53 protein-coding genes and 1 tRNA gene (2 of these 54 only partly in view) are annotated in these 57671 nt (G+C 64.2%); 36 read left to right on the top strand and 18 right to left on the bottom strand.

Annotation, left to right across the window (positions count from 1 at the left end; translation table 11 throughout):
* From recN to xerD, 4 genes are all read left to right on the top strand, one after another.
* Window positions 1–1071 carry the 3' portion of a DNA repair protein RecN gene (recN, locus tag ACH488_RS06265; RefSeq protein ID WP_397322946.1) on the top strand. It extends 669 nt beyond the left edge of the window, so only the last 1071 of its 1740 coding nucleotides appear in the window; the start codon falls outside the window, past its left edge; its stop codon occupies window positions 1069–1071.
* Window positions 1072–1206: 135 nt separating this feature from the next.
* On the top strand, window positions 1207–2952 hold the full coding sequence (locus ACH488_RS06260; protein WP_397322945.1) for a CTP synthase: 1746 nt from the start codon (window positions 1207–1209) through the stop codon (window positions 2950–2952).
* Window positions 2953–2980: 28 nt separating this feature from the next.
* Entirely contained in the window at window positions 2981–3643 is a 663-nt protein-coding gene (locus ACH488_RS06255; RefSeq protein ID WP_397322943.1) for an NUDIX domain-containing protein, read from the top strand.
* Window positions 3644–3645: 2 nt separating this feature from the next.
* A complete protein-coding gene (gene xerD, locus ACH488_RS06250) occupies window positions 3646–4605 on the top strand; it encodes a site-specific tyrosine recombinase XerD (protein WP_397322942.1) in 960 nt (319 codons plus the stop codon).
* A gap of 5 nt (window positions 4606–4610) precedes the next feature.
* Here the strand turns inward: xerD and ACH488_RS06245 are convergent, their stop codons facing one another.
* The gene (locus ACH488_RS06245; protein ID WP_397322941.1) at window positions 4611–5459 is read right to left on the bottom strand and encodes a hypothetical protein; all 849 of its coding nucleotides are present in this window, start codon (window positions 5457–5459) and stop codon (window positions 4611–4613) included.
* Window positions 5460–5515: 56 nt separating this feature from the next.
* Here ACH488_RS06245 and ACH488_RS06240 point away from each other — a divergent pair, with 56 nt between their 5' ends.
* Window positions 5516–6010, top strand: a complete 495-nt coding sequence (locus tag ACH488_RS06240; protein ID WP_397322940.1) for an 8-oxo-dGTP diphosphatase — start codon at window positions 5516–5518, stop codon at window positions 6008–6010.
* A 101-nt stretch (window positions 6011–6111) separates the two neighbouring features.
* Here the strand turns inward: ACH488_RS06240 and ACH488_RS06235 are convergent, their stop codons facing one another.
* The 6 genes from ACH488_RS06235 to ACH488_RS06210 all read right to left on the bottom strand — a co-directional run bounded on the left by ACH488_RS06235 (window position 6112) and on the right by ACH488_RS06210 (window position 12867).
* Complete coding sequence (locus ACH488_RS06235) at window positions 6112–7251, bottom strand: bifunctional 2-methylcitrate synthase/citrate synthase (protein ID WP_397322939.1); 1140 nt, start codon at window positions 7249–7251, stop codon at window positions 6112–6114.
* A 73-nt stretch (window positions 7252–7324) separates the two neighbouring features.
* Complete coding sequence (gene prpB, locus ACH488_RS06230) at window positions 7325–8230, bottom strand: methylisocitrate lyase (protein WP_397322937.1); 906 nt, start codon at window positions 8228–8230, stop codon at window positions 7325–7327.
* The gene (locus ACH488_RS06225) at window positions 8231–9751 is read right to left on the bottom strand and encodes an MmgE/PrpD family protein (protein ID WP_397322936.1); all 1521 of its coding nucleotides are present in this window, start codon (window positions 9749–9751) and stop codon (window positions 8231–8233) included.
* A gap of 23 nt (window positions 9752–9774) precedes the next feature.
* Window positions 9775–10416 carry a GntR family transcriptional regulator gene (locus ACH488_RS06220; RefSeq protein ID WP_397322934.1) on the bottom strand — a complete coding sequence of 214 codons (642 nt, stop codon included), beginning with the start codon at window positions 10414–10416 and terminating at the stop codon, window positions 9775–9777.
* A 76-nt stretch (window positions 10417–10492) separates the two neighbouring features.
* Entirely contained in the window at window positions 10493–11206 is a 714-nt protein-coding gene (locus ACH488_RS06215; protein WP_397322933.1) for a response regulator, read from the bottom strand.
* Window positions 11203–12867, bottom strand: a complete 1665-nt coding sequence (locus tag ACH488_RS06210; protein WP_397322932.1) for an ATP-binding protein — start codon at window positions 12865–12867, stop codon at window positions 11203–11205. Before ACH488_RS06210 ends, ACH488_RS06215 begins: the two co-directional genes overlap by 4 nt.
* A gap of 141 nt (window positions 12868–13008) precedes the next feature.
* On the opposite strand from ACH488_RS06210, the gene ACH488_RS06205 reads away from it, so the two are divergent.
* From ACH488_RS06205 to ACH488_RS06160, 10 genes are all read left to right on the top strand, one after another.
* Entirely contained in the window at window positions 13009–14352 is a 1344-nt protein-coding gene (locus ACH488_RS06205) for a cation:dicarboxylate symporter family transporter (protein ID WP_397322931.1), read from the top strand.
* Window positions 14353–14595: 243 nt separating this feature from the next.
* Entirely contained in the window at window positions 14596–15495 is a 900-nt protein-coding gene (locus ACH488_RS06200) for a ParA family protein (RefSeq protein WP_397322929.1), read from the top strand.
* Window positions 15496–15533: 38 nt separating this feature from the next.
* Window positions 15534–16400 (top strand): segregation and condensation protein A, encoded by an 867-nt coding sequence (locus tag ACH488_RS06195; RefSeq protein ID WP_397322966.1) that lies wholly within the window; start codon window positions 15534–15536, stop codon window positions 16398–16400.
* On the top strand, window positions 16393–17049 hold the full coding sequence (locus ACH488_RS06190; RefSeq protein ID WP_397322928.1) for an SMC-Scp complex subunit ScpB: 657 nt from the start codon (window positions 16393–16395) through the stop codon (window positions 17047–17049). Before ACH488_RS06195 ends, ACH488_RS06190 begins: the two co-directional genes overlap by 8 nt.
* 134 nt (window positions 17050–17183) lie before the next feature.
* Window positions 17184–18395 carry a pseudouridine synthase gene (locus ACH488_RS06185; RefSeq protein WP_397322927.1) on the top strand — a complete coding sequence of 404 codons (1212 nt, stop codon included), beginning with the start codon at window positions 17184–17186 and terminating at the stop codon, window positions 18393–18395.
* Window positions 18396–18397: 2 nt separating this feature from the next.
* Window positions 18398–19504: a prephenate dehydrogenase gene (locus tag ACH488_RS06180; RefSeq protein ID WP_397322925.1), complete on the top strand. Its 1107-nt coding sequence runs from the start codon at window positions 18398–18400 to the stop codon at window positions 19502–19504.
* Window positions 19504–20217, top strand: a complete 714-nt coding sequence (cmk, locus tag ACH488_RS06175; protein ID WP_397322924.1) for a (d)CMP kinase — start codon at window positions 19504–19506, stop codon at window positions 20215–20217. The genes ACH488_RS06180 and cmk overlap by 1 nt, the downstream gene beginning before the upstream one ends.
* Before the next feature lie 64 nt (window positions 20218–20281).
* Entirely contained in the window at window positions 20282–20959 is a 678-nt protein-coding gene (locus ACH488_RS06170) for a lysophospholipid acyltransferase family protein (RefSeq protein WP_397322965.1), read from the top strand.
* A 12-nt stretch (window positions 20960–20971) separates the two neighbouring features.
* Window positions 20972–22522: a ribosome biogenesis GTPase Der gene (der, locus tag ACH488_RS06165; protein ID WP_397322923.1), complete on the top strand. Its 1551-nt coding sequence runs from the start codon at window positions 20972–20974 to the stop codon at window positions 22520–22522.
* A 141-nt stretch (window positions 22523–22663) separates the two neighbouring features.
* Window positions 22664–22740, top strand: a tRNA-Pro gene (locus ACH488_RS06160).
* 111 nt (window positions 22741–22851) lie between these two features.
* Here the strand turns inward: ACH488_RS06160 and ACH488_RS06155 are convergent.
* Window positions 22852–23298 carry a MarR family winged helix-turn-helix transcriptional regulator gene (locus ACH488_RS06155; protein WP_397322922.1) on the bottom strand — a complete coding sequence of 149 codons (447 nt, stop codon included), beginning with the start codon at window positions 23296–23298 and terminating at the stop codon, window positions 22852–22854.
* A 172-nt stretch (window positions 23299–23470) separates the two neighbouring features.
* Between ACH488_RS06155 and ACH488_RS06150 the strand changes: the two genes are divergently transcribed.
* On the top strand, window positions 23471–24679 hold the full coding sequence (locus tag ACH488_RS06150) for an MFS transporter (RefSeq protein ID WP_397322921.1): 1209 nt from the start codon (window positions 23471–23473) through the stop codon (window positions 24677–24679).
* Between the two features lie 105 nt (window positions 24680–24784).
* On the opposite strand, the gene ACH488_RS06145 is transcribed toward ACH488_RS06150, so the two are convergent.
* Window positions 24785–25375, bottom strand: coding sequence for a hypothetical protein (locus ACH488_RS06145; protein ID WP_397322919.1), 591 nt, complete (start codon window positions 25373–25375; stop codon window positions 24785–24787).
* 117 nt (window positions 25376–25492) lie between these two features.
* Between ACH488_RS06145 and gcvH the strand changes: the two genes are divergently transcribed.
* The 5 genes from gcvH (at window position 25493) to ACH488_RS06120 (ending at window position 28567) form a co-directional block, all read left to right on the top strand.
* Window positions 25493–25879, top strand: a complete 387-nt coding sequence (gene gcvH, locus ACH488_RS06140) for a glycine cleavage system protein GcvH (protein WP_397322918.1) — start codon at window positions 25493–25495, stop codon at window positions 25877–25879.
* Between the two features lie 138 nt (window positions 25880–26017).
* Window positions 26018–26494 (top strand): FHA domain-containing protein, encoded by a 477-nt coding sequence (locus tag ACH488_RS06135; protein ID WP_397322917.1) that lies wholly within the window; start codon window positions 26018–26020, stop codon window positions 26492–26494.
* A gap of 23 nt (window positions 26495–26517) precedes the next feature.
* Entirely contained in the window at window positions 26518–27234 is a 717-nt protein-coding gene (locus tag ACH488_RS06130; protein ID WP_397322915.1) for a MerR family transcriptional regulator, read from the top strand.
* A complete protein-coding gene (locus tag ACH488_RS06125) occupies window positions 27234–27737 on the top strand; it encodes a bifunctional nuclease family protein (RefSeq protein ID WP_397322914.1) in 504 nt (167 codons plus the stop codon). The genes ACH488_RS06130 and ACH488_RS06125 overlap by 1 nt, the downstream gene beginning before the upstream one ends.
* Window positions 27738–27973: 236 nt before the next feature.
* Window positions 27974–28567 (top strand): MerR family transcriptional regulator, encoded by a 594-nt coding sequence (locus tag ACH488_RS06120; protein ID WP_387438600.1) that lies wholly within the window; start codon window positions 27974–27976, stop codon window positions 28565–28567.
* 101 nt (window positions 28568–28668) lie between these two features.
* On the opposite strand, the gene ACH488_RS06115 is transcribed toward ACH488_RS06120, so the two are convergent.
* Window positions 28669–29478: a ParA family protein gene (locus tag ACH488_RS06115; RefSeq protein WP_397322913.1), complete on the bottom strand. Its 810-nt coding sequence runs from the start codon at window positions 29476–29478 to the stop codon at window positions 28669–28671.
* Window positions 29479–29785: 307 nt separating this feature from the next.
* Between ACH488_RS06115 and ACH488_RS06110 the strand changes: the two genes are divergently transcribed.
* On the top strand, window positions 29786–33181 hold the full coding sequence (locus tag ACH488_RS06110) for a pyruvate carboxylase (protein WP_397322912.1): 3396 nt from the start codon (window positions 29786–29788) through the stop codon (window positions 33179–33181).
* Window positions 33182–33259: 78 nt separating this feature from the next.
* Here ACH488_RS06110 and ACH488_RS06105 read toward each other — a convergent pair whose 3' ends face one another.
* A complete protein-coding gene (locus tag ACH488_RS06105) occupies window positions 33260–35071 on the bottom strand; it encodes an AMP-dependent synthetase/ligase (RefSeq protein WP_397322911.1) in 1812 nt (603 codons plus the stop codon).
* Between the two features lie 187 nt (window positions 35072–35258).
* Between ACH488_RS06105 and ACH488_RS06100 the strand changes: the two genes are divergently transcribed.
* The gene (locus ACH488_RS06100) at window positions 35259–36317 is read left to right on the top strand and encodes an ROK family protein (protein WP_397322910.1); all 1059 of its coding nucleotides are present in this window, start codon (window positions 35259–35261) and stop codon (window positions 36315–36317) included.
* Window positions 36318–36347: 30 nt separating this feature from the next.
* Here the strand turns inward: ACH488_RS06100 and ACH488_RS06095 are convergent, their stop codons facing one another.
* Genes ACH488_RS06095 through ACH488_RS06085 form a run of 3 tightly spaced genes read right to left on the bottom strand, consistent with a single transcriptional unit; the run spans window position 36348 to window position 38450 of the window.
* Window positions 36348–36875: a hypothetical protein gene (locus tag ACH488_RS06095; RefSeq protein WP_397322909.1), complete on the bottom strand. Its 528-nt coding sequence runs from the start codon at window positions 36873–36875 to the stop codon at window positions 36348–36350.
* Window positions 36862–37665: an alpha/beta hydrolase gene (locus ACH488_RS06090; protein ID WP_397322908.1), complete on the bottom strand. Its 804-nt coding sequence runs from the start codon at window positions 37663–37665 to the stop codon at window positions 36862–36864. Before ACH488_RS06090 ends, ACH488_RS06095 begins: the two co-directional genes overlap by 14 nt.
* Complete coding sequence (locus ACH488_RS06085; RefSeq protein ID WP_397322907.1) at window positions 37662–38450, bottom strand: alpha/beta hydrolase; 789 nt, start codon at window positions 38448–38450, stop codon at window positions 37662–37664. Before ACH488_RS06085 ends, ACH488_RS06090 begins: the two co-directional genes overlap by 4 nt.
* A gap of 106 nt (window positions 38451–38556) precedes the next feature.
* Here ACH488_RS06085 and ACH488_RS06080 point away from each other — a divergent pair, with 106 nt between their 5' ends.
* Window positions 38557–39348, top strand: coding sequence for a lysophospholipid acyltransferase family protein (locus ACH488_RS06080; RefSeq protein ID WP_397322906.1), 792 nt, complete (start codon window positions 38557–38559; stop codon window positions 39346–39348).
* A 66-nt stretch (window positions 39349–39414) separates the two neighbouring features.
* On the top strand, window positions 39415–40818 hold the full coding sequence (locus ACH488_RS06075) for a class II 3-deoxy-7-phosphoheptulonate synthase (RefSeq protein WP_397322905.1): 1404 nt from the start codon (window positions 39415–39417) through the stop codon (window positions 40816–40818).
* Window positions 40819–40884: 66 nt separating this feature from the next.
* Here ACH488_RS06075 and pknB read toward each other — a convergent pair whose 3' ends face one another.
* A complete protein-coding gene (gene pknB / locus ACH488_RS06070; protein WP_397322904.1) occupies window positions 40885–42918 on the bottom strand; it encodes a Stk1 family PASTA domain-containing Ser/Thr kinase in 2034 nt (677 codons plus the stop codon).
* A 75-nt stretch (window positions 42919–42993) separates the two neighbouring features.
* On the bottom strand, window positions 42994–44340 hold the full coding sequence (locus tag ACH488_RS06065) for a LysM peptidoglycan-binding domain-containing protein (RefSeq protein ID WP_397322903.1): 1347 nt from the start codon (window positions 44338–44340) through the stop codon (window positions 42994–42996).
* Window positions 44341–44599: 259 nt separating this feature from the next.
* On the opposite strand from ACH488_RS06065, the gene ACH488_RS06060 reads away from it, so the two are divergent.
* Window positions 44600–44953 (top strand): Rv2175c family DNA-binding protein, encoded by a 354-nt coding sequence (locus ACH488_RS06060; RefSeq protein WP_397322902.1) that lies wholly within the window; start codon window positions 44600–44602, stop codon window positions 44951–44953.
* 71 nt (window positions 44954–45024) lie between these two features.
* Here the strand turns inward: ACH488_RS06060 and ACH488_RS06055 are convergent, their stop codons facing one another.
* Window positions 45025–46122 carry a polyprenyl synthetase family protein gene (locus ACH488_RS06055; protein WP_397322900.1) on the bottom strand — a complete coding sequence of 366 codons (1098 nt, stop codon included), beginning with the start codon at window positions 46120–46122 and terminating at the stop codon, window positions 45025–45027.
* Complete coding sequence (locus tag ACH488_RS06050) at window positions 46119–46673, bottom strand: hypothetical protein (protein WP_397322899.1); 555 nt, start codon at window positions 46671–46673, stop codon at window positions 46119–46121. Before ACH488_RS06050 ends, ACH488_RS06055 begins: the two co-directional genes overlap by 4 nt.
* 143 nt (window positions 46674–46816) lie before the next feature.
* On the opposite strand from ACH488_RS06050, the gene dinB reads away from it, so the two are divergent.
* From dinB to murD, 10 genes are all read left to right on the top strand, one after another.
* Window positions 46817–48010 (top strand): DNA polymerase IV, encoded by a 1194-nt coding sequence (dinB, locus tag ACH488_RS06045; RefSeq protein ID WP_397322963.1) that lies wholly within the window; start codon window positions 46817–46819, stop codon window positions 48008–48010.
* A 241-nt stretch (window positions 48011–48251) separates the two neighbouring features.
* Window positions 48252–48620 (top strand): DUF3040 domain-containing protein, encoded by a 369-nt coding sequence (locus ACH488_RS06040; protein WP_397322898.1) that lies wholly within the window; start codon window positions 48252–48254, stop codon window positions 48618–48620.
* Between the two features lie 482 nt (window positions 48621–49102).
* Window positions 49103–49534, top strand: a complete 432-nt coding sequence (gene mraZ / locus ACH488_RS06035) for a division/cell wall cluster transcriptional repressor MraZ (RefSeq protein WP_397322897.1) — start codon at window positions 49103–49105, stop codon at window positions 49532–49534.
* A 164-nt stretch (window positions 49535–49698) separates the two neighbouring features.
* Entirely contained in the window at window positions 49699–50697 is a 999-nt protein-coding gene (gene rsmH, locus ACH488_RS06030) for a 16S rRNA (cytosine(1402)-N(4))-methyltransferase RsmH (protein WP_397322896.1), read from the top strand.
* Complete coding sequence (locus ACH488_RS06025) at window positions 50694–51359, top strand: hypothetical protein (protein ID WP_397322895.1); 666 nt, start codon at window positions 50694–50696, stop codon at window positions 51357–51359. The genes rsmH and ACH488_RS06025 overlap by 4 nt, the downstream gene beginning before the upstream one ends.
* A gap of 42 nt (window positions 51360–51401) precedes the next feature.
* Entirely contained in the window at window positions 51402–53198 is a 1797-nt protein-coding gene (locus ACH488_RS06020; protein WP_397322894.1) for a peptidoglycan D,D-transpeptidase FtsI family protein, read from the top strand.
* A 104-nt stretch (window positions 53199–53302) separates the two neighbouring features.
* Entirely contained in the window at window positions 53303–54934 is a 1632-nt protein-coding gene (locus ACH488_RS06015; RefSeq protein ID WP_397322893.1) for a UDP-N-acetylmuramoyl-L-alanyl-D-glutamate--2,6-diaminopimelate ligase, read from the top strand.
* 6 nt (window positions 54935–54940) lie between these two features.
* Window positions 54941–56431, top strand: a complete 1491-nt coding sequence (gene murF / locus ACH488_RS06010) for a UDP-N-acetylmuramoyl-tripeptide--D-alanyl-D-alanine ligase (protein ID WP_397322891.1) — start codon at window positions 54941–54943, stop codon at window positions 56429–56431.
* Window positions 56428–57537: a phospho-N-acetylmuramoyl-pentapeptide-transferase gene (mraY, locus tag ACH488_RS06005; RefSeq protein ID WP_397322890.1), complete on the top strand. Its 1110-nt coding sequence runs from the start codon at window positions 56428–56430 to the stop codon at window positions 57535–57537. Before murF ends, mraY begins: the two co-directional genes overlap by 4 nt.
* Window positions 57519–57671, top strand: the beginning of a protein-coding gene (gene murD / locus ACH488_RS06000) for a UDP-N-acetylmuramoyl-L-alanine--D-glutamate ligase (RefSeq protein WP_397322888.1). The gene runs 1428 nt beyond the window's last position; only the first 153 of its 1581 coding nucleotides appear in the window; it begins with the start codon at window positions 57519–57521; its stop codon lies off the right edge, out of view. Before mraY ends, murD begins: the two co-directional genes overlap by 19 nt.

The following is a 57671-nucleotide window of genomic DNA, read 5'->3' as shown; positions in this document are numbered from 1 at the left end:
CTGGCCAACGTCGAAGAATTGCGGATCGCCGCGGCATCAGCCCATGAGTCCTTGATCGCAGAGGAATTCGGCGAGTCGGGGGACGCAACGTCCCTGGTGGATGCCGCCAAGCGGACCCTGGAGCACGTGGCGGACCACGACGAAACCCTCGGTGCCGCCGCGGCACGTTTGGCGGAAGTTGGTTTCCTGCTGAACGACATCGCGGCTGAACTGTCCAGCTACCAGGCAGCCCTGGACACCGAGGGACCCGAACGACTGTCCGAAATCGAGGAACGCCGTGCTGCGCTGGCCAAGCTGATCCGCAAGTACGCTCCGAGCATTGACGAGGTGCTCGAGTGGGCCGCGACAGCGCGGATCCGCCTTGACGAACTCCAGGACGATTCCACCCGCATCGAATCCCTCGACGCCGAGGTTGCCGCGTCGGAGGAAAAGCTCCGCAAGCTGGCGGCCGCCATCACCAAGGCACGGCTCAAGGGGGCGAAGGACCTTTCCTCGCGCGTCAGCGCCGAACTGAAGGCCCTGGCGATGGCCGACGCCACGTTGGGCATCGAGGTGGAGGACAGCGGCTCCCTGGGCCCGTGGGGCACCGATGAGATCGGGTTCCTGCTCCGCCCGCACTCCGGTGCCCCGGCAAGGCCTCTCGGCAAAGGCGCCTCGGGCGGTGAACTGTCCCGCGTCATGCTGGCCATCGAAGTGGTCCTCGCTGCCGTGGACCCGGTGCCGACGTTCGTCTTCGACGAGGTGGACGCCGGCGTCGGCGGGCGGGCCGCCGTCGAAATCGGACGCAGGCTGGCCATGCTGGCCCGGCACGTCCAGGTGCTGGTAGTCACGCACTTGCCCCAGGTTGCCGCGTTTGCGGACCAGCACATCCGGGTCATCAAGACCTCGGTGCGCGGCACGGACGGCAAGACCACCTCCGGATTCACGTCCAGCGATGTCCAGTTGTTGTCCGAGGAAGAACGGGTCAAGGAACTCGCCCGCATGCTGGCCGGGCAGGAGGACTCGGAATCCGCGCAGGCGCACGCCCAGGAGCTCCTGGACGACGCGAAGCTCCTCCCGCAGCAGGCATAGGGGCCAGGAGAGGCACTGCGAGGACAATCACATTCAGTGCACTTTGTTCGGGCTGAACCCTTGATTGCAGGCAGGTAACTGGGCAACCATGGACCATTTGGGGAATCCGGACAGGACGCTTGGAAGGCGTAATTGATGATAAGCTCGAATTCCGTGGTGCAGCGATCAAATTCCCGTGTAAATTCCCGGTTCCCGGGCTCGTCCAAGACGACCAAACACATCTTCGTCACCGGCGGTGTGGCGTCCTCGCTCGGTAAGGGACTGACGGCTTCGAGCCTCGGCCACCTGCTGCGGGCACGCGGTTTGTCTGTAACTATGCAGAAGCTCGATCCCTACCTGAACGTGGATCCGGGCACGATGAATCCCTTCCAGCACGGCGAAGTGTTCGTGACTGACGACGGCGCCGAAACCGACCTCGACATCGGACACTACGAGCGCTTCCTCGACGAGAACCTCGAAGGATCGGCCAACGTCACAACCGGCCAGATCTACTCCACGGTCATCGCGAAGGAACGCCGCGGCGAATACCTTGGCGATACTGTCCAGGTCATTCCGCACATTACTGACGAGATAAAGCGCCGCATGCGCCTGCCCGCCGAGGGCAAGAACGCTCCGGACGTCATCATCACCGAAATCGGTGGAACCGTTGGCGACATCGAGTCGCAGCCGTTCCTCGAGTCCGCCCGCCAGGTCCGCCAGGACATCGGCCGGACGAACGTCTTCTTCCTCCATGTGTCCCTGGTCCCGTACATCGGACCTTCCCAGGAGCTGAAGACCAAGCCGACGCAGCACTCCGTCGCTGCCCTGCGCTCCATCGGCATCCAGCCCGAAGCAATCGTGATCCGTTCGGACCGCGAGGTTCCCGAGGCCATGCGCGAGAAGATCGGCCGCATGTGCGACGTCGACATCGACGCCGTGGTCAACGCCGCCGACGCTCCGAGCATCTACGACATTCCCAAGACCCTGCACTCCCAGCAACTGGACTCCTACATCGTCCGCGCCCTGGACCTGCCGTTCAAGGACGTGGACTGGAGCAAGTGGGACAAACTGCTTGAGGCCGTGCACAACCCGAAGCACGAGGTCGAGGTTGCCCTGGTGGGCAAGTACATCGACCTTCCGGACGCCTACCTTTCGGTGACCGAGGCACTGCGCGCAGGCGGGTTCGCCAACGAGGCCAAGGTCAGGATCCGCTGGGTTCCTTCCGACGAATGCGAAACCCTCGCAGGTGCCACCAAGTCCCTGGCGGGCGTGGATGCGATCTGCGTTCCCGGTGGCTTCGGCATCCGTGGACTGGAAGGCAAGCTTGGTGCACTGAAGTTCGCCCGTGAAACCAAGCTCCCTGTCCTGGGCCTGTGCCTTGGCCTGCAGTGCATGGTGATCGAGTACGCCCGCAACGTCGTGGGCCTTGAAGGTGCCTCGTCCAGCGAGTTCGAACCCGACTCCAAGTACCCGGTCATCGCCACCATGGAAGAGCAGCTGGACATCGTGGACGGCAAGGGAGACCTCGGCGGCACCATGCGCCTGGGCCTGTACGAAGCCAAGCTCGACGAAGGCTCCGTGGTTGCCGAAACCTACGGCACCACGTCCGTGAGCGAACGCCACCGCCACCGGTACGAGGTCAACAACAAGTACCGTGACCAGATCGCGGCCGAGGGCCTGGTGTTCTCCGGTACCTCGCCCGATGGCAAGCTGGTGGAGTACGTGGAGCTTCCCCGCGAAGTGCACCCGTACTACGTCGCCACCCAGGCGCACCCCGAGCTCAGCTCGCGTCCCACGCGCCCCCACCCGCTGTTCGCAGGGCTGGTCAAGGCTGCGCTGGACCGCCGTGAAGGTGGAGCCGCCGAGGCAAAGCAGGCCGCCGACGCGGTAGCTGCCAAGTAAACAATCCGCACAAGCAAAGGACGGCGCGATGCCCGGTACTTCTGAAACCCCCAGCACAACACGGCAGGTTTCGGACGTGCCGAGCCCGCGCCGTCTTTTGTCTTCCAGCAAGGTCTATGAGGGCCGCATCTGGGATGTGGTCAGCGATTCGTTCCAGCTCGGCGAGGACACCGATGCGCTGGTGCGCGACTACATCGACCACCCCGGTGCCGTGGCCGTGCTGCCCATGAACGTGGACGGCGAAATTCTCCTGTTGAAGCAGTACCGCCACCCTGTAGCGATGGACCTCTGGGAAATCCCCGCAGGCCTCCTGGACGTGGAGGGCGAAGACTTCGTGGTGGGGGCTGCCCGTGAGCTGGCGGAAGAAGCGGACCTGACCGCGGCTACCTGGAACGTCCTTGTGGACTTCTTCAACTCCCCAGGATCCTCCAGCGAGGCTGTCCGCATCTACTTGGCCCGTGGCCTCAGCGACGTTCCGGAAGCTGAACGCCATGTCCGAACGGACGAAGAGGCCGAGATTGAGCTGCACTGGATTCCGTTGGACGATGCCGTGCAGGCCGTCCTTGAGGGCCGGCTGCACAACCCTTCCGCGGTCCTTGGCATATTGGCCGCTGCCGCTGCGAAGGCTGACGGCTTCAGCAGCCTCCGCCCGGCCACAGCTCCCTGGCCGGCACACCCGAGCCAGCGCTGAGCATGCCCGAGGCCGCCACCCGGACTGCCACAGCCATTGACCGTGGAATCACCGATTACCTGCAATATGTGGGAGTGGAACGCGGCTTGGCGGCGAACACCCTGGCGGCTTACCGCCGGGACCTGGGCCGCTATGCGAATTTCCTTGCCACGCAAGGGGTCGGCGAGCCCGGCGGGGTAACCCGTCACCATGTCACCGCGTTTGTGCAGGCCCTGTCTGATGGCGCCGACGGTGCGTCCGTCCTGGGCGTGCGTTCGGCGGCCAGGACCGTGGTCGCAGTGCGGGGGCTGCATAAGTTTTGGGCTCTTGAGGGCCTGACCACCTCAGACCCCGCGGGCGATGTCCACCCACCCATGCCCGGGAAGAGGCTTCCGAAAGCCATCAGCGTGGATGAGGTGACCCGGATCCTCGAAGCCGCCGGCACGGATACAGCCACAGGGCTCCGTGACCGCGCCCTCCTGGAGTTCCTCTACTCCACGGGCGCCCGCATCAGCGAGGCCGTGGGCCTGGATGTGGACGACGTCTCCTTGCAGGAAACGGGTCCCGGCCCGGCCATTGTCCGGCTGTTCGGCAAAGGATCCAAGGAACGCCTGGTACCCCTTGGCTCCTACGGCGCCCGGGCCGTTGGAGCTTATGTTGTCCGGGGCAGGCCGCTCCTTGCGTCCAAGGGCAAGGGCACCCCGGCCCTGTTCCTCAACGCGCGCGGCGGCCGGATCAGCCGGCAGAGTGCTTGGACCATCCTGAAGACCGCGGCCGAAAAAGCGAACATCACCAAGGACGTTTCGCCCCACACACTGCGGCATTCCTTTGCCACCCACCTCCTGGAAGGCGGAGCGGATGTGCGCGTAGTGCAGGAACTGCTGGGCCATGCCTCGGTGACCACCACCCAGGTGTACACCTTGGTGACGGCGGATACGCTGCGTGAGGTTTATGCGGCAGCGCATCCCCGGGCGCTTGGGTAGCAGCCCTAGCCAATCACGCTGAACGTCAGCTCTACAGCGTCCACGAAGACGGCCAGCAGGGATGTTCCCAGGCCGGCCACCAGCAGCAATCCGGGGTGGGCCAGACCCACCACCACGCGCTTAAGCGCGGGCCGTCCGCGGAGGAACTTCTTGGGCACCCGGGTCTTCACCGGGATTTGCCGCCAACCCCGCAGCCGCCGCAGGAACCAGGCGCAGCGCACAATGAAGGCCATCCACAACACGGACAACACCAACGGTACCGATGCCACCATCAGGTTGAAGCCCAAGGCGGTGACTTCCTTTTCGGAATCACCGATCACCGTTTGGACGGTGGTGGAGATGGATGCGCTCATCACCACGGAGGCGGCCCACACCATGAAAGCCGCCACAAGCGCCAGGAACCGCACGAAGAAATGTCCCAGCACGGTCGCATCCACTGCCTTAAGGTGGCTGCGCGGGGTCGCGTGAAGGACCACCAACGTGGACACCAGCGTGGGCAGGGCGGCCACCAGCACCAGCAAATACCAGGTCCAGCCCGCCAGGTCCACCACTTCGTCCAGGACGATCAGCCCGGACCACAGCACCGTCCAGGCCCACCCGGAGTACAGGGGGTGCGCCACCAGCCAGCGCGGCAACCACGCGTCACGGTCCGGAGCGGCCTTGGGAAGCAAAGCGGCCTTGGGAACCTGACCGGGTTTGGAAACCAGATCCTCCGCTGGAGCCTCCGGACCCGGCGCTGGAGCCTCCGGACCTGGCACAGGGACCACCACTTCCGGCAACGTCCGTCCGGACTCCCCAGCTGCATGTTCGACGGCGGCCGTCGCCGCCCGCGGTTTACCCCCGGCTTCGCTCATGGGCTCACTGTAGCAATGGCGGCAGGACGGGGGGAGATCGGGTTAGGGTGGGCAGCATGACTGCAGCCCATGTGACGTTGTGCTTCCTCCTCCGCGATGGCGCGGAGGGCCAGCATGTCCTCCTCGGAACCAAGAAGACCGGATTCGGCAGCGGCAAGGTAGTGGGTGTCGGCGGCCATGTCGAGGCCGGGGAGACGGCCATCGAAGCCGCATGCCGGGAGATCATGGAAGAGATCCACGTGGTGGTCGATGCCGGTGACCTCGTCCCCGCAGGAACCGTGGACTTCATCTTCCCCACCAGGCCCGAGTGGAACATGGCCACCACTGTCTTCCTCACCCGGAATTGGGAGGGCGAACCATCCGAGAGCGATGAAATCGCCCCCGGCTGGTATCCGGTGGCACAGCTTCCGGTGGAGCGGATGTGGGCCGATGCCGAGCATTGGCTGCCGGCCATGATCTCCGGCCGCCGTATCGCCGTGCGCGTGGAACTCGCGCCGGACAACCAGAACGTGGCGGACGTCCGGACCGAAGAATGGACGGGCGCCGACTGACGGTCCGGCGCAGACGCCCCCACCGATGCGAACGACGACGGGCCGGTCACCCGCCAGGTGACCGGCCCGTCGTCGTGCGTGCTGCCGTGGTGCGGAACCCGTTAGGGGACGTGTCGCTCTTCCGGTCCGTTGTATTCGCTCAACGGGCGGATGAGTGAGTTGGAGGCCAGCTGCTCCATGACGTGGGCGGTCCAGCCGGTGATGCGGCTGGCCACGAACAACGGCGTGAAGGTCTGGGTGTCGAATCCCATGAGGTGGTACGTGGGACCGGCCGGGTAGTCGAGGTTGGGTTTGATGGCCTTGGCCTCGTCCATGGCCTGCTCCAGGCCGTTGTAGAGTCCCAGGAGTTCAGGCCGCCCGTAATGGGCGATCATCTTGTCCAGGGCGGCTTTCATGGTGGGAACGCGGGAGTCGCCGTGCTTGTAGACGCGGTGGCCGAAGCCCATGACCTTCTTTTTCTGCGCCAGGGCGTCTTCCATCCACGTGCGCGCCCGGGCTGCAGCGTCCTCCAGGGATTCCTCCGGGCGGATGCCGATTTCGTCGAAGGTGTGCATGACGGCCTCGTTGGCGCCGCCGTGCAGCGGACCTTTCAGGGCACCGATCGCCGCCGTCACAGCGGAGTGCAAGTCGGAAAGCGTCGAAGTGACCACGCGGGCAGTGAACGTGGAGGCGTTGAAGGAGTGCTCGGCGTAGAGGATCATCGAGACGTTGAAGGCCTCAACCACTTCGACAACGGGTTCTTCGCCGAACGTCATCCAGAGGAAGTTCGCCGAGTAGTCCAGATCGTCCCGGGGTTCCACCACTTCCTGGCCGCGCCGCCTGCGCTGGTCATAAGCCACCACAGCAGGCATGGCCGCCCACAGATCCACAGCCTTCTTCAGGTTGGCTTCGGGCGAGGAATCCTCGGCAAGTTCGTGCCTGGCACCCAGGACCGAGGCCGCGGTCCGGCAGACATCCATGGGATGCGCGCTGGTGGGGAGCGTGTCGATGACCGACTTGACCACGGGATCCAGGGCACGGCCTGCGCGCTCGCGGGCCGTGAACTCTGCCAGTTGCGATTCGTCCGGAAGTTCGCCGTTCCACAGGAGGTAGGCGACTTCCTCGAAGCTGCACTTGGCTGCCAGTTCCTGCACCGGGTACCCGCGGTACAACAGGGAGTTGGTTTCCGGGTTGACCTTTGAAACGGCGGTGTAGTCCACCACGACTCCGGCGAGGCCCTTTTTGATGTCTTCAGCTGCCATGCTGAACTCCTTCGTTCTTGTGCAGGCCACCGGAGGGACCCCGGTTTCCTGCGTCCCCTATGATGATCCGGACCTAGCGGATGCCAGGAACCTGGAAGTTGAAAACGCCGGTATCGAATTGGTTGTATGCCTCGTAATCCACGAGTTCGTAGAGGCGAGCACGCGTAAGCATGGAGTCGACGTGTGCCTCTTGGGTCCCCGCAGCCTTGATCGATTCCAGAGTACGCTCTGCAGCGCCCATGGCAATGCGGAGGAGTGTCACCGGGTAGATCACCATGTTCACGCCGACGCCCTGGAGCTGTTCGGTGGTGAAGAGCTCGCTCTTTCCGAACTCGGTCATGTTGGCCAGGATGGGCACGTCCACGGCGTCGCGGATGGCCTGGAACTCGCTGAGGTCCCGCATCGCTTCGGGGAAGATCGCGTCGGCGCCGGCATCCACCAGGGCCTTGGCCCTGTCCTGCGCCGCTTGGAGTCCATCCACGGCGCGGATGTCGGTGCGGGCCATGATGAGGAAGTTCGGGTCCCGGCGGGCGTCGGCTGCGGCGCGGATGCGTTTGGTGGCGGTGTCGAGATCTACGACGTTTTTGCCGTCGAGGTGTCCGCAGCGTTTGGGGTTGAATTGGTCCTCGATGTGGCAGCCGGCCAGGCCGGCGTTTTCGAGTTCCTGGATGGTGCGGGCCACGTTCATGGGCTCACCGAAACCGGTGTCTGCGTCCACGAGCGAGGGCAGGTCCGTCATGCGGGCGATCTGCCCGGCCCTGGTGGCGACTTCGGTGAGGGTGGTCAGGCCGATGTCGGGCAGGCCGAGGTCGTTGGCCAGGACGGCTCCGGAGATATAGACCCCGGCGAAGCCCTTTTCTTCAATCAGGCGTGCCGAGAGCGGGTTGAACGCGCCGGGGAACTGTGCGATGTTCCCGGAGGCCAGCAACTCGCGCAGGCGCAGGCGTTTCTGTTCGGGCGTGACTTTGGAGTACAGCATTTAGAACAGTCCCTTCGGCGCGTTATTGGGGTCGATGACGCCCGGGGCGGCGGTGATGTTGAGCTGGTCGAGTTCGCCTTCGCCGAGTTCGGTGACGCGTTCGACGGCGGCGAGGAACCTGTCGATCTCGGCCTCCTCCACCAATCCGGCGGCGAGGGTGCGGAACTTGTTCACGTACTGCTCGCGGGCGAACGGCCGGGCACCGAGCGGGTGCGCGTCGGCGACGGCGATTTCGTCAGTGATGACGGTGCCGTCGGTGAGGGTGATTTCCACGGAACCGCCGAAGGCTTTCTCCGCGATGTCCAGGGAGTGGTAGCGGCGGGTCCATTCCGGGTCTTCCACGGTGGTGACCTTGTGCCAGAGTTCCACGGTGTCCGGGCGGGCGGCGCGCTCGGGGGCGTAGGAGTCCACGTGGTGCCAGGCGCCGTCCTGCAGGGCGACGGTGAAGATGTAGGGGATGGAGTGGTCCAGGGTTTCCCTGGATGCGGTGGGGGAGTACTTCTGCGGGTCGTTGGCGCCGGAGCCGATCACGTAGTGCGTGTGGTGGCTGGTCTTGATCAGCACGGAGTCCACGTTGGCGGGATCGGTGGTTTCGGGGTGTTCGCGGTTGAGCTTGCGGGCCAGGTCGATCCACGCTTGGGCCTGGTATTCGGCGGAGTGTTCCTTGGTGTACGTGTCCAGGATGGCGCGCTTGGCCTCGCCCTTCTCCGGCAGGGGTACCTCGTAGGAGGCGTCGGGGCCGTCGAGCATCCAGGCGATCACGCCGTCTTCGCCTTCGTAGATCGGCACGGGGGAGGTCTGTCCGCGCATGGCCCGGTCCGCAGCCTCCACCGCCATCTTGCCGGCGAAGGCGGGGGCGTGGGCCTTCCAGGTGGAGATCTCGCCCTTGCGGGACTGCCGGGTGGCGGTGGTGGTGTGCAGGGCCTGGCCCACGGACTGGAAGATGGTCTCCACGTCCAGGCCGAGCAGGGTGCCGATACCGGCGGCTGCGGAGGGTCCGAGGTGGGCTACGTGGTCGATCTTGTGCTTGTGCAGGCAGATGGCCTTGACCAGGTTCACCTGGATTTCGTAGCCGGTGGCGATGGCGCGGACCAGGTCGGCGCCGTTGGAACCTACGTGCTGGGCAACAGCCAGAATCGGCGGGATGTTGTCGCCCGGGTGGGAGTAGTCGGCGGCCAGGAAAGTGTCGTGGTAGTCCAGTTCCCGGACAGCTACGCCGTTGGCCCACGCAGCCCACTCCGGCGAAACCCGCTCCTCGATGCCAAATACCGAGGCGCCCTTGCCGTTCGCGGAGGGTCCGTGGGTCAGTGCCTGGGCGCGGGCGGCAACGATCGGCGCACGGTTCAACGAAGCGATCGCCACCGAGGCGTTATCGATGATCCGGTTGATCACCATGTCCGTCACCTCGGGGGAAACTTCCACAGGATCGGCCGCGACCACGGCGATCTTGTGCGCCAACTGCTCCTCGCGGGGTAGGTTCTCCTCGGACTTGTAAACGCGGACGTGATGGTTCTGGACCATGGTGCTCCTTTGGGTTGGACGGTTCACTGGGCCGGATGTGCGGCTTTGACGTGGGTGAGGCTGCGGTGCAGGTGGACGATCGTGGCGGCTTCGGCCAACCGTGGGTTCCCGGCGGCTATTGCTTCGGCGATGGCTGCATGTTCCGCGGCCGCGGCGGCGAGGCGGGCGGAGTCATCGACTGCGAGTCGCCGGATACGGACCAGATGGACGCGGAGGCCCCGCATGGCTTGGGCTAGGTAGGTGTTGGCAACAGCGGCATCGATGGCGTCGTCCAGGCGCCCCACGAGTGCGTAGTAGTCGTGCCGTGCCGGGTCCGACTCCCGGAGCAGTCCTGGCGCGCGGTCCAGTTGTGCCTGCAGCTCACTGAAAATGCCGGGATCGCCGCGTTCCGCGGCCAAGGCTGCGGCCCTGACTTCCAAGGTTTCACGCAGTTCGAAGAGCTCATCGATGCTGTCGAGGGAGATGTCGGTGACCACGACGCCCCGGCCGCCTGCCGCCGTCGTCAGTCCCTCAGCGGTGAGCCGGCCGAGGGCTTCCCTGACCGGCGTCCTGGAGACGCCGAGGCGTTCGGACTGCTCTACTTCTGCAAGGACAGTACCCGGACGAAGGCGCCATTCGATGATGTCCTCACGGAGGGCGGTGTAAGCCCGGTCACTGGCGCGCATGAGTGCCAGTGTATACAAAGAACTGCAAATACTCCACGATGCACGGTATTTGTGCCTCACATGTATACAGAAGCGGTCAGCTGCGACGCCATCCGTATTCGTTCTCCGGTCGCCCGGGGGTTCCGTACCGCGGGGTCCGGGTGACGGTGCCTGCGTCGGCCAGGTACTCCAGGTAGCGACGGGCCGTCACGCGGGACATTCCCACTGCTTCCATGACTTCGCTGGCGGATACCGGGAGTTCGCGGGTGCGTACCAGGTCCTTGACTGCCTCCAGTGTGGAGGGGGAAAGCCCCTTGGGCAGGGGCAGGTCCGTGGGGGCGCGAAGGCTGGCGAAGGCCTGGTCCACATCGCTCTGCGAGGCGCCCGCGCCGGGGGTCCCTGTGGCGGAACCGGCCAATTGGTCGCGGAATGCCCTGTAGCTGGTGAGCTTGTCCGCGAAGGTGGCGTACGTGAACGGCTTGATGAGGTACTGCACCACACCGATTGACACCGCGCTCCGGACAATGCTGAGTTCGCGGACGGCCGTAATGGCGATGATGTCCGCAAGGATTCCAGCGGACCGCATGCGTCGGGCCACGTCCAGTCCATGGAGGTCGGGGAGGTTCATGTCCAGTAACACCAGGTCCACAGGTGAGCCGGAAGCGGCGAATTCGCCCAGGAGGCGGAGGGCCGATTGGCCGTCGGGGGCGGTACCAACCACGGTGAAGCCCTCGATCCTCCCCACATAGACCGAATGGGCATCGGAAGCGATCGGTTCGTCCTCGACCACCAGGACGCGGATATCTGTCATGCCTTCCCTTCCCCGGGAGCCGTTGTGGGCAGTACAATATGGAACTGCGCGCCGCCCGGGTTGTCTGTTGTCCCCGGATTATCGATGGACATCGTACCGTTGAGCCTCTGGATCGCTTGCCGCACCAGTGCCAGCCCGACGCCCCGGCCATGGCTGCCGCGCGGATCGCCCGTCGATGACTTGGTGCTGTAGCCGTACTGCAGGACGTCGTCGATCGAAGCCGGATCGATCCCTGCACCCGAGTCCCGGACCACGAACTCGACGGCGGCACTCCCGGTCAGCACCTCAAGTTCCACCGAGCGGGGGAGCCCGCCGGCTGCCGCTGCGTCGATGGCGTTGTCCAGCAGGTTTCCCACGATGGTCACCAGGTCCTGGATTTCCAGTCCGCGAACGCCCGCGGTTCCGGATGTCCGGACCTTCAGTTCCACGCCGCGTTCGTGGGCCTCGGCGGCCTTGCCCATCACCAGGGCGCTCATCACTGGTTCGTCCACAGCGGCCAGCATGTCGTCCGTCAGCTGCTGGCTCAGCTCAAGGTCCTTCGTGGCAAACTCAAGCGCCTGGGGCGTGCGGCCGAGCTCCAGGAGGGAGACGATCATGTGCAGGCGGTTGGCGTGTTCATGGGTCTGCGCTCGCAGGGCGTCGGAGAGGGTCTTCATGGTTTCCAGTTCCGTGCCCAGGGCTTCGATCTCGGTACGGTCGCGGATGGTGGCCACGGTGCCGTAGACCGCGGGTTTCTGGCGGCTCCTGGGTGGGACGGGACCAACGGCCGGGGCCTGGTTTACCACCAGGATCCGGGAACCCGTCAGATGGATCTCGTCGTGTGCCGGCCGGCCGGACTCAAACAGGGCGCGCAGGCTGCCGTCGAAGGGAAGCTCGGCGAGCCGTGGTGCCTGGTCGGGGGAGCGGTCCGCTTCGGTCGGCTCCAGGCCCAGCAATTCGGCTGCCTGGTCGTTGTACATGACGGCGTTGCCGCGCGTGTCGATGAGGATGAGGCCCTCACGCACCGAGTGCAGGACCGATTCGTAGTAGGCAAACAGCTGGGCCAGTTGCTCGGGTCCCCATCCACGCGTGACGGAGCGCAGGTATCGTCCCAGCAACCAGGACGCCACGGAACCAAAGAAGAGGACTCCCAAGGCGATGGCGCCGATCACGGTCAGCCGTTCAGCGAGATCCGTGTCCACTGTGCGCACCGTGATGCCGGCCGCCACCAGGGCTTTGACGGACCCGGCCGCGTCCTTGACCGGGGCGATGGTCCGGACCGAGGGGCCCAAGGTTCCCGCAGTTACTTCGGTAAACGTTTGGCCTTGCAGGGCCGGCTCGATGGTTCCAATGTAGGGCTTGCCCAGTTCCTCGGGCCGGGGGTGGGTCCACCGGGTCCTGTCCGGGGCCATGATCGTGATGAAATCCGCATCCGCAGTGTCCCTAACCTTCAAGGCATAGGGCTGCAGGGTGGCGGAAGGATCGGGGCTGGAGGCAGCCTGCAGGACCAAGGGGTTGTTGGCAATGGAGGCGACGATCGCCTGCATCCGGCTGCCCGCGTCATCGTAGGCCCGGTTCCTGGCCTCGGCCACAGAGAAAGCGCCGAAAGCCGCCGTCAGCACAATGACGAACAGCAGGTTCGCCACGAACAACCTGCGGGCAATGCTCCAGCTATGAAACACGTGTGGGCCTCCCATGACCAATATGACCGCAACGGTGATGTATGTCACCAGCGGCTGAATGATGGATATCACACAAGGGCAGCGGAGTGGACACAAGTGCAGGACCGCAGCGCCTTACACAGTATCCAGAAGGAGATTCCCATGACCTCTCAACGAGGAGAGTCGGCATTGGCCGCCACCGGCGGGCGCAAGGGGCTCGACAAGTCGCACTACCTGTACATCGCTGTCATTCTCGCAGTCGTGCTCGGTGCCGTTGTTGGCCTGGTGTTCCCCGAAGTCGGCAAGTCGCTCAAGCCGCTCGGCGATGGCTTCATCAAGCTGATCAAGATGATGATCGCACCCGTCATCTTCTGCACCATCGTCCTGGGCATCGGCTCCATTGCCAAGGCCGCCACGGTGGGCAAGGTGGGCGGACTCGCCCTGGGGTACTTCGTGGCCATGTCCACGTTCGCGCTCGCCATTGGCCTGGTGGTCGGTAACCTCATCCACCCGGGCGAGGGCCTCAAGCTGACCCCCTACGACCCCAACAAGAAGGCCGCCACGGACAGCACGGTGGACTTCCTGCTCGGCATCATTCCCGGTGACATTCCGGTGCTTCCCACCTTGCTGGCTGCCATCCTGGTGGGCTTCGCGCTCCAGAAGATGGGCAAGCAGGGCCAGCCGATCCTCGCGGCCATCGGCCACGGGCAGCGCCTCGTGTTCCGCATCCTGATCATGATCATGTGGCTCGCCCCGGTAGGTGCGTTCGGTGCCATTGCCGCCGTCGTTGGCGCAACAGGTGCGCAGGCAATCCTCAGCATGTTCACCCTGATGATCGCTTTCTACATCACCTGCATCCTGTTCATCGTGGTCATCCTCGGCACCCTGCTCCGTGCGGTTGCCGGCGTGAACATCTTCAAGCTGATGAAGTACCTGGCCCGCGAATACCTGCTGATCTTCTCCACCTCCTCCTCCGAAGCTGCGCTGCCGCGCCTCATCGCCAAGATGGAACACCTGGGTGTTTCCAAGCCCGTGGTAGGCGTGACTGTCCCCACCGGCTACTCCTTCAACCTGGACGGCACGGCCATCTACCTGACCATGGCCTCCCTGTTCGTTGCCAACGCCATGGGTACGCCGCTTGACCTGGGCGCCCAGATCTCCCTCCTGGTCTTCATGATCATCGCTTCCAAGGGCGCGGCAGGCGTCACCGGTGCAGGCTTGGCCACGCTGGCCGCCGGGCTGCAGGCACACAAGCCGGAACTGCTGGGTGGTGTGGGCATGATCGTCGGTATCGACCGCTTCATGTCCGAGGCACGGGCGCTGACCAACTTCACCGGCAACGCCGTGGCAACGGTCCTGATCGGTACATGGGTCAAGGAAATCGACACCAACCAGGTCAACCAGGTGCTGTCCGGCAACTCGCCCTTCGACGAGCAGACCATGCTGGCCCATGACGAGGTGGCCGAGACTCCCGAGGCCGACGCCCGCGAGAAGGCAACCGTCTAGTCCTCCACCGAATCCCAAGCCCGTCTGAAGGCCGGTGCCCGCAGGGGCGCCGGCCTTCTTTCGTGCGCGGGGAGCAGGAAAATCCCAAACCTTCCACCTCTACTAGAGGGTAAAGGCTCAAAGGCCGGGCAATGTCAAGTTCCCCGGAATACCGTGTCGGTCGCTGTAGCCTAGGTGGGTAGCAGTGCTGGTCCCACGGGACCGGCGGCCGGGAAGATCGTCGTCGAAAGAGTGGTTGGATACGTGAGCATCGAACGGGGAACAGCAACCCTGGCAGGCACCGAGCTCGATCTGGAAGACGCAATCATGGGGCCCACGGGCCGCCCGCACCGCGACTTCCCGGAACCGGCTCCGCTTGCTTCGCACGGCCCGGCGAGAGTCATCGCCATGGTCAACCAGAAGGGCGGAGTGGGCAAGACCACGTCCACCATCAACCTTGCTGCCGCGCTCGCCGAGTACGGCCGCCGCGTGCTGTTGGTGGACTTCGACCCGCAGGGCGCATTGTCGGCCGGGTTGGGCGTCAACCCCCATGAATTGGACCTCACCGTCTACAACGTGCTGATGGACCGGAAGGTGAGCATCCGCGAAGCCATCCACCAGACCGGCGTGGAGGGCGTGGACCTCCTGCCGGCCAACATCGACTTGTCCGCCGCCGAGGTGCAACTCGTCAATGAGGTGGCCCGCGAGCAAGTACTGGACCGTGCCCTCAAGAGTGTCGAGGACGAATACGATGTGGTCCTGATCGACTGCCAGCCGTCGCTGGGCCTGCTGACCGTCAACGCGCTGACTGCCGCGCACGGTGTCATCATCCCGCTGATCTGTGAGTTCTTTGCCCTGCGCGCTGTCGCCCTCCTGGTGGAAACCATCGAGAAGGTGCAGGACCGCCTGAACCCGCGCCTGCAAGTGGACGGCGTCCTGGCCACCATGTACGACGCCCGCACCCTGCACAGCCGCGAGGTCATCTCCCGCCTGGTGGAGGCCTTCGGGGACAAAGTGTTCGAGACCGTCATCAAGCGTTCCATTAAGTTCGCGGACGCCACCGTTGCCGCCGAGCCCATCACGAGTTACGCGGGCAACCACGTCGGTGCGGACGCCTACCGACGGCTCGCGAAGGAACTGATCTCGCGCGGCGGCGCGCCGTAGCCGTCGGCGTGGGATCGCCCTCTGCCCCGCCGCTCGCGGTGGACTCCTCCGTTTCAACGCCCGACGCCGGCACCTCCGAAGCGTCAAAGGGCGGCTTTGAGGTACGGCTGGCCAACTTTACAGGCCCTTTCGACCTGCTGCTCGGCCTGATCGCCAAGCACAAGATGGACATCACTGAGGTGGCCCTCGCAACGGTGACGGACGAGTTCATCAAGTACATCCGCAGGTTGCAGGAACTGGGGGAGGACTGGGCGCTGGACGAAGCCAGCGAGTTCCTGGTCATTGCGGCCACCCTGCTTGATCTGAAGGCTGCCCGCCTCCTGCCCGCCGGCGAGGTGGAAGACGACGAGGACATTGCGCTGCTGGAAGCCCGTGACCTCCTGTTCGCCCGGTTGTTGCAATACAAGGCCTTCAAGGAAGTGGCGGGGCTCCTCGGCAACCAGTTGGAAGAGGAAGGCCGCAGGTTCCCGCGGCACGTGGCCCTGGAGGGTCATTTTGCAGCGTTGTTGCCGGAGCTCGTGTGGCGTCACACCCCGGATCAATTTGCCGAACTTGCCGCCAAGGCGCTCAAACCCAAAGACGCCCCGCCCACCGAAGTAGGCCTGGGCCACCTGCATGCCCCACCCGTCAGCGTGAAGCAGCAAGCTGAGATCCTCGGCTACCGTCTGCAGTTGGGAGCGCCGCTGACGTTCCAGGTGCTGATCGCAGACGCCGAGAGCACCCTGGTGGTGGTTGCCCGCTTCCTGGCCCTGCTCGAGATGTTCCGTGACCGTGTGGTCGCGTTTGAGCAGCCCGTTCCCTTGGCCCAGTTGTTGGTCCGATGGACTGGAAGCGACGCAGAGTGGGACAGCTCAAACCTGAGCGAAGAGTACGAGGACCTGGGAGATGGAGCCGCAGATGACTGAGCAGCCGGCAGGAACGGACGGCCTGGCCGAACTTGAGGCGCTCCCCGGCGGCGCAAAGGCCGCCTTGGAAGCTGTGTTGATGGTCATCGATGAGCCGGCCACCGCGGAGGAGCTGGCCGCGGGACTGAACGTGACCGTCGCCGTCGTCGACGATTTGCTGCAGGAACTCCGGCGCGAGTATAGCGGCTATACTGTTAAAGCCCCGGACGTGGATGCTGAAGGCTTTGCCGCTGCCAGCAACGCACCCCGGGGTTTTGAATTGCGGAACATCGCCGGTGGTTGGCGGATCTACTCGCGGCCGGATTTCGCCCACATCGTTGGCAGGTTCGTCCTTGAGGGCCAAACCACCAGGCTGACCCAGGCAGCACTGGAGACTTTGGCGGTCATTGCCTACCGCCAGCCGGTCTCAAGGGCCAGGGTGTCCGCAATTCGCGGCGTTAACGTCGATTCCGTCGTCAGGACACTGACCCAGCGTGGATTGATCGAAGACGCCGGGAACGATCCCGAGTCCGGGGCAATCCTGTACCGGACAACCTCATATTTCCTGGAACGGATGGGCATCGGTTCAGTCGCGGACTTGCCGCAACTGTCACCGCACCTCCCCGGCCTCGAAGGGATCGACGAGTATTACGACGCAAGCCGGATGTAACCATTCGGCACAAGTACATATTGGTTCACGGCGCGCAGGGCGTGCCGCAGCAGCAGGGGCAGGCGATTGCCTGCCAGGCTGGCTAGTGTTGATTGCAGCACGGAAGGCCGGCCAATACTACACAAGGACGGGTCATGACACAGGCGGGACGCCAGGGTTCACCACGTAACGGTTCGGGACGCAACAACTCCGGACGCAATGAGGCAAGGGGCGGCGCAGGACGCTCCAACGCCGGCGGCTTTGCTGGCCGCGGCGGCGGTGCCGGCGCTGGAAAGCGCACCTTCAAGCAGGGCGAGGGCCGGCCGTTCAAGGCCGCAAAGCCGCGGGAAGCGGCTCCTTTCGACCCCGACAACCCCACGACGGCCGGCGGTCGGGGCCAGGCGGCGAAGCCCGCCAAACCCTTCCGCAAGCCCGGTTCCAACAAGCCGGGATACGGCAAGGCACCCGGCACGCCCGGCGCCCTCAAGCCCAAGCCGAAGCCCGGCAACGCCAAGCAGTACGGCTCCAAGGCCTTCGGCAGCGAGCGTTTCGGCCAGAACCTTGGCCCCGTCCGCAAGCCGGGCCGCAACCGCGGTCCACGCCAGGACGTTCCGCAGTCGGACCTGCACGACGTCGATGGCGTGCGCCTGCAGAAGGTCATGGCGCAGGCCGGCGTCGCCTCCCGTCGTGTCTGCGAGGAGATGATCCTCGAAGGCCGCGTCGAAGTCGATGGCCAGGTGACCACTGAGCTGGGGATGCGCGTGGACCCCAAGTCGGCCGTCATCCACGTCGACGGTATCCGTATCCAGTTGGACGAGACGCTCGTCTACATGGTCTTCAACAAGCCCAAGGGCGTCGTGTCCACCATGGAAGACCCCGAGGGCCGTCCCTGCATCAGCGATTTCCTCAAGACCAACAAGAACAAGGGCGAACGCCTGTTCCACGTGGGCCGCCTGGACGTCGCCACTGAGGGTTTGCTGTTGTTGACCAACGACGGCGAACTTGCCAACCGCTTGACCCATCCTTCGTATGAGGTGCCTAAGACGTACCTCGTCCAGGTCCGTGGACCGTTCCCGCAGGGCGTCGGCGCCCAGCTCAAGTCCGGTGTGGAGCTCGAGGACGGCGTGGCCGCGGTGGACTCCTTCCGCTTGGTGGACTCCACTCCCGGCCACGTGCTGATCGAGGTCGTCCTGCACTCGGGCAAGAACCGGATCGTGCGCCGTATGTTCGACGCCGTCGGCTTCCCGGTGCAGCGGCTGGTCCGCGTCAAGGTCGGACCGATTGGCCTGGGCGACCAGCGTCAGGGCAGCATCCGCAACCTCGGCAAGCAGGAAATCGGCCACCTGATGGCCGCCGTGGGACTCTAGGCATGTCGGCATTCCGCACGCACGGACGGGGCCATCTGGATGGCCCCGTCGTGGTACTTGGTACGGGCCTGCTCGGTGCCAGCATCGGCCTTGGCCTGCGTGGGCGCGGCGTCCCGGTTTTCCTGTTCGACACCTCGCCCACCAACCAGGCTGTGGCCGTGGACATTGGCGCGGGTCGTCCGCTTGACGAGCTGGATGCCCAGCCGCAGCTTGTGGTTGTGGCGGCACCCCCGGATGTCACGGCAGACGTCGTCGAAAAGGCGCTGGCTGATTACCCGGAAGCCGTGGTCGTCGACATTGCCAGCGTTAAAGCTGGCATCCAGGCCGACTTGCGTTCGCGAGGCGTGGATATGTCCCGCTATGTGGGCACCCACCCGATGGCAGGCCGGGAGAAGTCCGGACCCGTGGCAGCCAGGGGCGAGTTGTTCACGTCCATGCCGTGGGTTATCTGCCCGTCCGAAGAAACTGCGGACGAGGCACGCCAGGCAGCACGCTCGCTGGCGGGGGACCTGGGCGCATTCGTTTCCCAGTTCAGCGCCGATGAACATGATGAGGCTGTGGCCCTGGTGTCGCACTTGCCGCAGATCATGTCCTCACTGTTGGCCAGCCGGCTCCAGGGGACGCCGCTCCATGCGCTGTCCCTTGCCGGTAACGGCCTGCGGGACACCACGCGTATCGCAGCAAGCGATCCCACCCTTTGGGTCCAGATCCTCGGTGGAAATGCGGAGAAGGTCGTGGACATTCTCCACGGCGTCCGCGAGGACCTCAACCGGCTGATCGGCACCTTGGAGGATCCGTTCGCCCCTGGTGCCAGGCTTGACCTTGCCCAACTGATCAGCGAAGGCAACGCGGGGCAGGCCCGGATTCCGGGGAAGCACGGCGGCCCGCCGCAGGCATATTCCTGGTTGACCATCCTGGTCGATGACAGGCCGGGCCAGATCGCGCAGCTCCTCACCGAGATCGGCGAGATCGGCGTCAACCTGGAAGACCTTCGGCTGGACCATTCGTCGGGACAGAACGTGGGCATGGTGGAAATCTCCGTCCTGCCCAGCAAGCACGACCTCCTTGTTGAAGCATTGACCGATCGTGGATGGCGGGTACTCCAGTAATGACGCGTGAATTCTTTGGCCCGGAGACGGTTGCCCGTCCCGGCAAGCCGCTCGTGATAGCGATCGACGGTCCCTCCGGATCGGGCAAATCGAGTGTCAGCAAGGAAGTGGCCAAGCGGCTGAAGCTGGCCTACCTGGACACGGGCGCCATGTACCGCGCGTTGACCTGGTACTGCCTCAAGACCGGGGTGGACCTGCACGATGGCGCCGCCGTTGAACTTGCTTCCAAGACCATGCCGTTGGAAATCAGCACCAGCGCCTCGAACGAGTACGTGGCCGTGGACGGAACGGACGTGACGGAGGAAATCAGGGATCCCCGGATTTCCTCGTCCGTCAGTGCCGTGGCCACCACCTTGGGTGCCAGGACGGAACTGATCCGCCGGCAGCGGCAACTGATCGACCAGCACCATCACCGCATGGTGGTGGAAGGCCGCGACATCACCACGGTCGTCGCGCCCGGTGCCGAAGTGCGCATGCTCCTGACCGCCAGCGAGGAAGCCAGGCTCCGCCGTCGTCGAATCCAGTTGGGCGGCACCCAGACCAAGGAACAACTCGCCGCGCAGGTGATCCAGCGCGATGCGAAGGATTCCACGGTGGTCAACTTCACCCAGGCCGCCGATGGTGTGGTGACCCTGGATTCCTCGGACCTAGACTTTGAGGAAACCGTCCAAACCGCGTTGGCGATTGTCAGCAAGGTCATCTATGGCGACTGAGCAGAAAGGGCTAACGGGACAGCAGCGGCTCCCGGCATCCTGGAACCGTTTCTGGAGCCGTCCCATCGGGTGGTTCCTGGATCACGTTCTCTACAGGACCTCGGTGACGGGCAAGAGCAATATCCCTGCCGCCGGTCCGGTCATTTTTGCTGCGAACCACATCAGCTTCCTGGACGGCCCCGTCATGTACGGTGTCGCGCCACGGCCCATGCACATCATGGTCAAGAAGGAGATGTTCAAGGGTTTCCTGGGCAGGGCCCTGACGGCTTCGGGCCAGATCCCGGTGGACCGCAGCGGCGACCGTGCCGCCCTGCACCTGGGCAAGGAACTGCTCGACGCCGGCCGTTGCGTCGGCATCCTGCCGGAAGGGACACGGGGGACCGGTGCCGCCGAAACCATCAGCGGCGGGGTTGCCTGGCTGGCGGTCAACTCCGGTGCCACGGTAATTCCCGTGGCCATCCTTGGTACGCGACACCCAGGCGAGCATCGCGACCATATTCCCCGCCTGCGCAGGAAGCTGTACGTCAGCTTCGGCGAACCCCTGACGGTGCAGCGCCGGAAGGGCGAATCGGGGCGTGTTTCAATGGACAGGGCGGCGACGGCAATCCGCGATGCCCTGGCAGCACACGTCCAGGATGCCGTCCGGAAGACCGGGCAGGCCCTTCCCCGGGAAGCGGCCCCTGAACCGGACCAACACCACCGCCACATCGAAGTAGCCGGAACCCCGGCAGACCACCACTGAAGGAAAAGTGCAATGAGCGATACGACTCAAAAATCCGGCCACCATGGTGCCGGCGACGACGAATACACGCCCACCGGCACCGACCAGGTGGCTGAAAATCTGGCTGCCTTGGACGACGAGGAAGCGGAGCTCCGGGCCGCCACCCTTCGTGCCGGACTCGATGATTACGAGCTCGACGAAGACGATGCTGCCCTCCTTAGCGGCGACTACGAGGACGAAGGCGACGAGGGTCCGCTCAAGCTGGATCCGGTCCTGGCCATCATCGGCCGTCCCAATGTTGGCAAGTCCACCCTGGTCAACCGAATCCTGGGCCGTCGTGAAGCCGTGGTGGAGGACACCCCGGGTGTCACCCGCGACCGTGTGATGTACTCGGCCCGCTGGAACGGCAAGAACTTCACGCTGGTGGATACCGGCGGGTGGGAGCACGACGCCAAGGGCATCCACGCCCGCGTGGCCGACCAAGCCGAGATGGCCGTCGAGCTTGCCGACGCCGTGCTGTTCGTCGTGGACTCCGCCGTTGGCGCCACCGCCACGGACGAAGGCGTCATGAAGATGCTTCGCAAGAGCAAGAAGCCGGTCATCATGGTGGCCAACAAGGTGGACGACTTTGCGCAGGAAGCCGACTCCGCCTCGTTGTGGGGCCTTGGTTTCGGCCAGCCATATCCGGTCTCGGCCCTGCACGGCCGCGGGGTCGCCGACCTCCTGGACCATGTCATCGACACCTTGCCGGAGTTCTCGCAGGTGGAAGGCGTCGAGCGGTCCGGTGGCCCGCGCCGCATCGCACTCATCGGTCGCCCGAACGTCGGCAAGTCCTCGCTGTTGAACAAGCTCGCTGGTTCGGAGCGTGTTGTGGTGGACCCGCTGGCAGGAACCACGCGTGACCCTGTGGACGAGTTCATCGAACTCGGCGACCGCACGTGGCGCTTCGTGGACACCGCCGGTATCCGCCGCCGCCAGCACATGGCCCAAGGCGCGGACTTCTACGCCTCGCTGCGAACGCAGTCCGCGCTCGAGAAGGCGGAGGTCGCCGTCGTGCTCCTCGCCGTGGACGAGGTCCTCAGCGAGCAGGACGTCCGCATCCTGCAATTGGCCATTGAATCCGGCCGTGCGCTGGTCCTGGCCTTCAATAAGTGGGACCTCCTGGACGATGAGCGTCGGCGTTATCTGGAACGCGAAATCGAACAGGACCTGGCACACGTTGAATGGGCACCCCGCGTGAACATCTCCGCCAAGACCGGCTGGCACAAGGACCGTTTGGTTCCTGCGCTGGACAAGGCGCTGGAGAGCTGGGACCGCCGTATTCCCACCGGGCGCCTCAACGCGTTCCTGGGTGAACTCGTGGCAGCCCACCCGCACCCTGTCCGTGGCGGAAAGCAGCCGCGCATCCTCTTCGGCACCCAGGCCTCCAGCAGGCCGCCGAAGTTCGTGTTGTTCACCACCGGCTTCCTGGACCCCGGATACCGCCGCTTCATCACCCGGCGCCTGCGCGAAACGTTCGGCTTCGAGGGCACGCCCATCGAGGTCAACATGCGCGTTCGCGAGAAGCGCGGCCGGAAAAAGTAAATGAGACGCGCATCACAGCCAACTTTGGCTCTGATGGCATGAGCGGCCTCCAACTTCGTGTAAGCTTTTGGAGGTGGTTCGGCCGGACTGCTTAGGTAGGAATCTTCGGAGGAATACCGTGGCGGAGAACGGTGGAACCAGCGGGCTGTAGCGCAGCTTGGTAGCGCACTTGACTGGGGGTCAAGGGGTCGCAGGTTCAAATCCTGTCAGCCCGACCATAAAGGCCGGAGTCCCGTGGAAACACGGGACTCCGGCCTTTGGTCGTTAAGTCGTGCGGCTTATCCTTCGGTGGCCCGGCGGGCGCCAGGCCACCCCTGGGAATGTGCGCGTCAGACTGCCTGCAAAGCGCCGAGCGCCCGCACCAGCGGCTCGAGTTCCGGAACCCGTTCGGCCGCAGCCAGTGCTGATGCCAACGTCTCGTCATGGACGGGCTTGGCATCCACGAGCAGCTTTTGTCCGGCCACTGTCAGTTCCGTGTAGATCCCGCGGCGGTCATCGGCACAGAGGATGCGGGTGAGGAGCCCGCGATCCTCCAAACGGTTCACCAGCCGGGTAGTAGCGCTGCTGGAAAGTGCCGTGGCGCGGGCGAGTTGCTGCATGCGCATGTGCCAGCCGTCTTGCCGGCTCAGCGCGTCAAGGACCGTGTACTCCACCACCGAGAGCTCGCTGGAGGCCTGGAGTGCCTTCTCCAGTTCGGCCTCGATGCTCCCGTGCAGGGCGGCAAGCGTGCGCCATCCCTGTGCCCGTACCTCTACGGCGTCATCCTTGATGCCCATGTCTGCTGTGCTCCTGACTTGGTGGTGGTCCGATTGCAGACTGCGTAAAGTAGTTGCTTGCGCAATTATCTAGCGTGTGCAACTATATATAAAGCGTCTGCAACTATTATTCTACGGTTCCCGGCGGCGCACTTCCACTCCAGGGGACCACCCCATTGAAGGAGCTCTCCACATGCCTGCAGGGTTGATTGCCCTTGCCCTGGGCGGTTTCGGTATCGGATTGACCGAATTCGTCATCATGGGCCTCTTGCCCGAAGTAGCGGCCGATTTCCGCGTCAGCGAAGCGTCGGCCGGCTGGTTCATCTCCGGCTACGCCTTAAGCGTCACCGTCGGCGCTCTCCTGGTGACGGCGGCTGTGACCAGGCTTCCCCGAAAGCCCGTGCTCATGGGCCTCCTGGTCCTCTTCATTGTTGGCAACTTCCTGTCGGCGGTGTCAGAAACCTACAGCGCCATGCTGGTTGGCCGGATCATTGCCGCGCTGTGCCATGGAGCGTTCTTTGGCATCGGTTCGGTGGTAGCCGCGAGCCTGGTTCCCGCCCACAAAAAGGCCGGAGCAATCGCCATCATGTTCACCGGCCTCACCGCGGCGAACGTCCTGGGAGTGCCGTTCGGCACCCTGCTCGGCCAGAACTTTGGCTGGCGCTCCACCTTCTGGGCCATTACCGTCATTGGGGTCATTGCCTTGGCAGGCATTGCCCTCATGGTGCCCAAGGCCAGTGCCGAAGCCGCCAAGAGCCTGCGAACCGAAATCGGGGCCTTCCGCTCCGGCCAGGTGTGGCTTTCCATTGTGGTGACCATCCTCGGATTCGGCGGCATGTTCGGTGCGTTCACCTACATTGCCTTCACCCTGACCGAGGTCTCCGGGTTCGCGGCAAGTTCGGTTCCGTGGCTCCTGGTGCTGTTCGGTGCCGGACTGTTCGTGGGCAACTTCCTGGGCGGCAAGGCGGCAGACAAGGCCCTCGATGCATCCCTGATGGTGATCCTCGGTGGCTTGGTGCTTGTCCTGGTGTTCTTCGCCCTGACGGCTTCCAGCAGCATTGCCACCCTCGTCTCGCTTGCGCTCATGGGAGGCTTTGGCTTCGCCACGGTTCCCGGGCTCCAGATGCGCGTCATGCATTTCGCCACGTCGGCTCCCACCCTGGCGTCCGGGGCCAACATTGGTGCGTTCAACCTTGGCAACGCCCTCGGTGCCTGGCTCGGCGGCGTGACCATCAGCGCAGGCCTCGGCTACACATCGCCCATTTGGGTCGGGGCGGGGATCACGGTGGCAGCCCTCCTTGTCATGGCGGCGGCCGCTGTGGGGGCCAAGCGCAAGGATGCTTCGGCGCCAAAGCAGGCGTCCGACGTCGAACGCGAACCCCGGGCGGCCACCGTCGCCTGACGCTGACGGCAGCATGGAAAAGCCCGCCGCGGATATTTATCCGGGGCGGGCTTCTTCATGCTCAGTTGGCGCCGGGCCAGACTCCAGGGCGCAGATTGCCTGGGCTTACGGTCCAGCGGGCGTCCCGTTCCCTGCGTCTTCCGTCGAAGGTGCGGCCTTGGCGGAACGTGCGCGTTCCAGTTCGGCTTGCTTGAGTGCCTTCATTTGCTTGCCACGGCGACGCCACACGGTCCAAAGAATGGTGACTGTGGCGAAGATGACCGCGGCCGCCACTGCGGAGATCGCCGTCCATGTGGTGAAGAAGCCGGCATCCACGCTGAGGGTGCGTTGGCCTGCGTGGGCGGATTCGCTGGAGCCGAACACGATTCCCGCCGTCAGGAGGTTGGGCGTTGCCACCGCTACCGCCAACAGGAGGATGACGATCTTGAGGGGCCACTTTACTGCCTTGTGCGTGGCTTGCCAGGCAATCACCAGGGGAACGAAGGTGAAGACGAATCCGTAGAACATGCCCACCAGGACGCTGGCACCAAGGTCGCGCCGAATTTGTCCTGCGATGACGTCCGACCACCAGCGGGGGAGTATTGCGCCCAAAACAAAGTAGGTTGCCACAGCAACAAGCAATGCCACAATGACCAGGATTATTTTGACGCCCCAATTGCCCTTTTTCCCGGGTGGTACTTGTGCTTGTTCAGTCATGGGTCAATCATGGCAGAGACCTCACAGGGCGTAACGGAATTATGCCTATACTTTCAGCGGTGGCCGGATGCCCGGGCCGCCGTCGAGGTCCAATAAAGTCCCGATGAAAGGCGACCCATGAGCAATATTCCAGCCGATCTTTCCTATACCGCAGAACACGAATGGGTTTCGGCGCCGGACGGCGACGGAGTTGTCCGTGTAGGCATCACGGATTTTGCCCAGGATGCCCTGGGCGATGTGGTCTATGCCCAGATGCCGGAACCGGGAACCAAGATCACCGGAAATGATGTTGTGGGCGAGGTTGAATCGACCAAGAGCGTCAGCGATATCTATGCCCCGGTCAGCGGCGAAGTCATCAACAGGAATGACGCCTTGGACCAGGATCCTGCCCTTATCAACTCCGATCCTTACGGCGAGGGCTGGCTTTTTGAAGTCAAACTCGCCGATGCTGACGCAGTGGATTCCCTGCTCAGTGCATCGGAGTACGAACAACAGGTAGGCTAAAGTTATCTGGCCCGCCCGGCTGTATTTCCCCTGCGGGAAGTTACGGGAAGGCGGGCCAGCAACCGATTTGCCCGGCGGTACCGGGAGGTGGATGTGGCCGGCAGGTTTTGGAATGCCGGCGGATGAGGAGGAAATTCCATGGTTGGCGGCGACAAGAACCAAGCCAATGTAGGGAACGGCGCGGAGGAACAGCCCACGTCGGAGACCACCTCGATCAGCATCACGCCAACGTGGGATGAGCCCAGCATTGCTCCCAAGCTTGCACCGGAAGAGCGCGCGTCGGTTGACGCGCTGCCGCCGGACTCCGCGCTGCTCATTGCCCACAGTGGCCCCAACGCCGGAGCGCGGTTCCTGCTGGACGCAGATACCACCACGGCCGGCCGGCACCCTGATGCTGACATCTTCCTGGACGACGTCACAGTCTCACGCAAGCACGTCGAATTTCACCGCACTTCCGCCGGCTTCGAACTGGTGGACATGGGAAGCCTGAACGGCACGTACGTCAACCACGACCGTGTGGACCGGGTGCAACTCAAGAGCGGCAACGAAGTGCAGATCGGCAAGTTCCGGCTGACCTACTACCTGAGCCCTGGCCGCCCGGCGGGCCAAGCCTGACCCCGGGGTACCTGCCTGTGGCAATGGCCCAGCCGGAACGTCGCGGACCGCAGGTCCTGAACATCGGGGAAGTCCTGGCTCAACTGAGCGACGATTTCCCCGGGATGACCGCGTCCAAGATCCGCTTCCTTGAGGAAAAGGGCCTCATCAATCCCAAGCGCACGCCGGCCGGTTACCGGCAGTACGCGGACAGCGATGTGGAACGCCTGCGGTTCGTCCTGGCCCTCCAGCGCGACCAATACTTGCCTCTGAAGGTGATCAAGGATTACCTGGATGCGATCGACCGTGGGGAGCGCCCGGACAATCTCCCGCCTGGAGTCTCGGTCACGCCCCGGGCAGTTACTGCCGAGATGGCTGCCGAGGTCCATGGCCGTGCCCGGACGCTGACGGACGAACAGCTTCGAGCCGAGTCGGGTGCGAGCGTGCCCTTGCTGGAGTCCCTGCTGAGTTTCGGGCTGATCAGCCACATTGGCGGCAAGTTCGACGAACACGCCCTCCAGGTTGCCCGTGCCTGTGTCCAGCTGGAAGTCCACGGCCTGGAGCCCCGGCACTTGCGGCCGTTCCAGGCCGCCGCCGACCGCGAGTTTGGCCTGGTGGAAAGGGCCGTGGCGCCGCTGACGTCGCGGAAGGATGCTGCGTCGCAGGCCCGGGCGGCCGAAGCCGCGCGCGAAATCAGCGACCTCTGCCTCACCTTGCACCGGGCGCTGGTCCACCACCGCATCTCACGGATGGACTCCTGATGATCGAAGTAGAAATTGTCGGCGTTCGCATTGAGCTGCCCTCCAACCAGCCCTTGGTCCTGCTCCGGGAACTCAAGGGGGAGCGGCATGTTCCCATTTGGATCGGCACTCCCGAGGCCAGCGCCATCGCCCTCGCCCAGCAGGGCGTGGTTCCGCCACGCCCCATGACGCACGATCTCCTGATCGACGTTGTTGAGTCCCTGGGCCACTCGATCATCAGCGTCAACATCGTTGCGGTCGAGGACAACATCTTCTACGGCCAACTGCAGTTCGACGACGGCACCGTGGTGAGTTCGCGGGCGTCGGATGCCCTGGCCTTGGCTTTGCGGGCAAAGTGCCGCATCTGGTGCGCCGACGCAGTCATGGAGGAGGCTGGCGTCCGCATCACTGAACACGACGAGGGCGAAGACTCCGAGCCGGATCCCAGCGTGGACGAAGAACGCGAGATGCGCCGCTTCCGCGAGTTTCTGGACGACGTGGAGCCTGAGGATTTCGAAGGTTGAGCCACCCTAAGCCTAAAGTTGAGGGTGAAAGTTTCGACACGCCTTTTTTCGCGGCCAACGTCTTTGACCTAGGGCCTTTACCGGCCTAACGTCGAAGTATCAAGTTCCCGTTGCATACACTGCCGGCGCAAGTCACACTGGAAGGTGCGGACTTGTGGGAATTACACGGCTGATTTTCAGCGTTGTGTTTCAGTGCTGTGCACCGTCCCCAAGGGAACTGTCAACAAGGAGGTCACGTGAGTCCGAAAGGCGAAGCAGGCGAGCTGAAGCAGGCCTCGACCGGCATTGCTGCGCCCGCATCCGGCGCCCAAGGTTTGCTCTTTACGGAGGACCTTCCAGTGCTGGACGAGGACGCAGGCTACCGCGGCCCCACCGCATGCAAGGCCGCGGGAATCACGTACCGCCAACTCGACTACTGGGCACGCACCGGCTTGGTTGAACCCGCTGTCCGCGGCGCCGCCGGTTCCGGTTCCCAGCGCCTTTACGGATTCCGCGACATCCTGGTCCTCAAGGTCGTCAAGCGGTTGTTGGACACCGGAGTCTCGCTGCAGCAAATCCGGAGTGCCGTGGAGCACCTGCGGGAACGCGGTGTGGAAGACCTGGCACAGATTACGCTCATGAGCGATGGCGCCAGCGTCTACGAATGTACGTCCGCGGATGAAGTCATTGACCTGGTGCAAGGTGGCCAAGGCGTCTTCGGCATCGCCGTGGGCCGCGTATGGCGCGAGGTCGAGGGGAGCCTCGCCGCCCTTCCGAGTGAGCATGCCGCCGAACAATCCTTTCCGGACGACGAACTCAGCAAGCGACGCGTAGCCCGCAAGATCGGCTAAGCCGCGCCTGGACTTAAGCAGTACCGAAACTTTAAGCAGCACCGAAAGAAGCCGCCTCCCGCAGAGGGAGGCGGCTTCTTCGCGTCGGTCCAGCGGGTGGCTCAGCCTTGGCGGCGAGCCTGGGAAGCCGATGGAGCAGTGATGAGGTTCTGCAGCAAGGCGTCGAAAAGCTTGGCGGAGTTCTTGGCCGAGTCGCCGGGCCAATGATGCACCGAATGGGCTGCACCCTGGATCTGCTGCCAGTTTGCCTGTTCCGGAATGTGCGGGCTGAGCAGGAGTTCCCCGAACATGGATTCCATTTCGGCAAGCCTGAACGCGTGTTCCGTGGAGCCGGTGCGTACGCGGTTGGCAACGATGCCCGCCGGGGCCAGGTTCGGTGCGAATTCCTGCTTGAACAACTGGATGGCGCGCATGGTCCGCTCGGTTCCCGCAACCGAGAAGAGTCCGGGCTCCGCCACGAGTACCACGCGATCGCTGGCGCTCCAGGCCATGCGGGTCAGTCCGTTGAGTGAAGGCGGGCAGTCCACCAGGACCAGGTCATAGCTGCTGGTCCCCGCGAGGACGGCGGAGAGGCGGCGAAGGTCCCTGCGGCCAAGGTCCGGCCGGTCATAGATGCCGGTCAGTGCCGAGCCGACGGCGACGTCCAGGGTGCCGTTGCTGGAACCATTGGAAACCCAGCTGCTGCCGGAGACGTTCTCGGGGAGCTTGGCCTTGCGCGGGCTCTTGAGCATCCGGCCGATGTCCAGCTTTCCGTTGGGCTGGACGCCAAGGGCGGTGGTGGCATCAGCGTGGGGATCGAGGTCCACCACCAAGGTGGAAATTCCTGCTGCGAGGGCCGCCGAGGCGAGGCCGGTGGTCACGGACGTCTTTCCCACGCCGCCTTTAAGGCTGCTGATGCTGACTACTTGCACTTGAAAACCCAAAACCTAACGCCGGTTGCCGTATCGCGCTGTTTTCCGCTCCTGCAGAGCTGGAGCCCGGGACTTGCCGAAGCCCCTTGAACATCATATGGTGCACGGCCCCCGAATCCCGCTTTCTACGCGCCCGGGGGACTGCTGGGGAGGGCCTGACATATCACGCCTTATGGTCCTCCGTACCCATATACAGCGCACATGACGAATACTGTTGTGATGGTTGCCACAAAGATTTGTGTTTGATGCTGGCGGCACTACACACTGTGACCACCGACCGATCCACCCGCAATGATGCAGGAGAAGTATGTTTTCGAAAATTCTGGTGGCCAATCGCGGAGAAATCGCGATTAGGGCGTTTCGCGCTGGTTATGAACTAGGCGCAAAAACCGTTGCCGTCTTCCCGCACGAGGATCGTAACTCGATCCACAGGCAGAAGGCTGACGAGGCCTACCTGATCGGCGAGGTGGGCCACCCGGTCCGCGCCTACCTGGACGTTGAGGAGGTTGTCCGCGTCGCCAAGGAAGCCGGCGCCGACGCCATTTACCCCGGTTACGGTTTCCTGTCCGAGAACCCGGACCTCGCCCGCGCGGCAGCGGCCCAGGGCATCACCTTCGTGGGCCCGCCCGCCGAGGTGCTCGAGCTGGCAGGCAACAAGGTTGCCGCCCTGGAGGCTGCCCGCAAGGCCGGCGTTCCCGTCTTGAAGTCGAGCAAGCCTTCCAAGGACCTGGACGAGCTGATCGCCGCAGCGGATGAGATCGGATTCCCCATTTTCGCCAAGGCCGTTGCCGGTGGTGGTGGCCGCGGCATGCGTCGGGTCGAGACCCGCGAAGCGCTCCCCGAAGCCCTGCAGTCCGCCATGCGCGAGGCAGATGCGGCCTTCGGCGATCCCACGATGTTCCTTGAGCAGGCCGTGCTGCGTCCCCGCCACATCGAGGTGCAGATCCTTGCCGACGCCGAGGGCAACGTGATGCACCTCTTCGAGCGCGACTGTTCGCTCCAGCGCCGCCACCAGAAGGTTGTGGAAATCGCTCCGGCGCCCAACCTGGACGAAAACATACGCCAGGCCCTTTACCGCGACGCCGTGGCGTTCGCGAAGGCGCTGAACTACGTCAATGCCGGAACCGTCGAGTTCCTGGTAGACACCGAGGGTGCCCGCGCAGGCCAGCATGTGTTCATCGAGATGAACCCCCGTATCCAGGTTGAGCACACCGTCACCGAAGAGATCACGGACGTGGACCTGGTCCAGGCCCAGATGCGCATTGCTTCCGGCGAGACCCTTGCCGATCTTGGGCTGAGCCAGGAAACCGTCGCCATCAAGGGTGCCGCACTGCAGTGTCGTATCACCACGGAAGACCCCGCGAACGGTTTCCGTCCCGACGTCGGAAAGATCACCGGCTACCGTTCGGCCGGTGGCGCCGGTGTCAGGCTCGACGGCGGTACCGTGTACTCCGGTGCCGAGATCAGCCCCCACTTCGACTCGATGCTGGTCAAGCTCACCTGCCGCGGACGCGACTACCCGGCCGCAGTTGCCCGCGCCCGCCGCGGCCTCGCCGAATTCCGTATCCGCGGTGTATCCACCAACATCCCGTTCCTCCAGGCTGTCCTGGCCGACCCGGACTTCAACGCCGGCAACGTGGCCACCGACTTCATCGACAAGCGCCCCGAACTGCTCAAGTCCCACATTTCGGCAGACCGTGGCACCAAGCTCTTGACCTGGCTGGCAGACGTTACGGTTAACAAGCCCAACGGTGAGCTGACGGTCCAGTCGGACCCGGCTGACAAGTTGCCGGTTATCGATGGCCCGGTGCCCACCTCGGGTTCACGCCAGCGCCTCCAGGAACTCGGTCCGGAAGGCTTCGCCAAGGCCCTTCGCGAACAGCAGGCCCTCGCCGTCACGGACACCACCTTCCGTGATGCCCACCAGTCCCTCCTGGCCACCCGCGTGCGCACCCGCGATCTCGTTGCTGCCGGCCCTGCGGTCACGGCTTTGCTGCCGGAACTGCTTTCGGTCGAAGCCTGGGGTGGAGCCACGTACGACGTCGCGCTTCGCTTCCTCGGCGAAGACCCTTGGGACCGCTTGGCTGCTTTGCGTCAGGCATTGCCCAACACCTGTATCCAGATGCTGCTCCGCGGCCGGAATACCGTTGGCTACACACCGTACCCGGAAGAAGTCACGGAAGCGTTCGTCAACGAAGCCGCTGCCACCGGCATCGATATCTTCCGCATTTTCGACGCCCTGAACGACGTGAACCAGATGGCTCCGGCTATCCGCGCCGTCCGTGCCACGGGAACGGCAGTTGCCGAGGTAGCCCTCTGCTACACCGGCAACCTGCTTGACCCCGAAGAGAAGCTGTACACGCTCGACTACTACCTGGACCTCGCCCAGAAGATCGTCGATGCCGGTGCCCACATCCTGGCGATCAAGGACATGGCCGGCCTGTTGCGTCCGGCCGCCGCCGCCAAGCTGGTTTCCGCGCTGCGCGAGCGGTTCGACCTCCCGGTCCACCTGCACACGCACGACACCGCCGGTGGACAGCTTGCAACGCTGCTCGCCGCCGTCGAAGCCGGCGTGGACGCCGTCGACGTCGCAGCTGCCTCCCTCGCCGGTACCACGAGCCAGCCGGCAGCTTCGGCGCTCGTGGCAGCCTTGGCCAATACGCCGCGGGACACAGGCCTCAGCCTGGAGAACGTAGGGGCCTTCGAACCGTACTGGGAAGCCGTGCGCCGTGTCTACGCGCCGTTCGAGTCCGGCCTTCCGGGTCCGACAGGCCGGGTTTACCAGCACGAAATCCCCGGTGGCCAGCTCTCCAACCTTCGGCAGCAGGCCATCGCCCTGGGCCTCGGTGAGCAGTTCGAGGCCATCGAGGACATGTACACGGCTGCCGACCGGATCCTTGGCCGCCTCGTCAAGGTGACCCCGTCGTCCAAGGTGGTGGGTGACCTCGCCCTGCACCTCGTGGGACTGAACGCCGATCCGGCCGACTTCAACGAGAACCCGCAGAACTACGACATTCCGGATTCCGTCATCGGCTTCCTCTCCGGCGAACTCGGTGATCCTCCCGGAGGCTGGCCCGAGCCGTTCCGCACCAAGGCCCTCCAGGGCCGCAGCGTAAAGGTCCGCGACGTTGAGATCAGCGCAGAGGACAGCGCCGCGCTGAAGGCGGATTCCAAGACGCGCCAGCAGACGCTGAACCGCCTCCTGTTCGCCGGTCCCACCAAGGACTACCAGAAGAGCGTTGACACCTACGGCAACATCTCTGTCCTGGATACGCGCGACTACCTTTACGGCCTGCAGCGCGGTGCTGAGCACATCATCGAACTGGAGAAGGGCGTTCGGCTCATCGCGCAGCTGGAAGCTGTTTCCGAAGCCGATGAAAAGGGCATGCGCACGGTGATGTGCACGCTCAACGGACAGTCCCGCCCGGTGGTGGTCCGTGACCGCTCCGTGGTGAGCAACGTCAAGGCCGCTGAGAAGGCCGATCCCGCCCAGCCGGGCCAGGTCGCGGCGCCGTTCGCAGGTGCCGTCACGGTGACCGTGAAGGTTGGCGACGAAGTCAAGGCCGGCGATACCGTTGCCACCATCGAAGCCATGAAGATGGAAGCGTCTATCACCACACCGGTGGCAGGAACGGTTTCCCGCCTCGCCATCTCCGCGGTGGAGCAGGTCCAGGGCGGCGATTTGCTGCTCGTGGTCGGCTAGCCACTGAACCGAAAGAACCCCGCCGGGAAATTTTCCTGGCGGGGTTCTTTACTGCTACGGGCTCTTGTGGGCGAGCTCCTAGGAGGCCCGCGGTGCCGAGTACATATCCTCGATCACTGTGTCGAAGTCCTTCATGACCTGGGCGCGCTTGACCTTCAGTGATGGGGTCAAATGGCCGGACGCCTCGGTAAAGTCCGAGGGAACAATCCGGAACGACTTGATCGCCTCCGCCTGAGAGACGGACTGGTTGGCCTTGCTGATGAGTTCCTGGACTGCCGCCTTGACCACGGCGTTGCCAGTTGCTTCTTCCAGGGTGGTGGAACCCGGGAGTCCGTGGCGCTCAAGCCAGCCCGGCAGTGCTTCCTCATCAAGGGTTACCAAGGCCCCGATAAACGGGCGGTTGTCGCCCACCACGAGCACCTGGGAGACCAACGCATCTGCCCGGATCTGGTCCTCAAGGAGCGCCGGGACCACATTCTTGCCACCGGCGGTGACAATGATTTCCTTCTTGCGCCCGGTAATCTTCAGGAAGCCGTTGCTGTCCAGCTCGCCAATGTCTCCGGTCCGGAACCAGCCATCTGCGAAGGTCTCGTCCGTGAGGTCCTCGCGCTTGTAGTAGCCGCGCATCACGCAGACGCCCTTGGTGAGGATCTCGCCGTCGTCCGCAATCTTGACGGCGTTGCCCGGAAGCGGTGCTCCCACGGTGCCGATCTTGATCATCGACGGCGTGTTCACCGAGATCGGCGCCGTGGTCTCGGTGAGGCCGTAGCCTTCCAGGATTTGGAGGCCAATGCCTTGGAAGAAGTGGCCAAGGCGTTCGCCGAGCGGGCCACCACCGGAAACTGCGTGGGCAACATGCCCGCCCATGGCCGCGCGGAGCTTGCCATACACGAGCTTGTCGAAGACCGCATGCTTGATCTTGAGGCCGAATCCCAAGGAACCGGACTGGCGTGCCTTGGAGTACGCGATCGCTGTGTCCACCGCACGGTGGAAGATGGCGCCCTTTCCGCCGTCCTCTGCTTTGGTCAGTGCCGAGTTGTAGACCTTCTCGAAGACGCGCGGTACGGCGAGGATGAACGTCGGCTGGAAGCTCTGGAGATCCCCCAGGAGGTTCTTGATATCCGGGGTGTGCGCAACCTGGACGCCGCCGGCTACCGCCAGGACGGAAATGAAACGGGCGAAGACGTGTGCCAGCGGGAGGAACATGATGGTCTTCCCCGACTCGTTGATGATCTCGCCGAGTGCTGCCCGGGCATTCTCGGAAAGTTCCACGAAGTTGCCGTGGGTCAGTTCGCAGCCCTTGGGGCGGCCTGTGGTGCCGGAGGTATAGATGATGGTGGCGAGGTCGGACAGACCGGCAGCGGAGCGGCGGGTTTCCAGCTCGTCATCGCTGACGTCCGCCCCGGCGGCGCGGAGGGCGTCCAGTCCGGACCCTTGGAGCTGCCAAACGTTGGTGACAGTGCTGATGTCCTCCGCAGCGACGGCCTGCCGGATGATGTCCTCGTGATGGGCGGCCTCGCCGAACGCTGCCACGGCTCCTGAATCGCCGAGGTTCCAGGCCACCTGCGATGGCGAGGATGTCTCGTAGATCGGCACGGAGACGGCGCCGGCGAACCAGATGGCGAAGTCCACCAGGGACCATTCGTAGCGGGTGCGGGACATGATGCCCACGCGGTCGCCTGCGCCGACGCCGCTGGCGATCAGGCCCTTGGCCAGGGCTTTGACGTCGGCCAGGAAGTCTGTGGCGCGGATGTCCTGCCATTGGCCTTGGCTGTCCAGCTTGGAAAACAGTGCGGGGTTGGATGCCTTTGCGGCCTCCCGGACAACGAAGTCCGTGATGTTGGTTTCGGGGGCGACATTGACAAGGGGAGGAACACTGATTTCACGCACGGCAGCTCCTTTGATATCCACGGGCCACAAGGGGGCACTGTCCACTCTAGTATGCCCACTCATGGAGGTGTGTCCGATTTCACCTACTGGCGAGTAACTTTACGGATGGCCCGCCATTTTGGGCAACTTGGCGCCATGATTGGCGCCCGATGCCGGGCTGTCAGGGGCAGCGGAATAGGATGAGGGGATGCCTCAGATTCGGTCAAGTTCGCGTCCCCGGCTCCGGCCTCCCGTTGCCGGCTGGAAGGACGTTCCGTGGGGCGCCCGCCGCAGCCACCTTGGCCGGCGAGGGCTTGCCATCGGCATCGACATTGGCGGAACCAAGGTGGCCGCCGGCGTGATCGATGCCGACGGCCGGGTGCTGGCCGAAGCCCGCCGTGCCACTCCGGGGGCCGATGCCAGGGCAGTTGAGCGGACCATCGTGGAACTGGTGGACGAGCTCAGTGCCGATCATCGGATCGCTTCTGTGGGTATTGGGGCCGCCGGATGGATGGACCTCGACGGCGGAACGGTGCTGTTCAGCCCGCATCTGGCCTGGCGCAACGAGCCCCTGCGCGAAAGCCTCCAAAACCTCTTGCGGCGCCCCGTCCTGTTGACCAACGACGCCGATGCCGCCGCGTGGGCGGAATGGCGCTTTGGCGCCGGCCAAGGAGAGAGCCGCCTGGTGTGCATCACCCTGGGCACCGGGATCGGCGGCGCCATGGTGATGGACGGCCGCGTGGAGCGCGGCCGCTTCGGCGTGGCCGGCGAGTTCGGCCACCAGATCATCTTCCCCGGCGGCCACCGATGTGAATGCGGAAACCGGGGCTGCTGGGAACAGTACGCTTCAGGCAATGCCTTGGGCCGTGAAGCCAGGCAGCTTGTCAAGACCAACTCACCCGAGGGCCGGGGTCTCCTTGAAAAGGCCGGTGGCGTGGCGGACAGCATCACCGGAGCTGCTGTGACCACCCTGGCATTGAACGGTGACGCCACCTCCAAGGAACTTATTGCCGATCAGGGAGAGTGGCTGGGCCTTGGGCTGGCCAATCTCGCAGCAGCCTTGGACCCCGGCATGTTCGTCATCGGCGGCGGATTGTGCGACGCCGGCGATCTCCTGGCCGATCCGGCGCGGGCCTCCTTTGCGAAGAACCTGACTGGACGCGGCTTCCGGCCGATGGCCCGGATCGAACTCGCTGCGCTGGGGCCGCGGGCCGGCATGATTGGCGCAGCCGACCTGTCGCGTGTCAGCGGACGCGCCCACGGCTAAGCATTCGACCGCAGGCCGGAGGCTGCCCGCCTAGATGCGTGCGCCGTCGTCGTCCTCGTTCTTTTCGCGCGGAAGCCGCATGATGAGGTAGACCACGGAGGCAACGAAGGCTGCCACGATCCCCAGGATCGCCGCCAAGGGTGCCGAGCGCCAGAACATGGCCGTGAACAACAGGGCGAGCGGGCCGCCGACGGCACCAAGCCACGCCAGCATCGTCAGCGGCTCTGTTCCCGCCAGGCTCGGCGGGTCCTCCGGGACGAAAGCGCCGTCATCGTCGGCAACATCGTAATCCCGCGGACCCGCGGGAACACCGGAGCCGTCCTGCTGTCGGGGCGCAGCTGTGCTTGGTCCGTCCTGCCCTGTGCCCGGAGCCGAGAGCCCCAGAGGATCGAAGTCCCGGAAGGATTTCCGGTCGACTGCCGGATCCGGGGCGCCCGCGGGTTCCGCGTCCAAGGGCAAGGATTCGGTCGCCTCCAGGCGGGACACCAGGTCCAGCCATACGGCGTCGTCGTCTTTGTTGGCGCTTTGGTCGGCAGAGTTGGGATCAGGCCTGTTCATCGGCTTTATCCTTTTCGAGCGATGGCCCGCTGCCGGCCAGTGCCGCCAGGGTTTTCTGGATGAACCCAACAGTGCCCGAGAAAATTTCCGGAGCATCATTGTCGAGGGTTGCCACATGGTAGCTGTTCCTGAGGTAGCTGACATCCACGGTGGCCTGCACCCGCGATTGCAGGATAGCCAGGCTGGCGTCGGACACGATGTTGTCAACTGTTGAACGGAACACCCGGACAGGGGCATGGATCCGGGGGAGGAGGCCCACCGTGTCCTTGTACATCCGTTTTAACTGGTGGGCTGCCGCAACCGGTGTCCGGGGATAGGCACCCTCGTCCTGGTCCGGTTTCAGGATGTCGTTGGCGATCGCCGGCGTGCTTTTCAGTACGTACTTCAGCGCACCCACCACCACGGCGCGGGGATCATCCAGCACCATACCCGGGTTGACCACGATGGTGCCCGCCACAGGTCGCGTGGCTGCGATCCGCAACGCCAAGGTGCCGCCCATGGACAATCCTGCGGCGAAGACGTAGTCGCACTCTTCGGCAAGTTCCAGATACGCGTCGTCCACTGCGCGGTGCCATTCGTGCCAGGAGCGCGTGGCCATGTCCTGCCACGTGGTCCCATGGCCCGGCAACAGCGGAAGATTGACGGCATAACCGGCGGCCGCCAGATGCTCCGCCCACGGCCTGACGCTGCGGGGACTTCCAGTGAATCCGTGGGACATGACCACGCCAATGCGGAGGCCGGTGCCCGTGAAAGCGCTGCGGAACGGAGCAGAATCGGGAAGCTTGTTCATGATGTCTCCGAGGCTACTCTGTCACCGGCATGACGGCGGAAAAACTGCGCGGATTCTTCAAAAATAGTGGGGGCGTCCACATCCAGGGTGGCCACGTGTCCACTGCCGGGGAGGGAGACCACCCGGAGGCGGGACGGATCCAGGTGTTTGGCAATCGTGGCCACCGAACTCGGCGGGATGACGCCGTCCACGGCTGACTTGAACACCAAAGCCGGTGCGTCCACCTGGGGCAGGGCGCGCGTAGCGTGCCTGAAGAGCTTCTTGAGTTCGTGGACGGACTGCAACGGCGTCTTCGAATAGTCGCCGTCCTCCGTGGCGGCCGCTGTCGGTTTCTCTTCCTCAATGGGGGACGTGGTGCGCATGACGTACTTCAGGGCACCCACGTAGCGCACCCGGCGGTCATAGAAGCTCAATCCGGGGTTGACCAGCACCACGCCTGGAACAGGGTGCAGGGAAGCAACGCGCAGCGCGACGGCCCCGCCCATGGAGAGTCCGGCAACGAAACAGGCATTGGTGCGTCCGGCGAGATCCAGGTAGCTCTTTTCGAAAGTCCTGTACCAGTCCTGCCAGCGGGTGGTGGCCAGGTCCCGCCAGTTGGTTCCATGTCCGGGGAGGAGCGGCACTGAGACGGCGAAGCCCCGCTCCGCCAAGTACTCCGCCCAGGGGAGTACGCTCAGGGGACTTCCGGTGAATCCATGGCAGATGGCGATACCCGTGGAGGCGTTTTCCCCGTGGCCTGGGTGGTGGAAAGCCAGTGGGGCAGCCGCTTGTTGTGGTTCCGTCATGGCTCCATCGTGTCACTGTTCCGGGCATTTCTCACTGGAGTAGGGTTGCTGTTGAATCCTGGCCGCAGCCGGGAGGGCATCTGCCATCGGCCGTGAGAGGACAACCGTGTTCTATTGGGTCATGAAGAGGATCTTCCTCGGTCCCATCGTCAAACTCCTGTTCAGGCCCTGGGTCAAAGGCCTGGACAACGTTCCAGCGGACGGTGCCGCCATCCTGGCATCGAACCACCTGTCCTTTTCGGACTCGATCTTCCTTCCCCTGATGGTGCACCGGCCCGTGGTCTTCCTGGCCAAATCGGAGTACTTCACGGGCAAGGGCATCAAAGGCCGGTTGACGGCCCTTTTCTTCAGGTTGAGCAACCAGTTGCCCATGGACCGGTCGGGCGGCGCGGCCTCGGAGACGTCGCTGCAGGCAGGCAAGGATGTGCTGGCCGCCGGCGGCCTGCTGGGGATCTACCCCGAGGGGACACGTAGTCCGGATGCCCGGCTTTACCGTGGCAAGGTGGGCGTCGCCCGCCTGGCCCTCCAGACGCGGGTTCCCGTGGTGCCGGTGGCAATGATCGGAACGGAGAAGGTGCAGCCCATTGGAAAGAGGCTGCCGAACATCCGGCGGATCGGCTTGATCTTCGGGCAACCCATGGACTTCAGCCGGTACTACGGCATGGAGGAAGACCGGCACATCCAGCGGGCCGTCACGGACGAAATCATGTATGAACTCATGAGGTTGTCCGGGCAGGAATATGTGGATGAGTATGCGGCGGTGGTCAAGGCAAGGCTGGCCGGCAAGGGCCCGGAGCCGGTACGGAAGGTCGAAGCCGCAGAGGAAGCCCCGGGTGGGATAGCTGAAGACCGGGATGAGCCCGGCAGTGGCATGGGCCCCTCCGGCGGGACACTGTGACGCATCCGGCAGGATGGGTTACGGATGCTGTGCCCCAAGACCCGCCCGGGCTACTACTCTTGTAGGGTGACTGAGCTAACCGCGAACACCGCACCATCTGTAGCAGATCCGCTTGCCAGCACCGCCCAGAGCGGTGCCGCGAACTATCCCGGACTCGACGCCTGGCGTGACCTGCCCATCTCGCAGCAGCCTTCCTGGGCCGACGCAGAGGTCTTCAAGGCTTCCGTCAAGGAGTTGTCGATCGTTCCACCCCTCGTTTTCGCCGGTGAAGTAGACGTCCTCCGGGACCGCTTGGCCGCTGCCGCACAGGGGAAGGCTTTCCTCCTGCAAGGAGGCGACTGCGCCGAAACCTTCGAGGCTGCCACTGCCGACAAGATCAGCGCCCGCGTCAAGACGATCCTCCAGATGGCAGTGGTCCTCACCTATGGTGCCGCGATGCCCGTCATTAAGATGGGCCGCATGGCCGGCCAGTTCGCCAAGCCGCGTTCCTCGAACGACGAAACCCGTAATGGCGTCACCCTTCCCGCGTACCGCGGAGACATCGTCAACGGTTACGACTTCACTCCCGAGTCCCGTGCCCACGACGCCGGCAGGATGCTTCAGGCGTACCACACCTCGGCTTCCACGCTGAACCTGATCAGGGCCTTCACGCAGGGCGGTTTCGCTGATCTTCGCCTGGTCCACCAGTGGAACAAGGGCTTCACGGAAAACCCGGCGCACGCCCGGTACGAATCCCTGGCCCGTGACATCGACCGCGCTATCAAGTTCATGGATTCCTGCGGCGCGGACTTCGAGGCGCTCAAGCGCGTGGAGTTCTTCGCCAGCCACGAGGCACTCCTCCTGGACTACGAGCGTGCGCTGACCCGCATCGACTCGCGCACGGGACTTCCGTATGACACCTCCGCGCATTTCCTGTGGATCGGCGAGCGGACCCGCGAACTGGACCACGCCCACGTGGACTTCCTGTCCCGTGTCCGCAACCCGATCGGCGTCAAGCTCGGCCCCACCACCAGCGGTGACGACGCCCTGCGCCTGATCGACAAGCTGGACCCGAACCGCGAACCGGGCCGCCTGACGTTCATTACCCGCATGGGTGCCAAGAACATCCGCGAGAAGCTGCCCGCCGTCGTCGAGCGTGTCACGGCTTCCGGCGCCCAGGTGCTCTGGGTGACCGACCCGATGCACGGCAACACCGTCACCTCGCCCAACGGCTACAAGACACGCAACTTCGACGACGTCATTGACGAGGTCCGCGGATTCTTCGAGGTCCACCACGCGCTTGGAACCGTTCCCGGTGGCCTGCACGTGGAGATGACCGGCGACGACGTCGCCGAATGCCTGGGCGGCGCAGACCCGATCGACCAGGATGCCTTCCTGGACCGCTACGAGTCGGTCTGCGACCCGCGGCTGAACCACATGCAGTCCTTGGAGATGGCGTTCCTTGTGGCAGGAGCCCTCGCCAAGCGGTAGACGCACTCATGCGAAAAGGCGCGGTCCGGATTTTCCGGGCCGCGCCTTTTGCGTCAGGCTGGCCGCTTAGACCACGGTCAGTTTGATGGTTGACCCCTCGGGCACTTCCTCGTTCTTGGGGTCTTGTTTCAAAACGATGTTGAGTATCACCACGTCTTGCGTCCTACTTACGTTAAATCCCAGCGCCTTGAGTTCTTTCTCCGCTTCATCGGCATTCTTGCCGACGAAGCTTGGCACCCTAACCAGCTTGGGGCCTTTTGAAACCGTCAGTGTTACGGAGTCGCCCTTGATAAGGTTTCCGTTGCTTGGAGACTGTGAGGCGATGTTCCCGGCAGCAGTCTTGTCGTTGACAGTCTCCGGCGCTATCACAGCCGTGAGGCCAGCGTCTTGGATCGCCTTGATGGCGTCTGCTTTTGTCTTTCCGCGCACATCCGGCACCGGGATGGGCTGTGGACCCTTGGAGACAACCAGTGCTACTGGCGTGCCGTGCCGGACTTCGGTGCCTTTGGCCGGGTCCTGTGAGAGGACGACGCCGGCAGGTGCCTTGTCGTCGAAGGCCTGGGTTACGTTGCCCAAGGCCATTTGCGCGGTGTTGAGGGCGTTTTTGGCGTCATCGAGTGTTCCGCCCGTCAGCCCGGGAAGCGCGAACAGTTGGGCGCCCTTGGACACAAAGAGCGTGATGGGCTGGAACTTCCTCACCTGCGCACCGGATTCGGGCTGGGTTCCCACAGTGAGGCCGGCCTTGATGTCGTCGTCGAAGACGTCCTGCGGTTCGGACTGGAATCCGGCGGTGCGAAGGAGTTGTTGTGCTTCGGCAACGGTCTTGTTCTTTACATCCGGGACGGTACCGGGAGATCCCGGACCCATGCCGAAGAACCAACCCGCGGAACCTGCCAGGAGCGCCAGGATGACGATCACGATCGCCCAGATCACCCCACGGCGCCGTGGATTTCCCTCGCGGAGGGGCCGGACCGGAGTGGCCGCCGCCCGAGCACGGTCCTTGGCTTCCTGCTTTTCAAGCCGTTTCGCTTCGCGCTTTCCGGGCGTGCGGACGGGATCGTTAACGCCGGGTATGGTGGCGCGTCGCTGGGGAGCGGCCGAGGCCATCACGGTTGTCGGGTTGCTCTGGTGGGAAATGAATTCCGTGGGCGAAGACGTGGCCGGGATGGCCTCCGTTGGGTGCTCCCCGTAGGGCACCGGGGCCGTCGCCGGCAGATGCCCGTTCGAGGACGCCTGCTTGTGGTCGAGTTGTTCGTCGCTGAGCGAGGTGCGGATGTGGCGGAGCTCGGACAACAGCGCGGTCCCGTCCACTGGGCGGTTCTCGGCGTCCACCGCAGTGCACCACTGGACCAGTTCGTCCAGGTCCTGAGCCAGTCCGGGGGCGGCCTCGGATGGCCGCGACACGGCGGAGTTGACGTGCTGGTAGGCCACTTGGATGGGGGAGTCGCCGGCGTACGGCTGCTTGCCCGTCAGCATCTCGTAAAGCATGATCCCGGCTGAGTAAATGTCGCTCCTGGCATCGGCGGCTTTACCCAGCACCAGTTCGGGAGCCAGATACGCGACGGTGCCGATCAGGGCGCCGGTGCTGGTGGTGGCGGTGACAGCCCTGGCCAGCCCAAAGTCGCCCACCTTGATCCGGCCGTCGTCGGCGATGAGCACATTCTCGGGCTTGATGTCCCGGTGGATGAGGCCGGATCCGTGGGCTGCCGCCAGTCCCTCAATGACCGGATCGATCAGGGCCAGGGCCAGCCGGGGAGGGAGGGCGCCTTGCTCGTCCAGCACGTCGCGGAGCGTGTGGCCCTTGACGTATTCCATCACCAGGTAGGCGATGTGGCCGTCTTCGCCTTGGTCCAGGACACCCACCACGTGGGGGTGGGACAGGCTTGCGGCTGCTTTGGCCTCGCGGCTCAGGCGTTCCAGGAAAGTCTGGTCGTTGGCCAGGTGGGGGTGCAGGACTTTCAGGGCAACATCGCGTTCCAGGCGCTGGTCCGTCGCCAAGTAGACCGTGGACATTCCGCCCCTCGCGAGGCGTGAGCGCACCAGGTAGCGCCCGTCCACGGTTGTTCCGATCAGGTGGTCCTGCTGAGGTTCTTGCACCATACGATCCTAATCGAGGCGTGGAAGAGGCCCGAATTCCAGCGGAATCCGGGCCTCTTTACATGCTTGGCAGGGCTCTCAGGCGAAGGTGCGCTGACGGGCCTTGATCGACTCCACATAGCGCTTGGTGTCGTCGTACATGCCGTACTTGCTCACGGAGTACTGACCTTGGTAGTAACCGGCGATTGCGGTGTCCAGGTCCTTGGAGGTGGCCACCAGGGCGCGGATGATGGCCACGCCGGCAGTGGCATTGTCGTAGGGGTCCAGGAGGTTCAGTTTTCGTCCCACCAGGTCCGAGGCCCACTCGCCCGACGACGGGATGACCTGCATGGTGCCGATTGCGTTGGCGGGGGAGACCGCTCGCTGGTCGAAGCCGGATTCCTGTTCCGCGAAAGCCAAGGCCAGTGAAGGGCTTACGCCCATGCGACGGGCCGTGTCCGCGACGATCGTCTTCATTTCGGCGCGGCTGGGCACCGGTGAAGCGTTGAGCAGGGCCTTGTTTTCGTTCGCCGAACTCACCACCGCGGGCGGGTAGGTGAAGCCAAGGAAGGAACTGGGCACCAAGGGCGTGGTGCTCGACGCCGGCGCCAGGCTGCTGCTGCCCGGAATGGTCAGCTTCTGGCCGGGGTAGATGACCGTGGTGGCGGTGACGTTGTTGGCGCTCATGAGCGCGGACAGGGAGACGCCCTGCCGGGATGCGATGGAGCTGAGGGTGTCGCCGGCCTTGATGGTGTACGTGCCGGAGCCCGACGCCGGTGCGGAAGGAGCCGGGGCAGGGGCCGGAGTGGACGGCGTGGGTGCGGAGGAACCACCGCTGACCTTGATCTTCTGGCCCGGGTAGATGATGGAACTTCCGTTGAGGTTGTTCCAGCTGAAGATGCTGGACAAGGGAACTCCATGCCGGGCCGCAATGGCCCCCAGGGTGTCCCCGGACACCACCGTGTAGGTCGCAGCAGCACCCGACGAGGCCGTCGGCGCAGGCGCAGCAGGGGCCGGAGCGGGAGTGGCCGCGGATGCCGTGCCCTTGAGCTGGATGGTTTGGCCCGGGTAGATCAACGTGGTGGCCGTGAGCTTGTTCAGCTTCAACACCTCGTTGGTGTCCAGGCTGAACCGGTGGGCAATGGCACTGATGGTGTCGCCCCTGACGATCTTGTAGGTGTCCGGGACGGACGGTGCCATGGGGCGCAGTGCTGCGGGGAGCGCTGACGCGACGGCCTGCGCGGGGATGACATGTGCGGGCTGGGCAGCCTGGGCCTGGATCGCCGCGGCCAGCGTAGCCGGAATCTTGCGCGGCTGCGGTGCCGGGGCTGCCGTGGCGGGCTGCGCCACTGCAAGCGAGGACAACACCACTGCAGGAAGCGCAGCCGTGGTTGCCGCGATTACGGGCATGCTCATGGTTCGTTTCGTCGAGCGGGGCGTGGTCATGAAGTGAGTCCTCATCTCGGCAGCGGGGATGGTTGGGTGTTGCCGCTGTTACCAATGTTACTGATGCTATCAATGTGGCAGTTGTTACCAATGGTGCAAGTGTGATCAAAGTGAATCTCTCACACTTATTCCATCGGCACAACAATTCCTCCCGATTGACGAAATCAAACAAGAAAGGCGTGGAGGCTGAAACAGGATTGGCCTCTCCCTGAAAGCATTCGGCTAGGCGGGAGGTGGGGCGTCATGGCACCCTTGATCCGTGAGTAATCTTGAAAACCTTGTAACCGACTGGCTGCCCCTGCCCGATGTCGCCGAGTTGTTGGATGTAACCATCACCAAAGTCCACGGACTGCTCGACGAGCGCGCGATTGTGGCCGTCAGGCGGGGTGAGCGGAATATCCGTTCCATCCCGGCACTGTTTATCCAGGATGGACACGTCGTGGACAGCCTCAAGGGGACCGTTGCCGTCCTCAGCGATGCAGGCTACAGCGACGAGGAATTGATCGTTTGGCTGTTCACGCCGGACGAGTCCCTGCGCGGCCGTCCCATTGATGCACTGCGTGAAGGACGAAAGACGGAAATCAGGCGCAGGGCCCAATCCCTGGCCTGGTAGCAGGAACATACAAAAGGAATCGACGGCGGTGTACACCGCCGTCGATTCCTTTTAAGTAGTTGCCTGATGGTTCAGGCCGCGCGGCTGACGGCCGCCTCGGCCAGCCGGCGGAGGGCTGAAAGCGGCAACTCATCCAGGGGAAGCTGTTCGAGCGCCGCGAATGCCTTGTCACTGAGTTCCGCAATGAGTGACTCGGTGGCGTCCAAGGCACCGCATTCGACAATAATGTGACGGATGCGGTCAACTTCCTCCGCGCTGAGGTCCTGCTTGCCCAGGAGTTGGTCTACGTGGGCCGCATCTGCAGCGGACGCCATATTGATGGCGAATCCCACCAAGACCGTACGTTTGCCTTCGCGGAGATCGTCACCGGCAGGTTTGCCAGTGGTTTCCGGATCACCGAACACGCCCAGGACATCGTCCCGCATTTGGAAGGCCTCGCCCAGTGGCAAGGAGAAGGCCGAATAGCCCCTGAGCAATTCCGCAGGTGCGCCGGCAAGGGCACCGCCCAGAGCAAGGGGGTGCTCTGTTGAATACTTGGCCGACTTGTAACGGATGATCGACTTGGCCCGATCCACTGATCCCGCGCGATCCCGAACCGGACCGGCTACTTCCTCAAGGATGTCCAGGTACTGTCCGGCCATCACTTCGGCCCGCATGAGGTTGAAGATGGCCCTGGCCTGGGTTCCGGCTGCCGCCCTGGGTCCCACCCGGGTAAACGATTCTTCACTGAAGGAGAGGCAAAGATCTCCGGTCAGGATGGCGGCTGCATGGCCGAACCGTTCATTGTCCAGGGCCCAGCCGTTGACCTCGTGGAGTTGGCTGAAGCGCTTGTGCACACTGGGGCCACCGCGGCGGGTGTCTGAACGGTCAATGATGTCGTCGTGGATCAACGCGGCAGCCTGGAAGAGTTCCAGGGCGCAGCCTGCCGTCAGGATGTCCTGGTGGTTTTCGGCACCGCCGGCCCCCCGCCAACCCCAATAGCACATGAGGGCACGCAGCCGCTTGCCGCCCGTGACCAGGCTGGAGATCGAGCCCAGCAGGGGCTCCACGTCGGGGGACACCGTCGCCATGATGTCCTGCTGTGAGGACAGGAAGGCTTCGAGATGGTCGGCGACGCCCAGGATGAACCGGGACTGCTCCGCCTGGAGTTGTTGCACGTGCGCGGTCACTTGACGGAACCGGCCGCCACGTTGGCGCCGATGGTAAAGGTGGAGACGCCTTCCTTCTGGCGGACAGAAAGATTAACTGTTTCGCCGTCACCCCGGATGAAGTCGATCGAGGTGACGTTGCCTACCGCTCCGGATCCGGGAACCTCTTTGAAGCCTTGGGCTTCCAACGATGCCTTGTAGTAGTCCACCACGCCCTCCGGCGGAGCCTTGACGGTTCCCACCAAGGCCACCGTGGCCGGTGAAGCGGTCTTGTCGAAGCTGCTGGAACGGACGGACGTTTTTGGCATCACGGGAATCAGTTGCTGGGGGAAGCCTTCAACCAACGCTCCGACGGTGGCAGTGGCGCTGGGGGCAGCCGAGGCCGGACTGCTGGCAGGGGCGATGGTACTTGCTGAAGGCGTGGAGGACACCGGCGCCGCTGAGGTGGCGGAAGCGGAGGTTGACGGAGCAGCGGTTCCTTGGGGAGCGGGAGTGCAGGCGGAAACCGCCAGGGCCACGGTGACGGCGGTCAGGGCAAATCCTCGCACGTGGGCAGTTCCAGGGAGCTTCACAGGGGTATCCTTCCGTTGGCTGACGCCGGGGCGTTCCTCCAGTTTAGTCAGTGGCCGGGCATAGTATTGCCGTTGTGAGGCAGGATGCAGTTGTCGGCGGCGCGGAAACGGACCAGGGGTCGGCCCGCAGCGCTGCGGACCCCCTGCGCGAACTGCGGCGCACCAGTATCCTGCATGTGGACATGGATGCCTTTTTTGTTTCGGTGGAGCTTCGGAGCCGGCCGGACCTGCGGGGCAAGCCGGTGATTGTCGGTTTCCCGGCCGAACGCTCCGTAGTCCTCTCCGCGTCCTATGAGGCCCGCGCCACGGGAGTGAAGTCGGCGATGCCCATGGCCATAGCCATGAGGATGTGTCCGGCTGCCGTCATCATCCCACCCCGCCATAAGCTGTACTACGAGGTTTCCGGGCAGATCATGGACATCTTCGCGTCCATCACGGATCTCGTCGAGCCTTTGAGCGTGGATGAAGCCTTCCTGGATGTGGGAGGAGCAATCCGCCGCCTGGGGCCGCCGCTGGAGATCGGCCACCTGATCCGCCGTCGTGTACATTCCGAACTCGGCATCACGGCATCGGTGGGAATCGCCGGGACCAAATTCGTGGCCAAGATCGCATCGACGCGTTGCAAGCCGGACGGCATCCTGAAGATTGACGCCGCGGACACTGTGGCGTACCTGCACAGTTTGCCGGTGAATGCGCTGTGGGGCGTCGGTGGAAAAACCGCGGAGGTCCTGGCGCGCCTCGGGATCCGGACGGTGGCCGACGTCGCCGCTACTCCGCGAGCATCTCTCAAGAAGGTTCTGGGGGCCAGTGGAGAACACGTGCATCGGCTGTCCATGGGTGTGGACCCCCGCCCGGTGACGCCTACCCGGCTTGAAAAAAGCATCGGCGCCGAGGAGACGTTCACCACGGACACGTCGGATCCTTCACTGCTGAACAGGGAGTTGCTCAGGTTGTCGCACCGGGTCGCCGGACGTCTGCGGAGCGCCGGGATGCTGACACGTACGGTGGCCCTGAAACTGCGCTATTCGGATTTCTCCACTGTGACCCGCAGCCGGACCGTACAGACTCCCATCGACAGCGCCCAGCTCATTTACCAGGTGGCTGTCCAACTCCTGGACTCGCTGGGGCCTCGTCCGCTGAGTGTCAGGCTGGTGGGCGTCCGCGCGGAGCAGTTGGAGGCTGCCGGCCAAACGTCCATGCAGCTCAGCCTTGACCGCCGGGATGACAATTGGCGGGCGGCCGAGCAGGCACTGGACCGGGTTGCCGAGCGGTTTGGTTCCAAGACACTGCTGCCGGCACGGTTGCTCGAGCCCGGCAAGCCTCCCGAGGCGCCCTGACCCGCGGCTTGGGGCTCCACTCGAGCTGTTTGCCCGTCTTTCAGAACGGCGCTGGACAAACTATCCTAATGAGTACAGATATTTAGATCGTCTGGACTGCTGTTTCCTGAGCTATCGGCCCCGGGAAGCCTGCTTATCTTTGCAGGAATTCATGGGGAACCAATTCTCGGATCCGTTCGTTCTGGAAACAGACGCAAAGGCCGCGGTCCGTCCAGACGCTGGCTGACTTAAGGAGGTCGCGATGCCCCTCTCGGAGCACGAACAGAAGCTGCTGGAGCAACTCGAGAAGCAGCTTCACGAGGACGATCCGAAGTTTGCCAACACCATGGGCTCTGATCCCATTCGCAGTTGGTCAACCCGTCACGTCATCATCGGTGTGCTGGGTGCCATTGCGGGCATCCTTCTCTTGCTCGTCGGAGTCTCACTCCAGCAGATTTTCGTGGGCGTCCTCGGATTTGTGGTGATGGGCGCGGGCGTCTACTTCGCAACCCTGCGCGGAGCCGCCTTCGGCAAGGGGCGCAAGGGCAAGCCCGGCAAGGCCAAGTCCAAGAGCTCCTTCATGAGCAGCCTGGAAGAGCGCTGGGACGAGCGTCGCCGCGACGACAATTAGACCGCCTGGCGTGAAATGACGTCCGGCGCAGGCCGGTCCTTTACCAAGCCAGGAGTTTGACGTGTGGCGCCCCTGAAAGGAGCGCCACAACAGCGTCCGCCACAAGACCCAGACCGGGTCTTTTCGTGTTTAAAGGGCATGGCATTCAGGGGGCGCGGGGTAGTTGCGGCCCTCCGCTTTCCACCCCCTTCCGGATTTCCCTCCATTTCCCTCCCGTCGGGCTGCTTCCTGGCGCGATTCCGCCCGCCGAACCGTTCCGACGTAGGACAAGGGGAGGCGGATCCGATGCGGCCTCCCTGAACCCTCCACTTCCCACCACGCCCTGAATTCCGCGTCATTCCGGCTTTCTGGAATCTCAAAGTGGTGGAGAAACGCCGCGGCGTGCGTTGACTGTGGTGTGTTGTGGAGTAAAGTGGAGCGCATAAGAGGGTAATGGCAGGGCTGGGTATGTGCGGGCACCTTGACTGAGGGGCGGTGGGCAGGTGTTTCTGGGCACCCATTCGCCGCGTCTCGATGAGAAGGGCCGGATCATACTTCCCGCCAAGTTCCGCGAGGAACTGGCCGAGGGCTTGGTTCTCACAAGGGGCCAGGAGCGCTGCATTTACGTCTTCAGCCAGAAAGAATTCGAACGCATTCACGAGTCGATGCGGGAGGCTCCACTGTCCTCCAAGCAGGCACGCGATTACATCCGGGTTTTCCTGTCTGGAGCCTCTGATGAGGTACCTGACAAGCAGGGGCGCGTAACGATTCCGCCGGCGCTCCGGTCTTACGCAGGGCTCGGCAGGGAACTGGCAGTCATCGGCGCCGGTACCCGCGCGGAGATCTGGGATGCCGAAGCTTGGGAGGAGTACCTCGCCGAGAAGGAAGCCGCCTTCTCGGAGACCGACGATGACAATCTGCCCGGGTTTTTCTAGCCGGACAGGACAGGCAGCACCGGTTCTTGGATGGGATCTCCAGCCGCCCATCGATCCGTTTTCCTGGCTCACCTTCCCCGGAGCCAGGCCGGCGGGGCGATAGGCGCGGATGGGGATCCGGTTCAAGAACCACCAGCAGGGCCAATGAGGAAAGAGGAGGCAGCGTGGAGGAGCAAGACGCGGCAAAGCCCACATCGGAACGCCACGTACCCGTCCTTAAAGACCGCTGCATCAATCTCCTTGCTCCAGGCTTCGAGGCTGCCCGGAAGCGCGGCCAAACACCTGTGGCCATCGATGCAACGCTGGGCATGGGCGGACACTCCGAGGCCATGCTGCAGAGATTCCCGGACCTGCACCTCGTGGGCATTGACCGCGACGAGGAAGCGCTGGCGTTGGCAGGCGCGCGTTTGGAGCCCTTCGCAGGGCGGACCGACCTGGTCCACGCCGTGTATGACGAGATCGAGGAGGTCCTGGCGGACCTCGGGATCGACGAGGTGCATGGCATCCTGATGGACCTGGGTGTGTCCTCACTGCAGCTCGATGAGCGCGAACGTGGCTTCGCGTACTCCTACGATGCCCCGCTGGACATGCGGATGGACACGAGCCGCGGACAGACGGCTGCCGACGTGGTCAATGAGTACAGCGAAGAAGAGTTGGTGCGGATCATCCGCAAGTGGGGCGAGGAGAAGTTCGCCGGCCGTATCGCCAACAGGATTGTCAACGCCCGTGCGCAGAAACCGTTCGCTACCACGGGGGAACTCGTGGAGCAGATCCGGGCCGTCGTTCCCGCAGCCGCTGCAAAAAGCGGTGGGCACCCTGCCAAGCGCACGTTCCAGGCCCTGCGGATCGAAGTCAATGAGGAATTGGACGTCCTGGAACGCGCGGTCCCTGCCGCCGTGGCTTCCACGGCCCTGGGTGGCCGGGTGGTGGTCATGTCCTATCACTCCCTGGAAGACAAGATCGTCAAATCGGTCTTCCAGGCAGGATCCAAGTCTTCGGCACCCTTGGGCTTCCCCGTTGAACTGGAAGAACACAAGCCAGAGTTGAAGACACTGACCAAGGGCACCGAGGTGCCAACCGCAGAAGAAGTTGCCGAGAACCCACGCGCGGCGTCAGCCCGGTTGCGGGCCGTGGAGCGCATCAAGCCAAGGAGAGCCGTATGAGCAACGCCGCAGCGAAGTCATTGCCCTCCACGGTGGGCAACACGGCCCGGGCACTTCCGTCTCCGGCCGGAAAACCTGGGGAGGGACGCAAGCAGCGGACGCCGCTCTCGGTGGTCCGCAACGTGCCCCGGAAACGTCGAACGCCCGTCGTCGTGCTTTGCCTTGTTGCTTTGGCGGCTGCCCTTTTGACCGTGCTGGTACTGAACATTTCCGTGTCCACTGCCCAGTACCGCTTGGTGCAGTTGAAGGCTGAGGCCGCAACGCTCACCAAGGAAAACCAGGATCTGACACAGAAGAAGCAGAACTACGAGGCTCCCCAGAATCTGGCAGCGAAAGCGGCAGAATTGGGAATGGTACAGTCCACCGTCAAGGGCCAGATTGATGTCAACACCATGACGGTCACCGGAAAGGCAACGCCGGCCGTGAAGGGAGACAATCCCTCGGCCCTCATTGCCCCTCCGGCGATTGCCGGACAGCTCGACGTGGTTCCGTCGGTGACAACCAAGGATCCGCTGGAGAACCTCAAGCCGGCAACCCCCGCAGACCCGGAAAACCAGGCGCAGTCGACAACTCCGGCCGCACCGGCAACCGGAACGGCTCCACCGGCTGAACTGCACGGAGGGTCCGTCCCGGCTCCCCAACAGAAGACACCAGGGCAGTAAGCAAACCGACCACTGAGCCAAGGCCAGCAGCAAGGAATCAACGTGGCGCAAAACCCCGGCAAATCGAAGAAGACGAAAGTGCCGGCGGCGAGGAAACGCCTGCGGGTTGGTTTGGGCATCATGCTCACCTTGCTGCTGGTGGTGGGCGGAAAGCTGTTCATGGTCCAAGGCCTGGACGTGGGGGGTATGGCAGAGGCCGCCCTCGCCAATCGGCTGACGCCCCAGGTGCTGCCTGCGGAGCGCGGGAAGATCGTCGATGCCAATGGGACTGTACTGGCCAGCAGCGTCATACGGTACAACATCGTGGTGGACCAGGTCTTGAACACCGCAACCACCGAGTTCAAGAGGTACAACCAGCAGACTGAGGCCGTAGAGACAATCTCCCGGGATCAGGGGATCACGGAATTGGCCACCTTGCTTGGCACCGATGCCGCCAAGGTCCGTGAATCGGTGACGGGCGACAAGAAATACTTCGTCGTTGCCAAGGACGTCAAGCCCGAACTCGAGGACAGGATTTCCAAGCTCCACATTCCGGGCGTTGCCGCGGAAGGCGTCAGCAAACGCGTCTATCCCAACGGAAGCGTGGCCGGTGGGGTGGTGGGCTTCCTCCAGGACGGCACCACGGGCCAGGCCGGCATTGAGCAGACCCAGGACGAGGTGCTGCGCGGCACGGAAGGCAAGCGGGTCTTCGAGATCGGCGCTGACGGCCTGCGCATCCCGGTCGCCACGGACGAGTTGACCCCCGCGGTGGATGGCAGCGACGTCAAACTGACCATCAACACGGACATCCAGTACTTCGCCCAGCAAGCCATCCAGAGCCAGGTCAACAAGCTCAATGCCGAGTGGGGCGTGATTGTGGTGATGGACACCAAGACCGGCAACCTGATCGCCCTGGCGGACACGAATGCGCCGGATCCCAACGACCCCGGCAAGGTGGATGCCAAGGACCGCGGCGTGCGCGCCGTGACGGCGGCCTACGAGCCGGGCTCGGTGGAGAAGATGATTACGGCGGCGGCCGTGATCGAGGAAGGCAAATCCAATCCGCTGGACCACTTCACCATCCCGCCTTCCTACACGATTGATGGGCAAACCTTCACCGACGCTTTCGAACACGGCACCGAGGAACGGACACTGGCCGGCATCCTCGGCTGGTCCATGAATACCGGAACCGTCATGGCCGGCAGCAGGCTAAGCAAGGAACAGAGGTACGACTGGCTGAAGAAGTTCGGCATCGGCGAGCAAACGGATATCGGCCTGCCTGCCGAGGCCACGGGCATCCTTGCCAAACCGGAGCAGTGGGACGATCGCCAGCAGTACACCGTGCTCTTCGGCCAGGGCGTCTCGCAATCGACGCTCCAAACGGTCCGCGCATACCAAAGCATCGCCAACAACGGCGTCATGCTGCAGCCACGGCTCATTGACAGCTACATCAGCCCGGACGGTGTGGAACAGAAGGTTCCCGCCAAGGACACACGGCAAGTGGTGACCAAGGAAACGGCGCAACAGGTCCGGGACATCCTCGAGAGCGCTGTCACCGAGGGCCAGATCAAGGACGCAGCCATCGATGGCTACCGCGTGGGAGCCAAGACAGGAACGTCGCAGGCCCCGCGCGAGGACGGGTTGCCGGGGTTCGATGGCTATACGGCCTCGATGGTGGGCATGGCTCCCATGGATGACCCGCGGTTCATCGTGGAGGTTGTCCTCCAGCGCCCCAAGGGCAGCATCTACGGCATCACCAACGGGCCGGTCTTCCGCTCGGTCATGTCGCAGGTGCTGAGGACCTACAACGTGGCTCCGTCCACAGGAACGCCCGCGCACTTGCCGCAGTTCGTCAAGTAAGCTTCTTGGGCGCCTGTTTCGGCCCCAAGTTTCGATCCAGCACGACCGGTCCGGTGCCCTTGGCAGCCCGCCGGTCGTTCCACTGAGCACCAATGGAGAACCACGTGTCAGAGCAAAATGAGGCAGCTTCCACCGCCACGCCGGAGGCCGGGTCCGCGTTCCGCCCCGCATCCGTTGCTTCCGTGCCCCTCGAGGTCATTGCCGAAGCTCTTGGGATCACGGCACCCGAGGCCACCGAGGGTGGGGGAGTGACGGGCATTTCCCTGAACTCCCGTGCGATCGAAGCGGGAGACCTGTACATGGCCCTCCCGGGGGCCAGCCGCCACGGTGCCGACTTCGTGGACCAGGCGGTTCAAGCCGGTGCGGTCGCGGTGGTGACTGACGACGCCGGTGCGCGCCAACTCGCGCTGGCGGGCGAGCTGCCCGTTCCCGTCCTGGTGGTCCACCAGCCGAGGGCCGTCGTCGGACGCCTGGCCGCCCTGATTTACCGCAGCCAGCCGGACGAGGGCGGGCACCCCACCCTGTTCGGCGTCACGGGCACCAACGGCAAGACAACCACGACGTATTTCATTAACTCGTTGCTGCGGGCTTTGGGCAAGGTCCCGGGCCTCATTGGAACCATCGAGATCCTGGCGGGCGGGGAACCCATCCCCAGCCTCCTGACCACGCCGGAGTCCACGGACGTCCACGGGCTGCTTTCCCTCATGCGTGAAAAAGGCCTCGACGCCGCTTCCATGGAGGTCTCGTCGCATGCCATCTCCTACCAGCGGGTGGATGGCGTGATGTTCGACGTGGCCGGCTTCACCAACCTCACCCAGGACCACCTGGACCTCCACGGCAGCATGGAGGAATATTTCCGGACCAAAGCCGAGTTGTTCACCGCGGCCCGGGCGCGCCAGGCCGTCGTGACGGTGGACGACGAATGGGGCCGCCGACTCGCGGAGATGGCGGACATACCGGTCACTACCCTCGCGGCGGCATCGGACGACTTCGACGCCGATTGGCGCGTCGCGTCCGTGACGGCCCGTGGTTTGGGGAGCGAATTCGAGCTTCGCCATCGGGACGGCCGTGTCCTGCGGGTCCACACGGGGCTCCCTGGCGATTTCAACGTGGCCAACGCGGCCCTTGCCACGGCCATGGTCGCCGCTTCCGGAGTGGACACGGAAACCCTGCAAAAGGCCCTCGACCAGCAGGATCCATTGACCGTGGCGGTACCGGGCCGCATGCAGTTGGTGGCAACGGAGCCCGCTTCCGTCGTCGATTTTGCCCACAACCCCGATGCTTTGGCACGTGCCCTGAAGGCAGTACGGTCAGCGGAAGAAGGGTCCCGGGTGATCGTGGTTTTTGGAGCCACAGGACAACGCGACCAGGGCAAGCGCCCCACCATGGGCGCCATCGCGGCACAACTCGCTGACATCGTGATCATCAGCGACGACGATCCCCACGACGAAGACCCCGCGGCCATCCGCGCCGAGGTCCTTGCCGGTGCCAAGGCAGCACGGGACAAAGAGGGCCTGAGCTGCGAAATCGTCGAATCCTACCCCCGCGACGCCGCCATCCGGCTCGCCGTGGACCTGGCCACGGCCCGGGACACCATTCTCGTCGCCGGCCGGGGACATGAGGTCTGGCAAGAGGTCAAGGGTGTCAACCTGGCGCTCGACGACAGGGTGGAACTGCGGAACGCCTTGACATCCAAGGGATTCAGCGTTTCAACGGACCAGCGGATAGAGTCCTAAACCGAGATGATTGCATTTACTGCGGCGGAGATCGCCGACATCACCCATGGCCGCTTGACCGGAAGCGGGGACATCGTGCCCGCTTCCGTGGTCACCGATTCGAGGGAAGCAACCCAGGGTTCGCTCTATGTTGCCAAGCCCGGAGAGCACGCAGACGGCCATGACTTCGTCAACGCGGCGTTTGAGCGCGGCGCCGTCCTGGTCCTTGGCGAACGCGAAGTCACCGGACCGGACGGCAAGCCGTATCCCGCCGTCGTGGTTGACGATGCCGTGCTCGCCATGGGCGCCTTGGCTGCCGAAGCCGTCCGCCGCATCCGGGCCGAACGCGCCGGGCGTGGTGAGGACTTCACGGTCATCGGAATCACCGGTTCAGCTGGAAAAACCACCACCAAGGACCTCCTGGCCGGCATCCTGTCCCAGGCCGGGCCCACGGTGGCTCCGCAAGGTTCCTACAACGGAGAGGTGGGCGTTCCGCTCACTGTCTTCACCGCAACGGCGGACACCCGGTTCCTGGTCATCGAGATGGGGGCCACTGGCCTGGGCCACATCAAGTACCTCGCTGACATGGTGAAGCCGGACATCGGGGTGGTGCTGGTAGTGGGTACCGCCCACGCCGGCGAGTTCGGCGGCGTCGAAAACATCGCCAAGACCAAGGGGGAACTGGTCGAGGCGCTCGGCGAGAACGGCACTGCCGTCATCAACCTCGATGACGGCCGCGTGGCCGCCATGCGTTCACGGACCAAAGCCCACGTCCTGGGATTTACCTCCTCGCCGGCCACCACTGAAGAAGTGGAAGCCCGCAACGTGGTGGTGAATTCCGAGGGGCACCCGGACTTCCAGCTTGTACTGCCCGACGGCGGTCCGGCCGTCGAGGTGCGGAGCAAGCTCATCGGTGGACACCACATCACCAACCTCCTCGCCGCTGCGTCCGCGGCATTTGCGGCGGGCATTCCGGCCGCCGACATTGCGGCGTCACTCAGCTCACAGTCGGCCGCCAGCCGGTGGCGGATGGAGCGGACAGAACGTCCCGATGGCGTCACCATCATCAACGACGCCTACAACGCCAACCCGGAGTCCATGCGTGCCGCCCTGCGGACGCTGGCTGACCTGGGCCAAGGACGCCGCACCTGGGCGGTCCTGGGTGCCATGCTCGAGTTGGGGGAGGACTCCATCCGCGAGCACACAGCCGTTGGCACGCAGGTAGTCCGGCTGAACATCTCGCGTCTGGTAGTGGTGGGCCGCGAAGCCCGCGCCCTGTACGTCTCCGCCATCCAGGAAGGCTCCTGGGGAGACGAATGCTCGTTCACCGAAACCGCGGACGAAGCCTACGAGCTGCTGCAACGGGAACTCCAACCCGGCGACCTCGTCCTGTTCAAGTCCTCCAACGGCGTTGGGCTGCGGCACTTGGGCGATCGGATAGCATTACCCCCACGGGCCGAGCCCACCGGGGAAGAAGCGGCAAACAACGCCGCAAGCGAAGGGAACGAGCTGCTGTGATTGCACTTTTGATCGGCGCCGGCGTCGCCCTCTTGGTGGCCCTCATAGGCACGCCCCTGTTCATCCGGTTCCTGGTGGCCAAGAGCTATGGCCAGTTCATCCGCGACGACGGACCAACCTCGCACCATACAAAGCGCGGTACGCCCACCATGGGTGGCACCGTGGTGGTGGCGGCAGTCCTGGTGAGCTACTTCGTCACGCACCTGATCATGTGGCTGATGAACCCGCGGTCACCGGGACCGTCCGCGTCGGGGTTGCTTCTGCTGTTCCTCATGGTGGGCATGGGCTTCGTGGGATTCCTGGACGACTTCATCAAGATCTCCAATAAACGCAGCCTCGGACTGAACGCACGTGCCAAGCTGATCCTGCAGGCCGCCATCGGCATCATCTTCGCGATCCTGGTGCTTCAGTTCCCGAACGAGGACGGGCTCCGGCCGGCCTCCACCCAGATTTCCCTGGTGCGTGACATCCCCTGGCTGGACCTTGCCTTCGCCGGTTCAGTGGTGGGTGCAATCCTCTTCATCATCTGGTCCAACCTGATCATCACTGCCGCTACCAACGGCGTGAACCTCACCGACGGGCTCGATGGCCTCGCAGCTGGCGCGTCCATCATGGTCTTTGGTGCCTACACCATCATGGGTATCTGGCAGAACAACCAGGCCTGCGGGTCCCCCCGGGAAGCAGGGAGCGGCTGCTACCAGGTGCGCGACCCCATGGACCTCGCCCTCCTTGCCGCGATCCTCAGTGCGGCCCTGGTGGGTTTCCTGTGGTGGAACACCTCGCCCGCCAAGATCTTCATGGGGGACACCGGCTCGCTGGCGATCGGTGGTGCCGTAGCCGGCTTCGCCATCCTCTCCCGCACGGAACTGCTCCTGGCTTTCATCGGCGGCCTCTTCGTGCTGATCACGCTGTCCGTGATCATCCAGGTGGGTTTCTTCAGGTTGTCCGGTGGCAAACGCGTCTTCAAGATGGCACCGCTGCAACACCACTTTGAACTCAAGGGCTGGGCGGAAGTGACGGTGGTGGTCAGGTTCTGGATCCTGGCCGGCCTGTTCGTCGCTGCAGGCCTGGGTATTTTCTACGCTGAATGGGTGGTGCTGCTGTGAACCACAGCCCCGAAACAACGCAAGCGGTCAACGAGCGGCTCAAGGACCTCACCACCTGGGATTCGGCCTGGAGCGGGCTTCGCGTCGTGGTCACCGGCATCGGCGTTTCAGGATTCGCCGCTGCGGATACGCTG

It is taken from the genome of Paenarthrobacter sp. NPDC018779, from assembly GCF_044391085.1.
GTDB lineage: Bacteria > Actinomycetota > Actinomycetes > Actinomycetales > Micrococcaceae > Arthrobacter.
The sequence above is the reverse complement of the archived record's forward strand: the minus strand, read 5'-3'. Positions and strand labels throughout refer to the sequence as shown.

What these genes read in the sequence shown, in the direction of transcription:
- ACH488_RS06260 (WP_397322945.1), top strand. Translation starts at nt 1,207, where the DNA reads ATGATAAGCTCGAATTCCGTGGTGCAGCGATCAAATTCCCGTGTAAAT.
- ACH488_RS06255 (WP_397322943.1), top strand. Translation starts at nt 2,981, where the DNA reads ATGCCCGGTACTTCTGAAACCCCCAGCACAACACGGCAGGTTTCGGAC.
- xerD (WP_397322942.1), top strand. Translation starts at nt 3,646, where the DNA reads ATGCCCGAGGCCGCCACCCGGACTGCCACAGCCATTGACCGTGGAATC.
- ACH488_RS06245 (WP_397322941.1), bottom strand. Translation starts at nt 5,459, where the DNA reads ATGAGCGAAGCCGGGGGTAAACCGCGGGCGGCGACGGCCGCCGTCGAA.
- ACH488_RS06240 (WP_397322940.1), top strand. Translation starts at nt 5,516, where the DNA reads ATGACTGCAGCCCATGTGACGTTGTGCTTCCTCCTCCGCGATGGCGCG.
- ACH488_RS06235 (WP_397322939.1), bottom strand. Translation starts at nt 7,251, where the DNA reads ATGGCAGCTGAAGACATCAAAAAGGGCCTCGCCGGAGTCGTGGTGGAC.
- prpB (WP_397322937.1), bottom strand. Translation starts at nt 8,230, where the DNA reads ATGCTGTACTCCAAAGTCACGCCCGAACAGAAACGCCTGCGCCTGCGC.
- ACH488_RS06225 (WP_397322936.1), bottom strand. Translation starts at nt 9,751, where the DNA reads ATGGTCCAGAACCATCACGTCCGCGTTTACAAGTCCGAGGAGAACCTA.
- ACH488_RS06220 (WP_397322934.1), bottom strand. Translation starts at nt 10,416, where the DNA reads ATGCGCGCCAGTGACCGGGCTTACACCGCCCTCCGTGAGGACATCATC.
- ACH488_RS06215 (WP_397322933.1), bottom strand. Translation starts at nt 11,206, where the DNA reads ATGACAGATATCCGCGTCCTGGTGGTCGAGGACGAACCGATCGCTTCC.
- ACH488_RS06205 (WP_397322931.1), top strand. Translation starts at nt 13,009, where the DNA reads ATGACCTCTCAACGAGGAGAGTCGGCATTGGCCGCCACCGGCGGGCGC.
- ACH488_RS06190 (WP_397322928.1), top strand. Translation starts at nt 16,393, where the DNA reads ATGACTGAGCAGCCGGCAGGAACGGACGGCCTGGCCGAACTTGAGGCG.
- ACH488_RS06185 (WP_397322927.1), top strand. Translation starts at nt 17,184, where the DNA reads ATGACACAGGCGGGACGCCAGGGTTCACCACGTAACGGTTCGGGACGC.
- ACH488_RS06180 (WP_397322925.1), top strand. Translation starts at nt 18,398, where the DNA reads ATGTCGGCATTCCGCACGCACGGACGGGGCCATCTGGATGGCCCCGTC.
- cmk (WP_397322924.1), top strand. Translation starts at nt 19,504, where the DNA reads ATGACGCGTGAATTCTTTGGCCCGGAGACGGTTGCCCGTCCCGGCAAG.
- der (WP_397322923.1), top strand. Translation starts at nt 20,972, where the DNA reads ATGAGCGATACGACTCAAAAATCCGGCCACCATGGTGCCGGCGACGAC.
- ACH488_RS06155 (WP_397322922.1), bottom strand. Translation starts at nt 23,298, where the DNA reads ATGGGCATCAAGGATGACGCCGTAGAGGTACGGGCACAGGGATGGCGC.
- ACH488_RS06150 (WP_397322921.1), top strand. Translation starts at nt 23,471, where the DNA reads ATGCCTGCAGGGTTGATTGCCCTTGCCCTGGGCGGTTTCGGTATCGGA.
- ACH488_RS06145 (WP_397322919.1), bottom strand. Translation starts at nt 25,375, where the DNA reads ATGACTGAACAAGCACAAGTACCACCCGGGAAAAAGGGCAATTGGGGC.
- gcvH (WP_397322918.1), top strand. Translation starts at nt 25,493, where the DNA reads ATGAGCAATATTCCAGCCGATCTTTCCTATACCGCAGAACACGAATGG.
- ACH488_RS06135 (WP_397322917.1), top strand. Translation starts at nt 26,018, where the DNA reads ATGGTTGGCGGCGACAAGAACCAAGCCAATGTAGGGAACGGCGCGGAG.
- ACH488_RS06130 (WP_397322915.1), top strand. Translation starts at nt 26,518, where the DNA reads ATGGCCCAGCCGGAACGTCGCGGACCGCAGGTCCTGAACATCGGGGAA.
- ACH488_RS06125 (WP_397322914.1), top strand. Translation starts at nt 27,234, where the DNA reads ATGATCGAAGTAGAAATTGTCGGCGTTCGCATTGAGCTGCCCTCCAAC.
- ACH488_RS06110 (WP_397322912.1), top strand. Translation starts at nt 29,786, where the DNA reads ATGTTTTCGAAAATTCTGGTGGCCAATCGCGGAGAAATCGCGATTAGG.
- ACH488_RS06100 (WP_397322910.1), top strand. Translation starts at nt 35,259, where the DNA reads ATGCCTCAGATTCGGTCAAGTTCGCGTCCCCGGCTCCGGCCTCCCGTT.
- ACH488_RS06095 (WP_397322909.1), bottom strand. Translation starts at nt 36,875, where the DNA reads ATGAACAGGCCTGATCCCAACTCTGCCGACCAAAGCGCCAACAAAGAC.
- ACH488_RS06090 (WP_397322908.1), bottom strand. Translation starts at nt 37,665, where the DNA reads ATGAACAAGCTTCCCGATTCTGCTCCGTTCCGCAGCGCTTTCACGGGC.
- ACH488_RS06085 (WP_397322907.1), bottom strand. Translation starts at nt 38,450, where the DNA reads ATGACGGAACCACAACAAGCGGCTGCCCCACTGGCTTTCCACCACCCA.
- pknB (WP_397322904.1), bottom strand. Translation starts at nt 42,918, where the DNA reads ATGGTGCAAGAACCTCAGCAGGACCACCTGATCGGAACAACCGTGGAC.
- ACH488_RS06065 (WP_397322903.1), bottom strand. Translation starts at nt 44,340, where the DNA reads ATGACCACGCCCCGCTCGACGAAACGAACCATGAGCATGCCCGTAATC.
- ACH488_RS06040 (WP_397322898.1), top strand. Translation starts at nt 48,252, where the DNA reads ATGCCCCTCTCGGAGCACGAACAGAAGCTGCTGGAGCAACTCGAGAAG.
- ACH488_RS06025 (WP_397322895.1), top strand. Translation starts at nt 50,694, where the DNA reads ATGAGCAACGCCGCAGCGAAGTCATTGCCCTCCACGGTGGGCAACACG.
- murF (WP_397322891.1), top strand. Translation starts at nt 54,941, where the DNA reads ATGATTGCATTTACTGCGGCGGAGATCGCCGACATCACCCATGGCCGC.